This is a genomic window from Pseudomonas persica, assembly GCF_900291015.1.
Classification (GTDB): Bacteria; Pseudomonadota; Gammaproteobacteria; order Pseudomonadales; family Pseudomonadaceae; genus Aquipseudomonas.
Window position 1 is genome coordinate 1 of sequence record NZ_OLKL01000040.1, and the last position, 57671, is coordinate 57671.

Below are 57671 nucleotides of genomic sequence, written 5' to 3' on the forward strand. Positions count from 1 at the left end.
GCCCTGATGAAAAATCAGGACGAATATGTCACCAAAGGCGGGAAACTGGCTTGCTGAAAACCATAGAATCTCCCACAGGGTCGGCGTGAACCCGGACTATGCGGCAGGCGCAACCAGCCTGTACCCCACCCCCGGCTCGGTGATGATGAAGCGCGGTGCCATGGGGTCATCCCCCAGCTTCTGCCGCAAATGCCCGACCACAATCCGCAGGTAATGGGTGTCCTCCACATGGGTAGGCCCCCAGATATCCTTGAGCAACTGCTGCTGGGTAATCACCCGCCCCGGGTGCCCGGCCAGTTGCGCCAGCAGCGCATATTCCTTGCGCGTCAGCGCCACTTCCACGTCGTCCAGGGTCACCCGGCGAAAGGCAAAGTCCACCAGCAGCGGCCCAAAGCTGGCCGCCACTTCCGAGCCACCAGCCTGCGGCACCTGGCGCAGCAAGGCGCGCACCCGCGCCAAAAATTCCTGGATACCAAACGGCTTGGTTACATAGTCATTGGCGCCGCCATCCAGCGCATCGACCTTCTGCACTTCACTGGCGCGCACCGACAACACCATCACCGGCACTGCGCTCCATTCGCGCAAGTCACGCAGCACCTGCTGACCGTCCATGTCCGGCAGGCCCAGATCGAGCACCACCAGGTCCGGCTTGCCCAAAGCTGCCTGGGCCAGCCCTTCCGCGCCGGTGGCAGCCTCGAGCACCTTGTAGCCTTGCGAGGCCAGGCTGATACGCAGGAACTTGCGGATCTGCGGTTCATCGTCGATGACCAGGAGGGTAGCGGACTGACTCATGGGGTTTCGCTTTCAGCTTCAGGTTGAGGGGGCAGTGGCAAGCATAAAGTGATGCTGGTGCCCTGGCCATCGATGCCTTCGCCCACCAGGATCTGCCCGCCATGGGCACCGATCATGCCCTGGCAGATCGCCAGGCCCAGGCCGGTGCCCTGCCCGCCGCGGTCGCCGCGGGCGGCGGTGTAGAACATGTCGAAGATTTTCTCGCGGTCGGCCACGGGAATGCCGGGGCCCTGGTCGCTGATGGCAAAACGCAACTGGGCATCCTGCACGGACACCTGCAGCTCCAGCCGGCCATTGACTGGCGAGAAGCGCGCAGCATTTTCCAGCACGTTGACCAGCGCCTGCTCGATCAGCGCCGCATGCACGAACAGCAGCGGCAACTCGGCCGGCACATCGGTGTGCACGCGCAGCGGTGCCAGCACCACGCGCAGGCGGTTGAGCGCACTGCCGACGATGTCGGCCGGGGCCACCCAGTCGCGGGCCAGCTTGAGGCCGCCGTGGCCCAGGCGGGTCATGTCGAGCAGGTTCTGGATGTAGCGGTCGAGGCGTTCGGCCTCATTGCGGGTGCCCTCCAGCAGTTCGCGACGGTCTGCAGCGGGGATCGCCTCGCCCAGCGCCAGCAGGCTGTCGATGCTGCCGCGCATGGCGGTCAGCGGGGTACGCAAGTCATGGGACACGGACGCGAGCAAGGCGCTGCGCAACTGCTCGGTTTCGCCATGCAGGCGCGCGGCCTCCAACTGTTCGGCCAGGCGGGCGCGGGCCAGGGCCTGGGCCAGTGGCTGACCAAGGGCAGTGAGCAGGCGCCGGCGCGGATCGCTGAGCGGCTGGCCAGAGCGTGGGCGCACACCGAGCAATGCCAGGGGCTGTTCATCTACCGCCAGCGGCCACCACCACCAGCGGCCATTGGGCAGGGTGTCGCTGCCATGACCAGCGGCCTGGCCGTGCTGCCAGGCCCATTCGGCGGCAGCGCGTTCGTTATCGCTAAAGGCATGGGCTTCGCCGCTGACCACCTGCAACTGGCCTTCGACATTGCGTTCCAGCAGGCACACCTGCATGTCCTGCCAGCCGTCCAGATGCTGGCCGGCGGCGTTGAACACCGCCTGGCGGTCGGTGGCCACGGTCAGCCGGCGCGACAGGTCGAGCAACTGGCTGGTCTGCGCCTGGGTCTCGCGCAGCGCCTGCAACTGGCGGCGCTGGCGAGCGGCCAGGTTGCCGGTGAGCGCGGCCATCAACAGGAAGAACACCAGGGTCAGCACGTCTTCTTCGCGCTGGATCCTGAATGAGAAGTTGGGTGGGATGAACAGGAAATCGTAGGTCAGGAACGACAACGCCGCGCAGGCCAGTGCCGGCCCCAGGCTGCTGCGCACCGCCACCAGCAACACCGCAGCCAGGAATACCAGCGAGATGTTGGGCAACGCCAACACACTCGATACCGCCCAGGCCAGGCCAGCCGCCATGACAGTGGCCAGCAGCGCCAGCAGGTAGTGGCGCCAGCCCCACATCCGCCGCCCCGCCAGACGCGGCGCCGGCGCCTGCTCGTCGCGGTCCAGCACGTTGATTTCCAGGCCGTGGCTTTCGTGCAGCAAGCGCGCGGCCACACCGGCACCGAACAGGCGCCGGCGCAGGCGGTCGCGGGACTGCCCGACCAGCACCAGGCTAGCCCGCCGCTCGGCGGCATGCTGGATAAGCGTGCGCGCCACTTCACCAGCGTGCAGCAGTACCACCTCGCCGCCCAGGCGCTCAGCCAGTTGCTGGGCCGCTTGCAAGCGCTGGCGCGCAGCTTCGTCGCGCAGGCGACCATTGTCCACGTGCACCAGGCTCCAGGGCAGGTGGCGACGCTGGGCGACGCGACTGGCATGGCGCACCAGGCGTTCGGCCTGGTCGTCGCCATCCACGCCCACCAGCAAGCGCCCGCGCAAGGTCGGGGCCTCCTGCCCGCGTTGGCGATAGCCGTGGGCCAGGTCGGCATCCACTTGGGCGGCGGCAGTCTGCATGGCCAGCTCGCGCAGGGCGGTGAGGTTGGTTTGCGAAAAGAACGCATCGATAGCAGCCCGCGCCTGCTCGGGCACGTACACCTTGCCTTCGCGCAGGCGTTCGAGCAGTTCGCGGGGTGGCAGGTCGATCAGCACCAGCTCGAAGGCTTCCTGCAACACCCAGTCCGGCAGGGTTTCGCGCACTTGCACGCCGGTGATATCGCGGACCTTGTCGTTGAGGCTTTCCAGGTGCTGGACGTTGACCGTGGTGTACACATCGATGTCGGCGGCCAGCAGTTCCTGTACGTCTTGCCAGCGTTTGGCGTGGCGGCTGCCAGGAGCATTGGTGTGGGCCAGTTCGTCGACCAGCACCAAAGCCGGCGCGGCCTTGAGCAAGCCGTCGAGATCCATTTCCTCGAGGGTGACGCCGCGGTACTGGCTGCGCAGCAATGGCTGCTGGTGAAGGCCACCGAGCAATACCTCGGTTTCGGCGCGACCGTGGGTTTCGACCACCCCGACCAGCACCTGCACGCCCTGGCGTTGCTGGGCGTGGGCGGCCTGGAGCATGGCGAAGGTCTTGCCGACACCGGGAGCGGCGCCGAGGAACACCTTCAGCCGACCCCGGCCGGTTCGTGGAAGGGTGGCCAACAGCGCGTCTGCGCGGGTGGAGTCACTCATCTTTCATCCTTTGCTATTTCCAGCAATCAGCCAATTCAGGGCCAGACACCGTACCTGTGGGAGCGGGTTCACCCGCGAATTCGATCGTGGTGCCACCGACGCATTCGCGGGTAAAACCGCTCCCACATGGGGCCCTGCTAGCCCTTCAAGTCATCCATCAATGGCTGAGGTTTTCCAAGGCCTGGTTCAACGCCAGCACATTGACCACCGGCGGGCCGATCAATGGGTGGAGGGTGGCCTCTTCCAGCAAGCCTTGCAAGCGCTCCACCGGCAACTGCCGCGCCGCCGCCACCCGCGGGATCTGGTAAGCCACCGCCTCCGGCGGCAGGTGCGGGTCGAGGCCACTGCCAGAGGTGGTCAGTAGCGCCTGGGGCACCGGCCCCTGCTGCGCCTGGTACAACGCAGCCGCATCGCCCTTGACCCGCTCGGCCAGCGCCGGGTTGCTCGGCGACAGGTTGCTGGCACTGCTGGCCACAGTGGCGTAGGTGCCTGCCGAGGGCCGCGAATGGAACCAGCCATCGCCCTGAAAATCCTGGGCGATCAGCGCCGAACCGCGCACCTGGCCCTGGTCATCGCGCACCAGGCTGCCATTGGCCTGGCTGGGGAACGCGACCTGGGCAATCCCGGTCACAGCCAGCGGATACAGCGCGCCAGTCACCAGGGTCATCAACAGGGCCAGGCTCAACGCCGGGCGTACATAAGCATTCATGGTGGCCTCCTCAGACCAGGTGCAGGGTATTGAGCAGCAGATCGATCAGTTTGATCCCGGCAAACGGCACGACAATGCCGCCCAGCCCGTAGATCAGCAGGTTGCGCCGCAGCAAGTGCGCCGCGCTGGCCGCCTGCACCCGCACGCCACGCAGCGCCAGGGGGATCAGCACGATGATGATCAGCGCGTTGAACACGATGGCCGACAGGATCGCGCTCTGCGGGCTGGCCAGGTGCATCAGGTTGAGCACGCCCAGCTGCGGGTAGATGGCGGCGAACAGCGCCGGCAGGATGGCAAAGTACTTAGCCACGTCGTTGGCGATGGAGAAGGTGGTCAGCGCGCCGCGGGTCACCAGCAACTCCTTGCCAACCTGCACCACGTCCAGCAGCTTGGTCGGGTCGCTGTCCAGGTCGACCATGTTGGCCGCCTCGCGCGCGGCCTGGGTGCCATCATTCATGGCCATGCCGACGTCAGCCTGGGCCAGTGCCGGGGCATCGTTGGCGCCGTCGCCGCACATCGCCACCAGGCGGCCGTCGTTCTGCTCCTGGCGGATGCGCGCCAGCTTCTTCTCTGGCGTGGCCTCGGCCAGTACGTCATCCACGCCGGCCTCGGCGGCGATGGCAGCGGCGGTCAGCGGGTTGTCACCGGTCACCATCACCGTGCGAATGCCCAGCTTGCGCAGCTCGGCAAAGCGCTCGCGGATGCCGGGCTTGACCACGTCCTTGAGGTGAATCACACCGAGCAGGCGCTTGTCGATGCACACCAGCAACGGCGTGCCACCGCTCTGGGCGATACGCTCCACTTCACGGGCCAGCGCCACTGGCATTTCCAGGCGTTGCATGCCGACGAACGCCAGCACGGCATCGACGGCGCCCTTGCGGTAGCGGTGCTGCTGGAAATCGATGCCCGACAGGCGTGTCTCGGCGCTGAAAGCTACAGCCTCGAACTGCCCGGCGGGCGGCTCGACGAAGTCATGCAGCTGGCGCAGGTACTCGACAATCGACTTGCCCTCGGCGGTGTCGTCAGCCAGCGAAGCCAGCAACGCGCCCTCCCCCAGCTCGCGGGCGGTGATGCCCGGTGCGGCATGCAGCGCGCTGCAGCGGCGGTTACCGAAGGTGATGGTGCCGGTCTTGTCAAGCATCAGCGTATGCACGTCACCGGCCGCCTCCACCGCGCGGCCCGAGCGGGCGATGACGTTCAGCCGCACCAGCCGGTCCATGCCGGCGATGCCGATGGCCGACAGCAGGCCACCGATGGTGGTGGGAATCAGCGTCACCAGCAATGCAGCGAGGAAGATCAGTGGCAGGCTGCCGCCCACGAAGTGAGCGAACGGCTGCAAGGTCACCACGACGATCAGGAAGATCAGGGTGAGGCCGATCAGCAGGATGTCGAGGGCGATCTCGTTCGGGGTCTTCTGCCGCTTGGCACCTTCGACCAGGGCAATCATGCGATCGAGAGTCGACTCACCCGGGTTGCTGGTGATGCGGATCAACAGCCAGTCGGAGACCAACCGGGTATTGCCGGTCACCGCCGAGCGGTCGCCACCGGATTCGCGAATCACCGGGGCGGACTCGCCGGTAATGGCGGCCTCGTTGACCGCAGCGATACCTTCGAGTACCTCGCCGTCACCGGGGATCATTTCGCCAGCCACCACACGCACCACGTCGTCCTTGCGCAGCGCACTGGCCGCAACGGCCTCGTAGCTGCCATCGCGCTTGCGACGCTGGGCGGTCAGGCCCTGGCTGCCGGCCTTGAGGCTGTCGGCGCGGGCCTTGCCACGGCCTTCGGCCAGGGCCTCGGCGAAATTGGCGAACAGCACGGTGAACCACAGCCACAGGGCGATCTGCACGGCGACGCCGGTACTCACGCCGCTGCCGGGGGCAAAGCACAGGACTGTGGTCAGCACAGCAGTCAGGGCGACTACCAGCATCACCGGCGAGCGCTTGAGCTGGCGCGGGTCAAGTTTGACGAATGCCTGCACCAGTGCCGGGCGCCATAGCGCGGCGAAACGGGTCTGGTCCTTGGCACTGTGCCGGGCTGGTGTTTCAGGAATGGGCATGTTCATGGTCGGTCCTCAAAAACCCAGGCTCAGGTGTTCGGCGATTGGCCCAAGGGCCAGGGTCGGCAGGAAAGTCAGGCCACCGACCAGCAGGATGGTGACCAACAGCAGGCCAGTGAACAGCGGGCCATGGGTGGGGAAACTGTTCAGCCCCTGGGGCGCACTTTTCTTCGTCGCCAGGCTACCGGCCAGCGCCAGCACGGGCAGGATGTAGCCGAAGCGGCCGAGGATCATGGCCAGGCCGATCATCAGGTTGTGGTACACCGTGTTGGCACCGAAACCGGCAAAGGCCGAGCCGTTGTTGGCAGACCCCGAGGTGTAGGCGTACAGCAACTGGCTGAAACCATGCGCACCGGGGTTGCTGACCGCACCCGCCGGGCCGGGCAGGCTGGCGGCGATGGCACCGAGCACCAGCACGCCGACCGGCATCACCAGCAGGGTCGCCACCAGCAACTGCACCTCGCGTGCCTGCAGCTTCTTGCCCAGGTATTCCGGGGTGCGGCCAATCATCAGCCCGGCCAGGAACACCGCGATCAACACAAACAGCAGCATGCCGTACAGCCCTGCGCCAACGCCGCCGAAAATCACCTCACCGACCATCATGTTGACCATCGCCACCATCCCGGTCAGCGGGTTGAGGCTGTCGTGCATGGCATTGACCGAACCGTTGGAGGCGGAGGTGGTAGTCACCGTCCACAGCACCGAACCGGTGGTACCGAAGCGGCTTTCCTTGCCCTCCATCGGGGCGCTTTGCTGTACCTGCGCGCTCTCGAGGGCCGGGTTGGGCTGATGCTCGGACCATAGTGCCGTGCTGCCGCCGATCAGGAACAGGGCAAGCATGCAGGCGAGGATGGCGCGGCTCTGGCGCAGGTCCTTCACGTAGTGGCCGAAGGTGAACACCAACGCCACTGGAATGAGAATGATCGATGCCACCTCGAACAGGTTGCTCCAGGCCGTGGGGTTCTCGAACGGGTGCGCCGAGTTGACGCCGAAGAAGCCACCACCGTTGGTCCCCAGTTGCTTGATGGCGATCTGGCTGGCGGCCGGGCCCAGCGGGATGGTCTGCTCGGTGCCTTGCAGGGTGACCGCGTGGGCGTAGTCGGCCAGGGTTTGCGGTACGCCCTGCCACACCAGCAACAATGCCAGCAGCAGGCACAGCGGCAGCAGGCCGTAGAGCGCGGCGCGGGTCATGTCGACCCAGAAGTTACCCAGTGTCGTCGCGCTGCGCCGGGCGATGCCACGGCACAGGGCGACCAACACGGCCAGGCCGGTGGCGGCGCTGACGAAGTTCTGCACGGTCAGGCCGAGCATCTGGCTCAGGTAGCTGACCGACGCCTCACCGCTGTAGGCCTGCCAGTTGGTGTTGGTGACGAAGCTGACCGCGGTGTTGAACGCCAGCGACCATTCCTGGCCGGGCAGATGCTGCGGATTGAACGGCAGGTAGCCCTGCAACAGCAGCACGGTGAACAACAGCAGGAACCCGGCCAGGTTGAAGGCGAGCAAGGCCAGCGTGTACTGCTGCCAGCTCTGTTCCTGGCTGGCACGCACGCCCGCCAGCCGGTAACAGGCCTGCTCGACCGGGCCCAGCACCGGCGACAGCCAGGTGCGCTGGCCTTCCATGACCTTGAAGTAGAACCGCCCGAGCCAGGGTGCCGGTAGCAGCACGATGGCGAAAAATGCCAAGAGCAAGGCGAAGTCGTAACTGTGCATGGCCGCTCCCTAGCTGCGATCGGCGCGCAGCAGCGCCACCAGCAGATAAAACGCCAATGCCACTGCCAGTAGCAGTGACAGCCCGTCGAGCATGTTCATGTGTGGTTCTCCCCGTAGTGCGGCTTGGGCCGCTTTGGGGAAATTGTCCGAGGGTGGGGCGTAAAGGGGCGAGATCGGGGGCTGGGGGTGGGGATAAAGAAGGCGTAAAAATCGGGGGTTGAGGTTGCCTGAGCCGGCCTCTTCGCGGGTAAACCCGCTCCTACAGGTACTCCACAAGGCTCAAGGCCTGTGCTTTACCCGCGAAGAGGCCAGTACAGGCTACGGCTGGGGCGGCTGCTGCGCCGCGTTGCGGCTCCAGTCCAGCAGCAGGCTGTAGCCGACAGCCAGCAAGGTCGGCCCGATGAACAGGCCAATAAAGCCAAAGGCCAGCAAACCGCCGAACACGCCCAGAAGTACGATAACCAACGGCAGGTTGCCGCCACGGCTGATCAGGTACGGTTTGAGCACGTTGTCCACGCCACTGATGATGAAGGTGCCCCAAACCCCCAGGAACACCGCCATGCCGTACTCGCCCTTCCATACCAGCCAGCCGGTGGCCGGGATCCAGGCCAGTGGCGGGCCCATGGGAATCAGGCTGAGCATGAAGGTGACCAGGCCCAGCACGATGGCCCCGGGCACACCGGCAATCAGGAAGCCGATCACCGCCAGCACGCCCTGCGCGGCGGCCGTACCGATCACCCCGTTGACCACCCGCTGCACCGTACCGGCCACCAATTCCAGGTAGTACTCGGCGCGCTCGCCCATCAAGCGTTGCAGCAAGCGCAGGACAAACGCCGACAAACGCGGGCCGTCGCGGTAGAAGAAGAACACGAACACCAGGCTCAGGGTCAGCTCCAGCACGCCGCTGCCAATCTGCGCGCTACGCGCCAGCAACCAGTTACCCACCTGCCCCAGGTGCGGCTTGACCGAGGCCAGCAAGGCCGCGCCCTGCTGGTCCAGCGATTGCCACCAGCTGACCAGGCGCTCGCCAACCAACGGGATGCCACCCAGCCAGGCCGGAGCATCGGGCAGGCCGTCCACCTGCACGTCACGCACGAATGCCGTCGCATCGCGAATGTGATCGGCCAGGTTGAACCCCAGCCACACCAGCGGCAGCGCCACGATCAGGATCCACGCGCTAGTCAGCAGGCTCGCCGCCAGGGTTTCACGCCCGCCCAGCACACGCGTCAGCAAACGCATCAAGGGCCAGCTGGCAAAGGCCAGGATGGCCCCCCACAATAGCGCTGAAATGAAAGGCGCCATTACCCACAGGCCGGCCCCCAGCAGCGCCAGCAGCAGAATCTGGACCAGCAAGCGGTCATTGTTAACCATGGTGGTGCCCGTTCAACGGATCAGTTCAAGATGCAGGCCGTCGGTAGGCGTGCTACCGACTTCGAGGCGGCCATTGCGCACCCCCGCCTTGACCAGCGCCTCGCGCCAGGCTTCGGCCTGGGCGCCACTGAGGCTGGCACGCAGGGTGCTGTCGAGGTTCAGGCTGCGGGCCAGCAGGTTGGCCCAGGTATCTTGCGGCGCGGCCAGGTCAGGGTAGTCGAGCTTGCCGGTGTCGCGCATTTCGCGCAGCACCGTGGCGGCGGTCGGCAGCAGTTCGCCCAGCGGGCTGCCGGCGACGAACTCCTCCACGTGCAGGTAGGCGCGGCGGTTGCCGCGGGTGACGCTGTACAGCGCGACCAGGGTGTCGGCCTGCTCCGCCGAGCGGCGCAGCAGGATGAACGCCTGCTGCTCGTCGCCGCCGTTGAGGCGGGCATTGCCGAACACATCATTGGCCCACAGGCTGGCCTCGCCGCAATCGCGGCCCTGGCACCAGAACAGCGGGTAGCCGCCATCGCGCTGCAGTGCTTCGCGAGCGCTGGTGAAGGCTTCGCGGGCGGTACGCTCGACCGGCAGTTCATAGGTGACCGAGCTGACCTGGCCGCGGCTTTCGACCTTGTCCTCGAGCCGCAGGCGGCCGCTGATCTTGCGCAGCGGGCCCATGGGGTAGACACGCTCCTGCTCCACGGCCGGGCGCTGGTCGACCACCTTGGCGTCCACCGGTACCGGCAGGCTGCCAGCCCACAACACGGGGCTGGCGAACACCAGGCAGGCAGCGAAGGCATTACGGATGGCAACAGGCGCGCTCATTGGCGAGCCAGACGGCGCTCAGCGCCGAGGTGAAGCTCCAGGATGTCTGGCAGTTGCATGGTTGTCTCCCTGTTCAACCCGCCAAGCCTCGACACTTGTCCGGTGCAAGTCAAGCAAAGCCAAAAAAGCGATTGAAACAGTCTGCGACAAGAGCCGCGCCCTGCTCATCGTTCAGGTGCAGATGATGGCCACCGGGCAACGTCATCTGCTCAAAGGGTAGCTGCTCCAGCAACCCGGTGTGGCGCGCCAGCATGCCGTCGGCGGCCACCACCAGACGCGCCGGGCAACTCACCCGGCGCACATAGGCCATGGCCTGGGCCTCGCTCAGGCGCACTGGCGAAGGCAGGGTCAGGCGGCTGTCGCTGCGCCAGCTGTAGCCACCGGGCACCGGCATCAGGCCTCGCTGGGCCAGCAGCTCGGCTGCCTCGCGGCTGACCGCGACCATGCCTTTCATGCGCGCCTGCACGCCCTGCTCCAGTGTCGTGTACACCGACTTGCGCTTGCCATCCAGGCGCAACTGGGCCTGCAGTGCCATGCCCAGCCGCTCACCGGCATCCTGCTCGGCGCCAGTCGGCGGGATGACGCCGTCGATCAGGGCCAGATGGCTGACCCGCTCCGGTAACGCGCCAGCCAGTTGCACCGAAATGATTGCCCCCAGCGAATGGCCCAGCAGGGCGAAACGTTGCCAACCCAGCTGTTCGGCCACCCGCAACACGTCATGGGCGTAGTCGGCCAGGGCATAGCCGGCACCGAGCGGCCGGTGCTCCGAGTAACCATGCCCGGCCAGGTCCAGCGCGACGATGCGCAGGCCTTTGAGCTGCGGCGCCAGACGGGCGAAGCTGTTGGCGTTGTCCAGCCAGCCATGCAGGGCGATCACCGGCAGCCCGTCCTCGGGGCCGAACAGGTGCGCGGCCAGCTCGATATGCCCCAGGCTCAGGCGGATCTCCTCGACCTGCGCGCTCATGCCTGGCTCCAGCGGTCGAACAGGCCCTTGATCAGGCTGGCGGTGTCGGTTGGCCGCTCCAGCGGGAACATGTGCCCTCCCGGCACGCTGTGGTATTCGCCCCTGGGCATGCCGCGTACGGCCAGAGTGTGGTGGCGGCGAATGACATTGCTGCGGTCACCCCGCACCATCGCCAATGGCACCTGTAACTGGTGGACGGGCGCGGGGCTGGTATGCGGGATACTGCGGTAGATGCTGATTTCCGTGGCCGGGTCGAAGCGCAACTGCAGGCCCTGTTCCATCGCCTGCAAGCCGTGTTCGACATAGGCTTCGAGGCATTCGGGGTCGAAATGGCGGAACAGCGACTTGCTGGCGAAATAGTCCCGGGCGCTGTCGCGATCATTGAAGGTTTCGCGGCGCCCCAGGGTGCGGCCGGCCGGGGTGATGCGGTCGATGAAACCGAAGCGCTTGGCGGTGCGCAGCAGCCAATGGTCGGCGCGTGTAAGCACCGGCGAATCGAGCATGACCACGCCGCGGTAGTACTCGGGGCAGCGCAAGGCGGCGTGCAGGTGCAACACCCCGCCCAGCGAATGGCCGACACCCCATACCGGCTGGTCCTGCCGGGCCAGGTGGTGCAACAGTTCATCGACCAGGCTCTGCCAGTTGTCGTCCACCGGAAAGCGCGGGTCGTGGCCGTGCTGGGCCAGGTGCTGCACCTGGTAGTCCGGCGCCAGGGCCGCGAACAGCTTGCCGTAGGTGGCCGAGGGGAAACCGTTGGCATGGGCGAAGAAGATCTGCTGCGTCATGGCGCCGGATCCGGACGGGGAATGATGGCCCATTGTCGATATCACGGGGCAATTCGGCAACGTCCGGAAAGGTCATCGGCGAGGGCTATCAGGTCAGGCTTGCGGGAGATCGCCCAGCCCTTTGGGCTGCGCTGTCGCGTAGATAACTGAGTTCGCAAGCAATCAGCGAACCCTGTGGGAGCGGCTTTAGCCGCGAAGAATCCAACGCGGTACATGGCACCGGCTGCGCCGGTGTTCGCGGCTAAAGCCGCTCCCACAGCTCAAGGCGTGGGCTGTACCTGTATGTGGCTTGCCAGCAATGGGCCGCGCAGCGGCCCCGTGGTGTCAAGCCGGCGAGCTGATCGCCCGAAGGGTCATCAGTCCAGCCAACGGCCAGTCGCCTTCCAGCTCCGCCAGACTTGCAGTGCTCATGCCCGCAGGTTGCTGCTGGTGACCATGTTCCAGCGCCCCGACCAAGGTACCCACCAGCGGCTGGTGGCTGACCAGCAGCACATGCTCCAGGCCCAGCCGCTCGATTTCACCGATGACCTGCTGCACATCACTGTCGGGCTTCAGCCAGGGCACGGTGCGTACCGGCTCGGCGAAGCCCAGAGTGTCATGCACCAGGGCGGCCGTTTGCTGGGCTCGCACGTACGGGCTGGCGATAATCGCCTGCAATGGCTGCCCCAGCAGGCGGGCGGCGCTGTGCAGCACCTGCTCGCGGCCATGGGCGGTCAGCCGGCGCTCGGCATCGCTGTTGGCCCGCGGCTCCGCTTCGCCGTGGCGCAGCACCCACAGTTTCACAGCTTGGGTTCCTCATCACGCACCGGGTGCGGCGCCGGGGCCACGGCGTGCGGCACCTCGCCATCCGGGGCACGCGGTGTCGGCCAATCGGCGAACGGCCACGGTTTCTGGTCGCTGTGGAAGCTGCCAAAGCGGCCGATCTGCGCCAGGTACTGGCTGAGGCTGTCGCCGAAGTTCATCAGGCTGGCGCTGGGGGCGCCGTACACCAGGCGGTAGATCAGTTGCACCAGTACCAGGCCACCAAGCAGCAGCTCGGCCAGTTGCCAGACCACCAGGAACACCAGCATCCACAGGACCCGCAGGATGATCGACTCGCGCTGGGCGCGCTCGGGCGTATCGTTCATGTGTTGCTCCTTGCTGTTGTCAGAGCCGCTCACGGCTCAGTTGAAACCGCTGATGGAAATGAAATCGACATCGGTCTTCGGTTCGGCACGCATCAGGTGCTCGATCACCTGGTTCAGCGTGCGGCCTTCGAACAGGATGGCATGCAGGCCCGCCACCAGCGGCATGTAAACCTGCACTTCCTGCGCCTTGGCCTTGAGCACCTTGAGGGTGTTGACGCCTTCGGCCACTTCGCCCAGGCGGTTGACCGCCTCCTCCAGGCTCTGGCCCTGGCCGAGCGCGTAGCCGACCTGGTAATTGCGGCTCTTGGGCGAGGAGCAGGTAACGATCAGGTCACCGACCCCGGCCAGGCCGAGGAAGGTCATGGGGTTGGCGCCCTGGCTGACGGCAAAGCGGGTCATCTCGGCCAGGGCGCGGGTAATCAGCATGCTCTTGGTGTTCTCGCCCATGCCCAGGGCCACTGCCATGCCGGCGATGATCGCATAGACGTTCTTCAGCGCCCCGCCCAGCTCGACGCCAAAGCGGTCGGCACTGGCGTAGACGCGGAAGGTACGCCCATGCAGCACGGCCTGCACCTGCTGGCACAGTTTTTCGTCCTCGCTGGCGACCACCGTGGCGGTCAACGCATGTTCGGCGATTTCACGGGCCAGGTTGGGGCCCGACAGCACGCCGATGCGCGCCTCGGGGGCGATTTCCTCGAGGATCTGGCTCATCAGCTTGAAGCTTTGCGCTTCGATGCCCTTGGTCAGGCTGACCAGGCCCTTGCCGCGCAGCAGCTCGGCATGCGGCGCCAGCACGCTGCGCAAGGCGCCCGATGGCAGGGCGACGAAAATCAGTTCGCTGGCCTGCAGGGTGGCCAGCAGGTCGCTGACCGGCTCGACGCCGTCGTGCAGGCGGATGCCCTTGAGGTAGCGCGGATTCTCGCGATTGACGCGCATGGCCTCGGCCTGTTCCGGGTCGCGCATCCATTGGCGCACCGGCACACCGTTTTCCGCCAGCAGGTTCGCCACGGCGGTGCCGAAGCTGCCGCCTCCTAGAACTGCAACAGGTTGCTGTTCAGTCATATCCAATCCGTTAAAGCCAAAAGTTAAGTGGCGACCCAGCCATTATACGGCTCGCCTGCGACAGAACCAGTGTCAGTACCGGCCTCTTCGCGGGTAAACCCGCTCCCACAGGTACAACGCAGCCTTCAGCAGCGGTGCGGTGCCTGTGGGAGCGGGTTCACCCGCGAAAGGGCCGTCACGGGTAGTGCAGATCACTGGCAAATACGCCAAGGTCAGTTACCATGCCTGTTTCAATCCTGAAACAAGGCAGCTTTGTGTTCCCTGGCACGCCCCCGTACCCGCGCCTGCTCATACTGACCGCCCTGCTCGGTGGCTCGGCCATGGCCGATGATCTGTTCATCGACAACACGGACCTGCCGCAGGTTCTGACCGCCACGCGCCTGAAACAATCCCCCGCCGCAGTCCCGGGCAGCATGACCGTGCTCGACAGCGAGCTGATCCGCGCCAGCGGTGCCCGTGACATCCCCGAGCTGCTACGCCTGGTGCCGGGCATGATGGTGGGTTACAACGCCGGTAACCAGCCCACGGTCAACTACCACGGCAGCAACGTCAACGACGCCCGGCGCATGCAGGTGCTGATCGATGGCCGTTCGGTGTACCGCGCCGGCCTGGCCACGGTGGACTGGAGCGACATCCCCCTGGCCATGGAGGACATCGAACGCATCGAGGTGTTCCGCGGCCCCAACACGGTCAGCTACGGCGCCAACGCGCTGATGGCGGTGGTCAACATCCTGACCCGCAACCCCGCCGACAGCCATGGCACGCGGCTGAAGATGACCCGCGGCCAGGATGGCATCAACGACTTCTACGCCAGCCACGGCTTCGGCTGGGATGGCGGCGACATGCGCCTGTCGCTGTCCGGGCAGCAGGACGACGGCTTCGACGAAAACCAGTTCGGCCAGGACTACCGCGACAGCCGCCGGCTGACCCGCTTTACCCTCAACGCCAGCCACAACCTGGCGCATGACCAGACACTGGAATGGCAACTGGCGGCGAAGGAAGGTAGCAACCAGCGGCCGTATACTTACAAGCCAGTGTTCGGTGACTACCAAGCGGGCAACGATGCAGACGTCAATGCCAAGGACTATGCAGGGTCAATGCGCTGGACCAAGGACTTCAGCTCCGAACACAGCCTCTATATCCAGGGGTCGGCCCAGCATTTTGACCGCCAACAGGTGTGGCGCGCCTGCGATGCACTTCTATCGTTTAGTCCCGAGTTGACACGCCTCTGGCAAATCAATCCTGATTTTGCCGAGAAAGTGGCGCGCGGCGTTCCAGTGGGAGCCCCTCCCCCCTTCACCGACGATCCTTTACTAAAAGAGCTCGCAATACAGGTAAAAAATCAGTGGGATCAGAGCGGAAGCGACCCAGTCTGCGGCGACGTCGACCAGAGCACCCGCGAAACCCGCTACGACCTGGAGATCCAGGACACCCTGAGCCTGACCGACAGCCTGCGCCTGCTCAGCGGCATGAACTACCGTTATGATCGTGCCGACTCGCAGACCTACTTCAACGGCAGCATCGACGACCAGACCTGGCGCCTGTTCGGCCAACTGGAGTGGCGCGCCGACGAGCACTGGATCCTGCAGGGTGGCGCCATGTTCGAGGACTCGCGCCTGTCCGGCAGTTCGCTGACCCCGCGCGCGGCGGTCAACTACCTGATCACCCCGCGCCATGGCCTGCGTGCGGTGTACTCCGAGGCGGTGCGCTCGCCGGACATGTTCGAGAACAACGTCAACTGGAGCTACACGGTCAAGAACCTGAGCCCAACCCCCAATGCATTCGGCCTGCAAAACGGCGAGTACTTCGTCAAGACCCGCGGCCCCGGCGACCTCGACCAGGAGCGCATGCGCTCGCGCGAGCTGGGCTACAACGGCTACTTCAGCGACATCGACCTGAACATGGATGTGAAGCTGTTCTATGACGAGATCACCGGAATGATCAGCGAGCCCCTGAAGAACAACCAGTACATCGCCAGCAACGCCAACAAGGCCCGTTTCAGCGGCAGCGAGGCGCAACTGGACTGGCGCCCGACCCTGCGCGACCGTCTGCGCCTGACCTACGCCTATGTCGATGCCTGGGCCAGCAACCCCAACGACCGCCGCCTCAGCGCCCGCAACAGCGGCTCGGCCGGGTGGATGCGCGAATGGGGCGACGGTTGGTCGAGCGCGCTGTTCTATTACGGCGACGACGCACTCAACCAGTACCGCTACGAGCGCCTGGACCTGCGCCTGGCCAAGCGTTTCCGGGTACAGGGCAGCAACCTGGAACTGGCGGCGCTGTGGCAACAACGCCTGGACGATGAGCCGACCACGGCAATCCAGAACCGCTACGACAGCCGCCACCGCCTGAGCGTCAGTGCGGAGCTGGAGTTCTGATGGCCCTGCTGCTGCGCCTGTTGCTGCTGTGCCTGTGGCCGTTGGGGCCGCTGTCCGCCAGCGAAATCCTGTTGGTAGGCGCGGACGACCAGCCCGGCATCCGCAGTTTCGTCGCCGCGCTGGAAAGCCGCCGGCCGCACGATCATGTGCATTTTCAGACCACCGCCGACCTGCCACGCCCGGGCAAACTCAGGACAGACCTGCGCCTGATCCTGCTGGACAACGCCGCACTGGAATGGCGCCTTGGGGAAGCCGCCGGCCCGTCGGCCCTGGCCATGCGGGTCAGCCGGGTACAGGCTGAACAGCGCCTGGGAAAGTCGCGTCCCGCGTTCCTCACCCTGCTGTGGAGCGACCCGCCGCTGGGCCGGCAGCTGCGCCTGGCGCGCTACCTGCTGCCACAGGCCCAGCGCATTGGTGTGCTGTACGGTGAGCACAGCAGCTTTTTGCTCGAAGAGCTGCGCCATGCCGCCCGCCCGCTGGGCCTGGAGATCATTGCCCAGGACTGGCCCGACCCGCGCGACAGCCGCCCCCTGCAACATTTGCTGGCCAACAGTGACGTGCTGCTGGGCCTGGACGACACCGACCTGTACAACTCCAAGACTGCGAAGAACCTGCTGTTGAGCAGCTATGGCCGACAGATGGCGCTGATCGGCCCGAACGCCGGGTTCGTCCGCGCCGGCGCCCTGGCCACCACCTTCAGCGACCAGGACGACTGGCTGGCGGTGCTCGACCAGTTGCTCGACCAGCCACCGGCACGCTGGCCGCGCAGCCTGTACCCGGCACGCTTCGGCATCAGCGGCAACCAGCAGGTGGCGCGCGCCCTGGGCCTTGAACCGATCGATCCGAGCGCCGCCGCCAAGGCCCTGGCCGAAGGAGAACCCACCCCATGAGCAAGCGCCTGAGCTGGGACATCCACACCCGCACCCAGATCATCAGCCTCGGCCCTGCCCTGCTGCTGACCTTGCTGCTGATCAGCTTCTTCACCTTCGTACGCATCCAGGACCTGCGCCAGGAACTGAACCACACCGGGCAACTGATCGCCAACCAGTTGGCGCCAGCCTCGGAATACGGGGTGATCTCGGGCAACAACGAAGTACTCGAGGGCCTGATGCGCGCCACGCTCAGCATCCCCCACGTGCGCTTCCTCGAGGTGCAGGACAGCCGCAACCACATCCTGGTCTACGTCGAGCAGTCCGACGAAAGCGCCAACCGCGCGCAGCGCGTCGAAGTGTTCCAGGCACCCATCCGTCTGCAGCAAATCCGCCTGGACAGCGACTTCCTGCAACAGGGCAAGGCCACCACCCCGGCCATCGGCGACGACTACCTGGGCCGGGTGATCGTCGGCATGTCCGATGACGCCTTCAGCCAGCGCCAGCAGGAAATCGTGATCAAGGCCGGCATCCTCGCGCTGTTCGCCCTGCTGTTCACCTTCTTGCTGGCGCGCCGCCTGGCCCTGAGCCTGGCCAAGCCGATCAGCGACATGGGCCATGCGGTCAAGGCTATCCAGCAGGGCGAGTACAACACCCTGTTGCCGGTGGTCGATGACAGCGAGCTGGGCCACCTGGCGCGCCACATCAATAACCTGGCCCAAGCCCTGGAGCAGGCCAGCGATGAACAGAAGCAGGCGATTGCCGAGCTGATCAAGGCCCGCGAAGAGGCCGAACAGGCCAACCGCGCCAAATCGGACTTCCTGGCGATGATGAGCCACGAGCTGCGCACGCCGATGAATGGCGTGCTGGGCATGCTGCAATTGCTGGAAACCACGCCGCTGAGCAACGAACAGGCCGAGTATACCGCGGTGGCCAGCGAGTCCACCGGGCACCTGCTCAAGGTCATCAACGACATTCTCGACTTCTCGCGCATCGAGCGCGCCGCGCTGCAGCTGGAACACATCGACTTCAACCTCGGCGAGCTGATCACCAGCAGCGTCCAGTCGTTCCAGCACAGCGCCCAGCAGCGCGGTCTTGCCCTGCACCTGCAACTGCCGGCCGGTATCGAGCAGTTGCAGGTGAACGGCGACCCTACGCGCATCCGCCAGATCCTGCTGAACCTGGTCGGCAATGCGCTGAAATTCACCGAACGCGGCCAGGTACAGGTCGAGGCGCGTTGGCAGGTGCTGGACCGGCAACTGATCTGGCTGACCTGCAGCGTGCGCGACACCGGTATCGGTATCGACAATGATCGCCTGGAAATGATGTTCGTCGCCTTCCAGCAGGCCGACAGCTCGATTTCCCGCCGTTATGGCGGCACCGGGCTGGGGTTGTCGATCGCCCGCACCCTGGCCGAGCGCATGGGCGGCAAGCTGCGCGGCGAAAGCCGTGAAGGCCTGGGCTCGACCTTTACCCTGGAGATGCCATTGGCCCTGGCCAAACCTGCCCCGGTCTCGCTGACGCGGCCAAGCGCTGCAGCGCCGACGATGGCCGACAATGACCAGGTGCTGCTGGTAGAGGACAATCCGGTCAACCAAAGTGTCATCGAAGCCATGCTGCGTAGCCTGGGACTGGCGGTGTGCACCGCCGAGGACGGCCTGGAGGCGGTCGAACGGGTCAGCCGCCAGCGTTTTGCCGCCGTGCTGATGGACTGCCGCCTGCCGCACCTGGACGGCTATGAAGCCACCCGGCGTATCCGCCAACTGCCCAACGGCGCCGGGCTACCGATTATCGCCCTGACCGCCAATGCCTTGCAGGGCGACCGCGAGCGTTGCATGGCAGCCGGCATGGACGACTACCTGAGCAAACCCTTGCGCCGCACCGAATTGCAGCGCGTACTGCAGCGCTGGTTACCCGGTCAGACAACCGCGACTGGCGATAAATGCTAAAGTGCGGCAGTCTTAAACACTGGACAGGACCTTCATCGGACCTGAAAATAGACGTTTCAGTGCACACCTGTACTTCTTTCAGCAGGCGCACTGTGACTTTCACCACAACGCAATAGTCTACCTGTAGGCTGCCGCCCCGGACGCGATGCGTATCGGGCCGGCCGGGAAGATTCATCCCCTGCCGCAGGGGGTTATTGAGGAGCTCGCATGACCAAACAACACGCCTTTACTCGGGAAGACCTGCTGCGCTGCAGTCGCGGTGAGCTGTTCGGCCCAGGTAATGCGCAACTGCCCGCGCCGAACATGCTGATGGTCGATCGCATCACCCATATCAGCGAAGAAGGCGGCAAGTACGGCAAAGGTGAATTGGTCGCCGAGCTGGATATCAACCCGGACCTGTGGTTCTTCGCCTGTCACTTCGAAGGCGACCCGGTAATGCCGGGCTGCCTGGGCCTCGACGCCATGTGGCAGCTGGTAGGCTTCTTCCTCGGCTGGCAGGGCCTGCCAGGCCGCGGTCGCGCCCTGGGTTCGGGCGAGGTGAAATTCTTCGGCCAGGTACTGCCCGAAGCCAAGAAGGTCACTTACAACATTCACATCAAGCGCGTCCTGAAGGGCAAGCTGAACATGGCCATCGCCGATGGCTCGGTCAGCGTTGACGGCCGCGAGATCTACACTGCCGAAGGCCTGCGGGTCGGCGTGTTCACCTCCACTGACAATTTCTAAGGGTTATTCGCATGCGCCGCGTCGTTATCACTGGTCTGGGCATCGTATCGTGCCTGGGCAATGACAAAGCTACCGTCACCGAAAACCTGCGCAACAGCCGTCCGGGTATCCGTTACAACCCGGAATACAAGGAAATGGGGCTGCGTAGCCAGGTTTCCGGGTCCATCGACCTCAACCTCGAAGAACTGATCGACCGCAAGGTCTACCGTTTCGTCGGCCACGCTGCTGCCTATGCCTACCTGGCGATGCAGGACGCGATCAAGGACGCCGGCCTGACCGAAGAGCAGGTTTCCAACCCGCGCACCGGCCTGGTGGCCGGCTCCGGCGGCGCCTCGACCCTGAACCAGATGGAAGCGCTGGACACCCTGCGCGAGAAAGGCGTCAAGCGCGTCGGCCCGTACCGCGTTACCCGCACCATGGGCAGCACCGTTTCGGCGTGCCTGGCCACCCCGTTCAAGATCAAGGGCATCAACTACTCGATCTCGTCGGCGTGCGCCACTTCGGCACACTGCATCGGCACCGCCCTGGAGCAGATCCAGTGGGGTAAGCAGGACATCGTCTTCGCCGGTGGCGGTGAAGAAGAGCACTGGAGCCAGTCGTTCCTGTTCGATGCCATGGGCGCCCTGTCGACCAAGCGCAACGAAACTCCGGAACAGGCCTCGCGTGCCTACGACGCCGACCGTGATGGCTTCGTCATCGCTGGTGGCGGCGGCATGGTAGTGGTCGAGGAGCTGGAACACGCCCTGGCCCGTGGCGCCAAGATCTACGCCGAAATCGTCGGCTACGGCGCTACTTCCGACGGCTACGACATGGTTGCGCCGAGCGGCGAAGGTGCCATCCGCTGCATGCAGCAAGCGCTGTCGACCGTCGACACCCCGATCGACTACCTGAACACCCACGGCACCTCGACCCCGGTCGGTGACGTTGCCGAGATCAAGGGCGTTCGCGCCGTGTTCGGCGACAAGGCACCGAAGATCAGCTCGACCAAGAGCCTGTCGGGCCACTCGCTGGGTGCTGCTGGCGTACACGAGGCGATCTACTGCCTGCTGATGATGGAAAACAACTTCATCGCCGGCTCCGCCAACATCGACGAGCTGGACCCGGAGGTCGCCGACCTGCCGATCCTGCGCAAAACCGAAGAAAACGCCAAGATCGACACGGTCATGAGCAACAGCTTCGGCTTCGGCGGCACCAACGCCACTCTGGTGCTCAAGCGCTGGGAAGGCAAGTAACACGCTGCTGCGGTAAACGAAAACGCCCCGACTGCTTCGGGGCGTTTTCATTTGTGTTGCCTGTGCCGGCCTTTTCGCGGGTAAACCCGCTCCCACAGGTACAGCGCCGGCTTCAGTAGCAGCACGGTCCCTGTGGGAGCGGGTTTACCCGCGAAAAGGCCGGCACAGGCGAAAGACTACTGCTTGGGCAACACAGCCAGAAAATTCTCCCTGGCCACCTTGTTTGCCACCACCTGCGGCAAAGCATCCAGAAACGGCTTGAACCCGTGCATCTGCTCGCCAAGGCTGGCAAACCGACCGACCATATCCGACCCCAGCATGAACCGCTCCGGGTACTTCTCGACCAACGCCAGCCACTCCTTGCGCGGTACACCCTGGTCATCCAGCAGATAGGGCTCCAGTACACTCCACGACAAATCGACATACAGGTTCGGGTAATCCTCCAGCAACCGCGTCAGCACCGGCAGCAGAAAGCCCATCTGCGTCTGGTGCCGGTGGATCTCCATGCTGCTGCCGGCGTGCGCCCAGATGAACCGCGTGTGCGGGTGATTGCGCAGCGGCTCTTCGATCTCAGCCAGGTACAGCGGGTTGCGCTCGCGCTTGGAGGTGATGTTGGAATGCAGCAGCACCGGCAGGTCGCGCTCGGCCGCCAGGTGGTAGATACGTGTCATGGCTTCGTTATTGGCACGCGGCGTGTCACCACTGGTCAGTGCGGTCAGGTCATCGTGGCGGGTGAACACCTCGCCAATGCCCTGCCACAGCCCCGGGTACAGATCGAGCATGCGCTCGATATGGCTGGCGGCGTTCTTGTCCACTGGATTGAAGCCGGCCAGGAACGGATGAAAGCGCTTGCGCTGCTCGTCGGGCAATTGCTGCAACGCTGCGGCCACATAGGTGTCGGTGGCGCTGTACCAGTAGGCTTCGGCGTCATCCCCAGCGTAATAGCGCGGGCGCTTGGGTTCGTCTTCGTGCCATTTCTTGGCCACCGGCACGCCGGATATCATCGACTGCTCAATACCAGCGGCATCCATGGCCTTGATCAGCGCCGGCATGCCTTCGCTTTCCTGGAAGAAGTCGACGTAGTGCAGGTGGGCATCACTGTAGCGGTAGTCGCGCGCCTGCGTCGCCTGGCACAGCCAGGTGGATAACAGCACGCAAGCCAGCACTCTGGCGATCATGGAGCAGCTTCCTTTTGCGGGGACCAACCCTGTAGACCGGCCGGCCAACGAGACGGTTCAGCCGGGGCGGGCAAACCGCTATGCTTGGGGCATTGCCACCTCGCCCGGAGCCTTCCCATGAGCAGCCCCCTGGTCATCCACCCACGCGCCGAATCGGTCGAGGGCCAACCGATCCTGCGCCCGCTGCCATCGGCCCAGTGCCGCAGCGTCGGCCCGTTCGTGTTTTTCGACCACATGCTCGAAACCGATTATGCCCCAGGGCATGGCATGGACATCCGCCAGCACCCGCATATCGGCCTGTCGACCCTGACCTACCTGTTCGAAGGGGCAATCCTGCACAAGGACAGCCTCGGCTCGGCGCAGCGGGTGCTGCCGGGCGACGTCAGCTGGATGACCGCAGGCAGCGGCGTGGCCCACGTCGAGCGCACGCCTGAAGATGCCCTGGCGCTTGGCTCACGCCTGCACGGCTTGCAGGTATGGCTGGCGTCACCACGCGAGCATGAACAAGGCCCGGCAAGCTACAGCCATCACCCGGCGGCGAGCCTGCCGGTCAGCGACAACCTGGGGGTACGCATCTGCATGATTGCCGGTAGCGGGTTCTGCCTGCAATCGCCGGTGCCAGTGCTCTCCCCTACCCTTTACGCGCATGTGCGGATGCAGCCGGCGACGACGTTGCTGGTGCCGAATGAGCATGCGCAGCGAGCGCTTTACCTGCTCGATGGTGAGCTGATGATGAATGATGAACAGGTTGAGGCCTGCAGCCTGATGGTGTTGCCGGAAGGTGAAGAGGTGACGCTGTATGCGGAGGAAGAATGCCAGTTGGTGCTGATTGGCGGTGCTCCGCTGGATGGGCCGCGGCGAATGAACTGGAATTTTGTCGCCAGTGATGTGGAGCTGATCGAACAGGCCAGGGCCAAGTGGGCTGCGGGGGATTGGCCGGTGGTGCCGGGGGAAACCTCGAGGATCGAGTTGCCTCGCTGAACGGGGTCCGCTTTGCGGCCCATTCGCGGGTAAACCCGCTCCCACAGTAACGTCGCTGCCCGTGAGAGCGGCGCGGTCCCTGTGGGAGCGGGTTTACCCGCGAATGGGCTGCAAAGCAGCCCCGCACATTCTCAGCGCTGAAATACTTCAGCCAGCAGGTTATGCATCGAACGGAACGCCCGCTCCGAGGTGCGCCGGTCATACTGCATCTTGCCCGGGACATTGGCACTCGGGTCGGTAAACGAGTGCACCGCGCCGCCATAGCTCAGCAACTGCCAATCCACCTTGGCCGCATTCATCTCCTCCTCGAACGCCGGCAACTGCTCCTTCGGCACCAGTGGATCGGAAGCGCCGTGCAGCACCAGCACCGAGCCCTTGATACGCTTGGCATCTTCCGGGTTCGGCGTGTCCAGCGTGCCATGGAACGACACCGCCGCACGCAGATCGGCGCCGGTACGGGCCAGCTCCAGTGCACAGCAGCCACCAAAGCAGAAACCAAACGTGCCGACCTTGCCTGGCTCCAGCAGCGCCTTCGACTGCCCCAACAATTGCGCCAAGGCTTCCTGCATGCGCTTGCGCAGCTCGCCGCGGTCATTCTTCAACGGCATCATCGCCGCGCCGGCCTCGTCGGCATTGGACGGGCGCACCGATTGCCCGTACAGGTCGGCAATCAGCACCACATAACCCTTCTCCGCCACTTCCTTGGCGATGCGCTCGGCCCCTTCGCCGATGCCCATCCAGTTCGGCGCCATCACCAGGCCCGGGCGGCCCAGCGCACCCGGTTCGTAGACCAGGCGACTTTCATAGGTCTTGCCGGACAGGTGATAGACCAGCGATTCGGCAATTACTTTGCTCATCAAGCACTCCTTTGGCACTCATCGAAAATGCCCGCCATGAAAAAAGCCCGCCGAAGCGGGCTTTCCTATGCATCAACTCAAGCAGACAGCTCGACCAGCAGCTTGTTCAGGCGACGAACGTAAGCCGCCGGATCCTTCAAGCTGTCACCGGCCGCCAGTGCTGCCTGATCGAACAGGATGTGCGACAGCTCGGCGAAGCGGTCTTCGCTCTGCTCGTTGTCCAGCTTCTCGATCAGCGGGTGGGTCGGGTTGAACTCGAAGATCGGCTTGGACTCCGGCACTTTCTGCCCGCTGGCTTCGAGGATCTGGCGCATCTGCAGGCCCAGGTCCTGTTCACCAATGGCCAGGATTGCCGGCGAGTCGGTCAGGCGGTGCGACACGCGCACTTCGGCCACGCTGTCACCCAGCGCGCCTTTCAGGCGCTCGACCAGGCCTTCCTTGTCCTTGGCGACTTCCTCCTGGGCCTTCTTGTCTTCTTCCGAATCCAGCTTGCCCAGGTCCAGGTCGCCACGTGCCACATCGACGAAGGCCTTGCCGTCGAACTCGTTGAGGTAGCTCATCAGCCACTCGTCGATACGGTCGGTCAGCAGCAGCACTTCGATGCCTTTCTTGCGGAAGACTTCCAGGTGCGGGCTGTTCTTCACCTGCGCGTACGACTCACCGGTGAGGTAGTAGATCTTGTCCTGACCTTCCTTGGCGCGGGCCAGGTAGTCGGCCAGAGCGACGCTCTGCTCGCCGCTGTCGTCCTGGGTGGAAGCGAAGCGCAGCAGCCCGGCGATCTTTTCCTTGTTGGCGAAGTCTTCGGCCGGGCCTTCCTTCAGCACCTGGCCGAAGTTCTTCCAGAAGCCCTTGTACTGCTCGGGTTCGTTCTTCGCCAGCTTCTCCAGCATGTCCAGCACGCGCTTGGTCAGTGCGGTCTTCATCGAGTCGATGATCGGGTCTTTCTGCAGGATTTCACGCGACACGTTCAGCGACAGGTCGTTGGAATCGACCACACCCTTGATGAAGCGCAGGTACAGCGGCAGGAACGACTCGGCCTGGTCCATGATGAACACGCGCTGCACATACAGCTTCAGGCCGCGTGGCGCTTCGCGCTGGTACAGGTCGAACGGCGCGCGGGCCGGCACGTACAACAGCGAATTGTACTCGAGCTTGCCCTCGACCTTGTTGTGGCTCCAGGCCAGCGGGTTTTCGAAGTCATGGCCGATGTGCTTGTAGAACTCCTGGTACTCCTCGTCCTTGATCTCGGTACGCGGGCGGGTCCACAGGGCGCTGGCACGGTTGACGGTTTCCCACTCTTCGGCCGGCTGCTCTTCGCCTTCGGCGGCGGCTTGCTGTTTCGGCAGCTGGATCGGCATGGCAATGTGGTCGGAGTACTTCTTGACCACGTTGCGCAGGCGCCAGCCATCGGCGAACTCCTGCTCGTCCTTCTTCAGGTGCAGGACGATGCGGGTACCGCGCTGTGGCTTGTCGATGGTGGCGACTTCGAACTCGCCCTCGCCTTTCGACGACCAGTGCACGCCTTCAGCGGCCGGCTGGCCAGCGCGGCGGCTGTACACATCGACCTTGTCGGCCACGATGAACGCGGAGTAGAAGCCCACGCCGAACTGACCGATCAGGTGCGAGTCCTTCTTCTGGTCACCGGTGAGGTTCTTCATGAAGTCGGCAGTGCCGGACTTGGCGATGGTGCCCAGGTGGGCGATGACGTCTTCGCGGCTCATGCCGATGCCGTTGTCCTCGAGGGTGACGGTACCGGCGTCCTTGTCGAAGCTCAGGCGAATCTTCAGGTCGGCGTCGCCTTCGAACAGCTCTGGCTTGGCCAGCGCCTCGAAACGCAGCTTGTCGGCGGCGTCGGAGGCGTTGGAGATCAGCTCACGCAGGAAGATCTCCTTGTTCGAATACAGGGAATGGATCATGAGGTGCAGCAGCTGCTTTACCTCGGTCTGGAAGCCCAGCGTTTCTTTTTGAGTCTCCACACTCATGGTCTTCAAAACTCCGATCTGATGGCAGTTAGCGCCTCGCGGCCAGTTCGGCCTGCGTTAGTGGCGGATGTCATGCAGATGGGGGCTGTGCGGATGATTTCAAGGGCTTTTCCGGCTCGATCTTGAAATGCGCACGGGCCGTGGCAATCGGCGACTGCTTGTCACCCTGCCAGGCGGTGATGGCCACGTTGGTCACCCGCCGCCCCTGGCGCCAAAGCTGGCACTGGGCGTAGGTATCACGAAAATGCCCGGCGCGCAGGTAATCGATGGAGAAGTCGATGATCTTCGGAATGCTCGCGCTCTCGCTGTAGATCAGCAGGTACAGCGCTGCCGACAGCTCCATGAACCCGGCGATTACCCCACCATGGATGGCCGGCAGCAGCGGGTTGCCGATGTTGTCCTGGCTGGCCGGCAGGCGGAACAGCAGGTCATCGCCCTCGCGCTCGCACGCGATGCCGATCAGGCCGGCGTAGGGGATCAGCGCCAATAATGGCTGATAGTTTCCCACCGCGTGGGCAGCGTTCAGCTGTTGGCGAATTACGTGTGGAATCATGCCCCGCCCTCCTTCAGGCCGTTGCCGAAGCGGATGCCACCCTTGATCTCCTGGCCCAGGCGCATGAACGTGCCCACCACCTGGCAGATCGGCTGGGCAGGGTCGTCCTGGTAGGCCGTGCCGCGGGTGAAGATTACATCGCGGGTGACCCGGTAGCATTGGGCGTGGCCATAGATGTCCTTGCCGGCCTCGGCCGGGTGCATGTAGTCGATGCGCAGGTCCAGTGTCGGGCACACTTCGAAGCGCGGCAGCACGCACAGCGTGGCCATGCCGCAGGTGGTGTCCATCAGCGTGGTCAGCGCACCGCCATGCACGGCGCCGGTCTGCGGGTTGCCGACGATGGCCGGTGACCAGGGCAGGACCAGGGTAATGCCATCGGCATTGGCCTGCGCCACACGCATTTGCAACAACTGACAATGTTTCAGGGCCGAGAGAAAACGCTCGGCCATGGCTATCAAGGTTGAATCGCTCATTGGCTGTTTCCACGCGCACTGCCGCAGCGGCATAAAATCGTTAAAAAGTCTATATAGAACGGGGCGTTATATATGTGTAATCTTCGCGGAACTTATTCCGCGTAGTTGCACTCGAAGGAACAAGTCACTTATTCCACCAAGGAGAAACACCCCCATGCGTAAACCTTTTGCTTTTGCTCTGATGCTGGCCGCAGCCATGGGCCTGGCCGCTTGCGATAAAGCGAGCGAAGACAAAGCCCAGGACGCACAGCAACACGCCGAGCAAGCCCAGGAAAAAGCGGGCGAAGCTCAGGATAAGATGAACGAGGCTGCCAAGGAAAACGCCGAAGCCGCCAAAGATCAGGCCGAAGCCGAGCAGAAGGCCGCCGAAGAAGCCGCTCCGGCTACTCCGGCTCCGGAAGCCGCGCCAGCCGCCCCGGCAACCGAAGCTGCCCCAGCTGCGCCGGCCGAACCTGCCAAGCAGTAATCGGCTAAAACAAGAAAACCCGACAACTGTCGGGTTTTTTTTGCACCTGAAACTTATGGATTAATCGTTTCAGGTACCTGCTGCGGTGGTTTCCCTGGCGGGCTCGAGCGAGACACTTTCAGTCGGTGTGAACACCATCACATCCAGCACATCCGAATGGAACTCGCGGCGATACAGAATCAGCACGACCCCGACACTCATGACCATGAACAACCACGGGCTGATGAACCAGCTCAACATGGCCATGCCGAAGTAATAGGAACGCAGGCCCAAGTTGAACTGGTTGGCGGCGAGTGACAACACCCGCGCCGCCCGCGAGGCGAATGCCTTGCGTTCCAGCTCATTGACCAGCCGTTCGCCGATCATCGGCGCCGAGCCCACCAGTACTGCGGCGAAGTTGTATTGGCGCATGCACCAGCTGAAGGTGAAAAAGGCGTAGACGAACACCATGGCCAGGCACAGCAGCTTGATCTCCGACATGCCCTGGGAGGTCTGCTGCACCAGCGGCAGGTCGGCCAGCAGCGACAGCGCCCGGTCGGAAGCCCCGAGCACGGTGAGGATGCCTGCGAGGATGATCAGGGTGCTGGAGGCGAAAAACGACGCGTTGCGCTCAAGGTTGCCGATCACGCTGGCATCGGCGATGCGGTTGTCGCGCAGCAGCATGCGGCGCATCCAGTCTTCGCGGTACAGGTGCAGCACGCTGGCCAGGCACGCGGTGTCGCGGCCCTTCCAGATGGCATAGCGGGTGTAACCGCCCCAGCACAGGGCGAACCAGGCGATGGCCAACAGGTTGTTGAAGTTGCTTTGAATGAAGTTCATGCAGGGTTCCCGAGAGGGCCAGATGCCTGAAGGATAGGGACCGGATTTCGACGCTGGCAAGCGGCAAAAGGCACACATCCACCCTGAATTTTGCACTGATCAGGCCGGCCTCTTCGCGGGTAAACCCGCTCCCACAGGTAGCGCGTTGCCTGTGGGAGCGGGTTTACCCGCGAAGAGGCCGGATCAGGCAAATAAAAAAGCCCCGCATCCTCTCGGATACGGGGCTTTGAAGCTTTCACCCTTGGCGAGCACCCTTCGGCTTGTGGCCGGTGCCGCCCTCAGGATTCGACTATCAGGCCAGCGCCTCGCGCGGCTTGCCGAGCATGCGGTCGCAGGCCACGGCGCCAACCAGGGTCACCACCGAAGGCACCAGCCAGGCCAGGCCCTGGTCGCTCAGCGGCAGATGCGCCATGAAGTCCGGCAGCACATGGGCAATGCTGCTGCCCTTGATCGCATCGACCATGCCGAACAGCAGCGACACCAGCATCACTGGCGCCAGGATGCGGGTTGGCGAGTTCCACAGGTCCTTCACGAAGCTCAGCCCGACCACCACGATGCACGGTGGGTAGATCGCGGTGAGCACCGGGATCGAGAACATGATCAGCTTGGTCAGGCCGAGGTTGGAGATCAGCAGCGAGAAGCCCGCCAGGATCACCACCAGTGCGCGGTACGACAGCGGCAGGATCTGGCTGAAGTACTCGGCGCAGGCACAGGTCAGGCCAACCGCGGTCACCAGGCAGGCCAGCGCGATCAGCACGGCGAGGAAGCCGCTACCCAGCGAGCCGAAAGTGTGCTGCACGTAGGCATGCAGTACCGCCGCGCCGTTGGTGGCGTCAGCCGCGATGTCGTGGCTGGTGGCGCCCAGGCGGAACAGGCTGATGTACACCAGGGCCAGGCCGACACCGGCGATCAGGCCGGCGATGATGGCATAGCGGGTGATCAGCTTCGGCGACTCGACACCGCGCGAGCGGATGGCGTTGACGATGACGATACCGAACACCAGGGCACCCAGAGTGTCCATGGTCAGGTAACCGTCGGAGAAGCCCTTGGAGAACGCCGCGGCAGCATAGGCCGGTTGCGCTTCACCAATGGTGCCGGCAGGCAGCGCGAAGGCGGCGATGCCCAGCGCCGCCAGGGCGATGATCTTCATCGGTGCCAGGAAGCGGCCCACGGTGTCGAGCAGCTTGCCCGGGTACATGGACACGGCCAGCACCACGAGGAAGTACACCAGGCTGTAGATGAACAGCGCCAGCGGGCTTTCGCCGGTCAGCGGTGCAACACCCACTTCGAACGACACGGTCGCGGTGCGCGGGGTGGCGAACAGCGGGCCGACCGACAGGTAGCACACGGCCGCCAGCAGGCCACCGAAGAACTTGCCGATCGGGCTGCTCAAGGCATCCATGCCGCCGCCGACCTTGGCCAGGGCGACCACGGTGATGACCGGCAGGCCCACGGCGGTAACCAGGAAGCCCAGGGCGGCCATCCACACGTGCGGACCAGACTGCAGGCCGACGATAGGCGGGAAGATGATGTTGCCCGCGCCCACGAAAAGCGCAAACGTCATAAAGCCAAGTGCCAGAATATCCTGGCCTTTTAAAACTTTCATTTAAGGTAGTACCACACTGCTGAAATCGGGATTCGAGAAGGGATTTCCCAATGGGTTGGGGGAAATGCTGCCCGGCTTGATAAGCCAGACCCGTTTAGCGTGTCGTTCCCTTTTGGGGGACGGGCACAGAGTGAGCGCGTAGGGTAACTGTTTTGTCACTTAAACGCACTGGCACAGTGCTGCTTGTCCGATGTGCGTATGTGTTTGTCGTCTATGCGAGCGGGATAGTCAGAATTATCCTCGGCCTGAAACATTCGCCTGCGTGAAAACCCCTATCAAACCCATCGAAAAAGCTTTACTGACTATGCCGGCCTCTTCGCGGGTAAACCCGCTCCCACAGGAAATCACTAACCTTGAGAATTGTGAGGTACCTGTGGGAGCGGGTTTACCCGCGAAGAGGCCGGCACAGGAATACCCAAACCCCGGAAACGACAAAGGCCACCCGAAGGTGGCCTCTGTGCGCGTGGGGGGTGTAGCAGTATTACTTCTTGACTTCCCAGCCAGTCAGCTCGGCCAGGGCCTTGCCGATATCAGCCAGGGAACGCACGGTCTTCACACCAGCGTCCTGCAGGGCGGCGAACTTCTCGTCCGCAGTACCCTTGCCGCCGGAGATGATGGCGCCAGCGTGGCCCATGCGCTTGCCCGCAGGTGCGGTAACACCAGCGATGTAGGAAACCACAGGCTTGGTGACGTTGGCCTTGATGTAGGCCGCAGCTTCTTCTTCAGCCGAACCGCCGATCTCACCGATCATGACGATCGCTTCGGTCTTCGGGTCTTCCTGGAACAGCTTCAGGATGTCGATGAAGTTGGAGCCCGGGATCGGGTCACCGCCGATGCCGACGCAGGTCGACTGGCCGAAGCCGGCGTCGGTGGTCTGCTTCACAGCTTCGTAGGTCAGGGTGCCGGAACGCGAAACGATACCGACCTTGCCTGGCAGGTGGATGTGGCCAGGCATGATGCCGATCTTGCACTCGCCCGGAGTGATGACACCTGGGCAGTTAGGGCCGATCAGGGTCACGCCCAGTTCGTCGCACTTGACCTTGGCATCCAGCATGTCCAGGGTAGGAATGCCTTCGGTGATGCACACGATCAGCTTGATGCCGCCGAAGGCAGCTTCCAGGATCGAGTCCTTGCAGAAAGGCGCCGGAACGTAGATGACCGAAGCGTCAGCGCCGGTAGCTTCTACAGCTTCTTTCACAGTGTTGAACACTGGCAGGCCCAGGTGGGTGGTACCACCCTTGCCTGGGGTTACACCGCCGACCATCTTGGTGCCATAGGCGATGGCCTGTTCGGAGTGGAAAGTACCCTGCGAGCCGGTGAAGCCCTGGCAGATGACTTTGGTGTCTTTATTGATCAGGACGCTCATTACTTGCCCTCCGCAGCTTTGACAACTTGTTGAGCAGCGTCGGTCAGGCTGGTTGCCGCAATGATGTTCAAACCGCTTTCTGCCAGTACTTTAGCGCCCAGTTCGGCGTTGTTGCCTTCGAGGCGAACGACCACCGGAACTTTGACGCCGACTTCTTTCACTGCACCGATGATGCCTTCGGCAATCATGTCGCAGCGAACGATGCCGCCGAAGATGTTGACCAGGACGGCCGCGACATTGCTGTCGGACAGAATGATCTTGAACGCTTCGGTAACGCGCTCTTTGGTAGCACCACCGCCAACGTCGAGGAAGTTGGCCGGCTTGCCGCCGTGCAGGTTGACGATGTCCATGGTACCCATGGCCAGGCCGGCACCGTTGACCATGCAGCCGATGTTACCTTCGAGGGCAACGTAGTTCAGTTCGAACTTGGCAGCGTGGGCTTCACGGGCATCGTCCTGCGACGGGTCGTGGAAGGTTTTCAGCTTGGGCTGACGGTACATGGCGTTGGCGTCGATGTTGATCTTGGCATCGAGGCAGTGCAGGTCGCCGTCGGCCTTGATCACCAGCGGGTTCACTTCCAGCAGGGCCAGGTCGTGATCCTTGAACAGCTTGGCCAGACCTACGAAGATCTTGGCGAACTGTTGAACTTGCTTGCCTTCCAGACCCAGCTGGAATGCCAGCTCGCGACCCTGGAACGGCTGAGCGCCGACCAGCGGGTCGATGGTGGCCTTGAGGATCTTCTCAGGCGTTTCGTGAGCAACTTTCTCGATGTCCACGCCACCTTCGGTAGAGGCCATGAACACGATACGGCGGCTCGAACGATCGACTACAGCGCCCAGGTACAGCTCTTTGGCGATGTCAGTGCAGGATTCGACCAGAATCTTGGAGACGGGTTGACCGTTGGCATCGGTCTGGTAGGTAACCAGATTCTTGCCCAACCACTGTGCAGCGAACGCCTTGGCGTCTTCTTTGCTGCGAACCAGCTTGACGCCGCCCGCTTTACCGCGACCACCGGCGTGAACCTGGGCTTTTACCACCCACTCGTTCCCACCGATCTTGTCGCAGGCTTCTGCAGCTTGCTCAGGGGTATCGACAGCGAAACCCTTGGATACTGGCAGGCCGTACTCAGCGAACAGCTGCTTACCCTGATACTCGTGAAGATTCATGCTTTTTACCGTCTTCGTTAGGTACTGCGCTTCGGCGCTGCGCCATCACTGGCGCCGCACCACCTGTGACCGTTGACCCCGGGTTTTCCCGTGTGATCCGGTCCGGCGGACTTTCCGCGGTGAGTCATGCACGCAAGACTCACGACGGGCAGCCCGCCGTGGTTTCTTATAATTAACGCTTCTTACGGTTGGCCACGTGAATGGCGCCGCCATTCACTGCCAGCGCTGCTTCATGCAACGCTTCGGACAGGGTCGGATGGCTGAAGACCATCATGCCCAGATCCTCGGCACTGGTGCCGAATTCCATCGCGATTGCGCCCTGCTGCACCAGTTCGGCAGCCGATGGGCCAATCACGTGTACACCCAGGACGCGGTCGGTCTTGGCATCGGCGATGACCTTGACGAAACCACCGGTGTCGTTGGCGGCCATCGCACGGCCGCTGGCCGCGAACGGGAAGGTGCCCACGTTAACCTCAACGCCCTCGGCCTTCAAGGCCTGTTCGGTCTTGCCGACCCACGCGATTTCCGGGTGGGTGTAGATGACCGACGGGATCAGGTCGTAGTTCATCTGGGCCTTGTGGCCCTTGATGCGCTCGACCACCATGATGCCCTCTTCCGAGGCCTTGTGCGCCAGCATCATGCCGCGTACCACGTCACCGATGGCGTATACGCCCGGTACGCTGGTAGCGCAGTAGTCGTCGACGAAGATGTAGCCACGCTCGTCGATGGTCACGCCGCTGTCGGCAGCCAGCAGGTCGGTGGTCACCGGGCGACGGCCGACCGCGACGATCAGCTTGTCGAAGGTGATCTTCTGCTCGCCGTTGGCGTCGGTGTAGGTCACTTCGACTTCGTTGCCGTTGACTTTCGAGCCGGTGACGCGCGCGCCCAGCTTGATGTCCAGACCTTGCTTGGTCAGGGTCTTCTGGGCTTCTTTCGACACGGCGGTGTCGGCAGCCATCAGGAAGGTGTCCAGGGCTTCCAGGACGGTGACTTCAGCACCCAGGCGAGCCCATACCGAGCCCAGTTCCAGGCCGATCACACCAGCACCGATGACGCCCAGGCGCTTCGGCACGGCCTGGAATTCCAGGGCGCCGGTGGAGTCGACGATGACGTTCTGGTCGACCGGAGCCGGCGGAATGTCGATCGGGCGCGAGCCGGAAGCCAGGATCACGTTCTCGGCTTCGATGACTTCGGTGGTACCGTCAGCCTTGGTGACTTCGACTTTCTTGCCAGCCAGCAGCTTGCCGTGGCCCTGGATCGAAGTAACGCCGTTGGCCTTGAACAGGGTGGCGACGCCACCGGTCAGGTTCTTGACGATGCCAGCCTTGCGGCCAACCATCGCGGCGACGTCCATCTTCACTTCGCCAGTGGAGATACCGTGGACGTTGAAGCTCTCTTTGGCTTCCTTGTATTTCCAGGAGCTGTCCAGCAGCGCCTTGGAAGGAATGCAACCTACGTTCAGGCAGGTGCCGCCCAGGGCCAGTTTGCCCTCGGCGTCGGTGTACTTCTCGATACAGGCAGTCTTCAGACCAAGTTGTGCGGCCTTGATGGCAGCCACATAGCCGCCAGGACCTGCACCAATCACCACTACGTCGAATTTCTGGGTCATAAAAGATTCCTTTTTAGCTTCAAGCGGCAAGCTGCAAGCCGCAAGACCAGCAGGCTTCGGCTTGAAGCTTGCGGCTTGCAGCTTACAGCTGCGCGATTAGATGTCCAGCAGCAGGCGAGACGGATCTTCCAGCAGGTTCTTGATGGTGACCAGGAAGGTTACCGCTTCCTTGCCGTCGATCAGGCGGTGATCGTACGACAGCGCCAGGTACATCATCGGGCGAATCACCACCTGGCCATTAATGGCCATCGGGCGCTGGATGATGTTGTGCATGCCGAGAATCGCGGCCTGCGGCGGGTTGACGATCGGGGTCGACATCATCGAGCCGAAAGTACCACCGTTGGTGATGGTGAAGGTGCCACCGGTCATCTCTTCGATGGCCAGCTTGCCGTCACGGGCTTTTTTGCCGAAGGTGGCGATGCCGTTCTCGATTTCAGCCAGGCTCATCGACTCGGCGTTACGCAGAACCGGAACCACCAGGCCACGGTCGCTGGAGACGGCAACGCCGACGTCGGCGTAGCCGTGGTAGACGATGTCGTTGCCGTCGATCGAGGCGTTGACAGCCGGGAAGCGCTTGAGGGCTTCGGTGGCGGCCTTGACGAAGAACGACATGAAGCCCAGGCGTACGCCGTTGTGGGTCTTCTCGAACAGGTCCTTGTACTTCGAACGCAGGGCCATGACTTCGGTCATGTCGACTTCGTTGAAGGTGGTCAGCATGGCCATGCTCGACTGGGCTTCGACCAGACGCTCGGCGATCTTGGCACGCAGACGGGTCATCGGTACGCGCTTCTCGGTGCGGTCGCCAGCAGCGACGACGACCGGAGCAGCGGCAGCGGCAGCCGGCTTGGCAGCCGGAGCAGCGGCAGGAGCCGACTTTTTGTTGGCAACCGCAGCAACCACGTCTTCCTTGGTGATGCGACCACCTTTGCCGGTGCCGGCAACGGTAGCCAGGTCGATGCCGTTCTCTTCAGCCAGCTTGCGAGCGGCAGGCGCGGCGACCGGGTCGTCTTCACCGGCGTCGGCTGCAGCGGCAGCAGGCGCAGCGGCGGCTGGAGCAGCAGCCGGAGCAGCGGCGGCAGCGCCACCTTCAACGATCGAACCCAGCACTTCGTCGGACAGGACGGTATCGCCCTCACCCTTGACGATGGCACCCAGCACGCCATCGGCGGTGGCCAGCACTTCCAGGACGACCTTGTCGGTTTCGATGTCGACGATCAGCTCGTCACGCTTGACGGCGTCGCCCGGCTGTTTGTGCCAGGTGGCAACGGTGCCGTCGGCGACCGATTCCGGGAAGGTTGGGGCTTTGATCTCGATAGCCATTATCAGTGTTTCCTTAAATTCGGTTTCAGGTGCGCGAAGGCGTTAGACAGTGAAGGCGTCTTGCAGCAGTTTTTCCTGCTGTTCGGCGTGCATCGATGCGTAACCACAAGCTGGTGCGGCGGAAGCATCGCGACCTGCGTACTCCAGGACCAGCGCCTTGTTGTGGCGGCCCAGGATACGGCGCATGTGATGCTGGCTGCTGTACCAGGCGCCCTGGTTCATCGGCTCTTCCTGACACCAGACCGCATGCTTGAGGTTGGTGTAAGGCGCGAGAATTTCGACCAGGTCGTCCTCCGGGAACGGATACAGCTGCTCGATACGCACGATGGCGATGTCTTCGCGGCCTTCGGCACGGCGTTTTTCCAGCAGGTCGTAGTAAACCTTGCCGCCGCACAGAACCAGGCGTTCGACTTTGGCCGGATCGAGGCTGTCGATTTCCGGGATCACGGTCTGGAACGAGCCTTCTGCCAGGTCTTCCAGGGTCGAGATGGCCAGCTTGTGGCGCAGCAGCGACTTCGGCGTCAGGACGATCAGCGGCTTGCGCAGCGGACGGATGACCTGGCGACGCAGCAGGTGGTAGATCTGGGCCGGGGTGGTCGGTACGCAGACCTGGATGTTGTGCTCGGCGCACAGCTGCAGGTAACGCTCCAGGCGCGCGGAGGAGTGCTCCGGGCCCTGCCCTTCATAACCGTGTGGCAGCAGCATGGTCAGACCGCACAGACGGCCCCACTTGTGCTCGCCGCTGGTGATGAACTGGTCGATCACCACTTGCGCACCGTTGGCGAAGTCACCGAACTGGGCTTCCCAGATCACCAGCGCGTTCGGCGTGGTGGTCGAATAGCCGTATTCGAAAGCCAGTACCGCTTCTTCCGACAGGAAGGAGTCGTACAGTTCGAAGCTTGGCTGGCCCGGGAACAGGTTCTTCAGCGGTACGTAGGTGCTGGCGTCCTTCTGGTTGTGCAGCACCGCATGACGGTGCGAGAAGGTGCCACGGCCGATGTCCTGGCCGGTCATGCGGATCGGGTGACCTTCGAACTGCAGGGTGGCGTAGGCCATGGTCTCTGCATAACCCCAGTTGATCGGCAAGCCACCGGCCTGCATCTTCTGGCGATCTTCGTAGATCTTGGCGACCTGGCGCTGGACGACGAAACCTTCCGGGATCTCCAGCAGCTTGGCCGACAGTTCCTGCAGGGTCTTGAGGTCGAAGCGGGTGTCGTGACGCGCGGTCCAGGCATGGCCCAGGTATGGGCGCCAGTCGACGAACAGCTCGCGGTTCGGCTCCTTGACCAGGCTCTTCACCACGTGCAGGCCGTTGTCCAGCGCATTGCGGTACTCGTCGATCTTGGCCTGGGCGCGCTCGGCATCGATGCGGCCGGCCTGGATCAGTGCCTCAGCGTACAATTCACGAGTCGTGCGCTGCTTGCTGATCTGCTGGTACATCAAAGGCTGAGTGCCGTTCGGTTCGTCGGCCTCGTTGTGGCCGCGGCGGCGGTAGCAGACCAGGTCGATGACCACGTCGCGCTTGAACTGCATGCGGTAGTCGATGGCCAGCTGGGTCACGAACAGCACTGCTTCCGGGTCGTCGCCGTTCACGTGCAGGATCGGCGCCTGGATCATCTTGGCAACGTCGGTAGCGTACTCGGTGGAGCGCGCGTCCAACGGGTTGCTGATGGTGAAACCAACCTGGTTGTTGATCACGATGTGCACGGTGCCGCCGGTCTTGAAACCGCGGGTCTGCGACATCTGGAAGGTTTCCATGACCACGCCCTGGCCGGCGAACGCAGCATCGCCGTGGATCGAAATCGGCAGTACCTTGTCGCCAACGGTGTCGTTGCGGCGATCCTGACGGGCGCGCACCGAACCCTCGACCACGGGCGAGACGATTTCCAGGTGGGACGGGTTGAACGCCATGGCCAGGTGCACTTCGCCACCCGGGGTCATCACGTTCGAGGAGAAGCCCTGGTGATACTTCACGTCACCCGAGCCCAGCTCGTTCATCTTCTTGCCTTCGAACTCGTCGAACAGCTCGCGCGGGTTCTTGCCGAAGGTGTTGACCAGCACGTTCAGACGGCCACGGTGGGCCATACCGATCACGACTTCCTTGGTGCCATAGGAACCGGAACGCTGGATCATCTCGTCCAGCATCGGGATCAGGCTTTCGCCACCCTCGAGGCCGAAACGCTTGGTGCCCGGGTACTTGGTGCCCAGGTATTTCTCAAGGCCTTCACCGGCGGTCACGCGCTCGAGCAGGTGGGCCTGCACGTCAGCGGAAAACTCCGGACGGCCGCGCACGCTTTCCAGGCGCTGCTGGAACCAGCTGCGCTGCTCGGAATCGACGATGTGGGTGAACTCGGCGCCAATGGTGCGACAATATGTCTTCTGGAGCGCCTCGAAGATCTCGCGTAGGCTCGCCTCCTCTTTGCCGATGAACAGGTCGCCGGCACGGAAGGTCGTATCAAGATCGGCATTGGTCAAGCCGTAGTGATTGATCGACAGGTCTACGGGCGCAGGACGCTGCCACAACCCCAACGGGTCGAGCTTGGCAGCCTGATGGCCGCGCATACGATAGGCCTGGATCAGTCGCAGAACTTCAACCTGCTTCTTCTCGTGTTCACTGCTCACGCTCCCGGCGGATACCGGTTGGGCGCGGCGCTGGTTCTTTGCCAGCAGTACGAAATGGTCGCGGATTGTCGAGTGCGATACATCGGTAGCGGTGCTGCCGTCGGCGGGCAACTTCTGGAAGTAGGTGCGCCACTCTTCTGGCACAGCGTTAGGGTCGTGCAGGTAGAGCTCATAAAGCTCTTCCACATATGCAGCGTTACCACCTGAAAGGTGGGCGCTTTCCCACATGCGCTGCATCACGCTTTCTTGCATGCTTGGTCACCCTCGGTTAGGGGACTGATCGGCGAGAGCCACAGCAAACCTGGAAAAGTCCGAATACAGCGACTGAGCCACGCCACTTGGATCCTGCTGATTTTCCGGGTACCAGCCCGGAAGCCCCTGCTGGTCTCATATCTTCATAGGTAATGAACGCAGGCTTTGTGGGCCCTTGTTCGGGTTTTACCTCAGTGCGGGCTCACCACCCGCACCTCGGCTTACTGCAGGTACAACACTTTGTATCAGGTGCCGCTTTGCAGCAGCATGTTACGTACGTGACCGATTGCCTTGGTCGGGTTCAGACCTTTCGGGCAAACGTTGACGCAGTTCATGATCCCGCGGCAGCGGAATACGCTGAACGGGTCATCCAGGGACGCCAGGCGCTCCTGGGTCTTGGTGTCACGGCTGTCGGCCAGGAAGCGATAGGCCTGCAGCAGTGCGGCGGGGCCCAGGAACTTGTCCGGGTTCCACCAGAACGACGGGCAGGAAGTCGAGCAGCAAGCGCACAGGATGCACTCGTACAGGCCGTCCAGCTTGTCGCGGTCTTCCGGCGACTGCAGGCGCTCGATGGCCGGTGCCGGGGTATCGTTCTGCAGGAACGGCTTCACCTTCTCGTACTGCTTGTAGAAGATGCTCATGTCGACGACCAGGTCACGAATGACCGGCAAGCCCGGCAGCGGGCGCAGGATCAGCTTGTTGCCCTTCACTACCGCCGACAGCGGGGTAATGCAGGCCAGGCCGTTCTTGCCGTTGATGTTCATGCCATCGGAACCGCAAACGCCTTCACGGCACGAGCGACGATAGGAGAAACCTTCGTCCTGCTCTTTGATCAGTGCCAGCACGTCCAGCACCATCAGGTCCTTGCCGCCGGTATCGACCTGGAAGGTCTGCATTTTCGGCGCCGAGTCGGTGTCCGGGTTGTAACGATAAACTTCGACTTGCAACATAGCGGTTACCCTTAGTAAGTCCGGACTTTTGGTTCGAAGGCTGGAACAGTCTTCGGCGCAAAGTTGACGCCACGCTTGGCAACGCGCTTCTCACCCGGGTAGTACAGGGTGTGGCACAGCCAGTTTTCGTCGTCACGGTCTTCGAAGTCTTCACGGGCGTGAGCGCCGCGCGACTCTTTACGGGCTTCGGCCGCGATGGCGGTAGCTTCGGCGACTTCCAGCAGGTTCTGCAGCTCCAGCGCTTCGATACGCGCAGTGTTGAAGGCCTGGGACTTGTCGTTGATCTTGACGTTGGCGATACGGTCACGCAGACCGGCCAGCTGCTCGATACCCTTCTGCATGTATTCGCCAGTACGGAATACACCGAAGTAGTTCTGCATGCAGCTCTGCAGCTCGCGCTTCAGGCTGGCAACGTCTTCACCGCTGGTACGCTCGTTGAGCTTGTTCAGACGGTTCAGGGCAACATCGACGTCGGTGTCGCTGGCATCGCGGTATTCCACGCCTTCGGTCAGCGCCTTCTCCAGGTGCAGGCCGGCAGCACGACCGAACACCACCAGGTCGAGCAGCGAGTTGCCGCCCAGGCGGTTGGCGCCGTGAACCGATACGCACGCCACTTCACCTACGGCGAACAGGCCCGGGATGATGTGGTCGTTGCCTTCGGCGTCCATGGTGATGGCCTGGCCATGAATGTTGGTGGCAACGCCGCCCATCATGTAGTGGCAGGTCGGGATGACCGGTACCGGCGCGACCACCGGGTCGACGTGGGCGAAGGTCTTGGACAGCTCGCAGATACCTGGCAGGCGGCTGTGCAGCACTTCCTCGCCCAGGTGGTCCAGCTTCAGCAGCACGTGGTCCTTGTTCGGACCCACACCGTTGCCGGCGATGATTTCCTTGACCATGGAACGGGCAACCACGTCGCGGCCGGCCAGGTCTTTCGCGTTCGGCGCGTAACGCTCCATGAAGCGCTCGCCGTGGGCGTTGATCAGGTAGCCACCCTCACCGCGGCAACCTTCGGTAACCAGTACACCGGCGCCGGCGATGCCGGTCGGGTGGAACTGCCACATTTCGATGTCCTGCACCGGCACGCCGGCACGCAGGGCCATGCCCACGCCATCACCGGTGTTGATCAGGGCGTTGGTGGTGGAGGCGTAGATACGGCCGGCACCGCCAGTGGCCAGCACAGTGGCCTTGGACTTGATGTACAGGGTTTCGCCGGTTTCGATGCAGATCGCGATCACACCAACGAATGCGCCATCCTGGTTCTTCACCAGGTCAACTGCGTAGTACTCGTTGAGGAAGGTGGTACCGGCTTTCAGGTTGCCCTGGTACAAGGTGTGCAGCAGCGCGTGGCCGGTACGGTCGGAAGCGGCGCAGGTACGGGCAGCCTGGCCACCCTTGCCGAAGTCCTTGGACTGACCACCGAACGGACGCTGGTAGATACGACCGGTTTCGGTACGCGAGAACGGCAAGCCCATGTGGTCCAGTTCGAAGACCGCAGCCGGGCCTTCCTGACACATGTATTCGATAGCGTCCTGGTCACCGATGTAGTCGGAACCCTTGACGGTATCGTACATGTGCCAGCGCCAGTCGTCGTTCGGGTCGGCCGAAGCGATGGCGCAGGTAATGCCACCTTGGGCGGATACAGTGTGCGAACGGGTCGGGAAGACCTTGGTGACCACGGCAGTCTTGTGACCGCCTTGAGCCAGCTGCAGCGCAGCGCGCATGCCGGCACCGCCGCCACCGATGATGATGGCGTCGAAGGAAATGGTTGGAATGCTAGCCATGGATCAGATACCCCAGAGAATCTGCACACCCCAGACGAAGTAAGCGAACATCGCAACGCCGCATACCGCCTGGAACAGGAAACGAATCGCAGTTGCCGACTTGCCGAACGACATTGGCGTCAGGTAGTCGGTCGCAATGGTCCACATGCCGACCCAGGCGTGAGCGCCCAGGGCAACGAGGGCCAGCAGACTGAAGATCCGCATCGCGTTGTTGGAGAACAGACCGTGCCACTGGGTGTAGTCGATGCCTGGGTGGGCGACCACGTAGCCGATCAGGAAGAGGAAGTAAGCCGCGAGAACGACCGCAGAAACGCGCTGCGCCATCCAGTCATAGAGGCCCGAACGCGACAGGTTCGTGACATTGGTTACCATACCCAAACTCCCACCAGAACGATCAGCACCACGGAGATGACGATCACGATTTTCGAGCCCAGCTTGCCGCCTTCCAGCGTCTCACCGATACCCATGTCCATGATCAGGTGACGTACACCTGCCACGAGGTGATAAAGCAGGGCGGACAGCAGGCCCCAGGTCACGAACTTGGCCAGCGGGCTGGTCAGACACGCCTTCACCTCACCGAAGCCTTCCTCGGAACCCAGCGACTTGCCCAATGCATAAAGCATGATGGCAAGGCCGAGGAACAGGATGACGCCGGAGATACGGTGCAGGATGGACGTGTACGCAGTGACGGGGAGCTTGATGGTCCTTAGGTCTAGGTTTACAGGTCGTTGGCTTTTCACGGCTTTTTTCACACTGAAGAGCCCCTAGCGAATCAGGGCAAAGTTGTTGGTAAGTGTACTGGTCAGGTACCCACCACCCAGGGAACGGCGACCCCCAGCAGTTCGGGCTTGCAAGCCCCTGGCGGTCGGGTTGCGAGTATAGACAGTTAGGCTGCTTATGACAACGTGACGGGGTAGCCCGAATAGCGCATTGCCTTTAATGGACAAAAGGCGTAAATGGGCGAGAATTTCGCGAAAAAACAGGCCTCAATGCCTGTTTCAACAAGCCTTTAGGCAAATTGACATCTGAATTTATCCCTCTATAGTGGTGCGGGCCCTGCGTGGGGGGTCTGTCTGATGATTTCAAGCATTAATAGGAGGCCACATGGCTGACAAAAAAGCGCAGTTGGTCATCGAGGGCGCTGCCCCCGTCGAGCTGCCCATTTTAACCGGCACCGTTGGTCCTGATGTAATCGACGTCCGCGGGTTGGGGGCCACTGGTCACTTCACCTTCGACCCTGGTTTCATGGCGACTGCCTCGTGCGAGTCGAAGATCACCTACATTGACGGCGACAAAGGTATCCTGCTGCACCGCGGCTACCCGATCGAGCAGCTCGCCGAAAAGTCCGACTACCTCGAAACCTGCTACCTGCTGCTCAACGGCGAACTGCCGAATGCCGAGCAGAAGGCCCAGTTCGTCAGCACCGTGAAGAACCACACCATGGTTCACGAGCAGCTGAAGTCCTTCTTCAACGGCTTCCGCCGCGACGCTCACCCGATGGCGGTGATGTGCGGCGTAGTCGGCGCCCTGTCGGCGTTCTATCACGACTCCCTGGATATCAATAACCCGCAACACCGCGAAATTTCCGCGGTGCGCCTGGTCGCCAAGATGCCGACCCTGGCCGCGATGGTTTACAAGTACTCCATGGGCCAGCCGATGATGTACCCGCGCAACGACCTGTCGTACGCGGAAAACTTCCTGCACATGATGTTCAACACCCCGTGCGAGATCAAACCGATCAGCCCGGTGCTGGCCAAGGCGATGGACCGGATCTTCATCCTCCACGCCGACCACGAGCAGAACGCTTCTACCTCCACCGTTCGTCTGGCCGGTTCGTCGGGCGCCAACCCGTTCGCCTGCATCGCCGCCGGTATCGCCGCATTGTGGGGCCCGGCCCACGGCGGTGCGAACGAAGCGGTACTGACCATGCTAGATGAAATCGGCGATGTCTCGAACATCGACAAGTTCATCGCCAAGGCCAAGGACAAGAACGACCCGTTCAAGCTCATGGGCTTCGGCCACCGCGTGTACAAGAACCGCGACCCGCGCGCCACCGTGATGAAGCAGACCTGCGACGAAGTCCTGCGCGAGCTGGGCATCAAGAACGACCCGCAGCTGGAACTGGCCATGCGCCTGGAAGAGATCGCCCTGACCGATCCGTACTTCATCGAGCGCTCGCTGTACCCGAACGTCGACTTCTACTCGGGGATCATCCTCAAGGCAATCGGCATTCCGACCAGCATGTTCACCGTGATTTTCGCCCTGGCACGTACCGTGGGCTGGATCTCGCACTGGAAAGAAATGCTCTCCAGCCCGTACAAGATCGGCCGCCCGCGCCAGCTGTACACCGGCGAGCAGAAGCGCGACATCGTTGCGCTGCAGGACCGCAAGTAAGCTTTGATAGCCGAACGCAAGAAGGCTGCCCTCGGGCAGCCTTTTTTATTCATCCTGTGCTGGCCTCTTCGCGGGTAAACCCGCTCCCACAGGGGCCCCACAGACCCGAAAGATTGCGGGATACCTGTGGGAGCGGGTTTACCCGCGAAGAGGCCGGCACAAATGACACAATGCCTCAGTTCTTCTCAGCCCGCTCGCGCAACCCTTTCAGGGTATTGAACGGCGCATCCACCACAAACTTGTTGGCCACCATCGCCGGCACGCTACCGCCCGGCTCGGTGTGTACCTGATAGGTCACCTCGGTGCTGTCGCCCTTGGGCACCAGCTTCCAGAAGCCTTCGACCTTGGCCACCCGCACGAAGCCCTTCTCTTGCGGAACGTAGGTCGGCTCTTCGACCAGCTTGCGGGTCAGGCTGCCGTCAGCCTCCTTGACCGTGCTCACGCGCAGCACCGAATCGCGCGGCGTCACCGGCCATGGCGTATTGAACTGGGTATAGGTCCAGACCTGGTCACCTTCCTGCTTGAGCACCTTCTGCATCTTGCATTCGTGAATCCACGCGCAGGCCCCGACCACATCCTCCTGCAGCGCCTGCACCTTCGCCAGCGGCGCCTTGATCACGGTGACGCCGCGGTAGGCCTTGTACTTGGAACCGGCCACTTCGCTGAGGGAAACCTTGATCCCCTCCTCGTCCTTGGCCAGCTGCCAGTTATCGGCCCAGGCCGCAGGCGACAGCAGAACACCCATGCCACACAGCAGAGCAATACGCTTGAACGATCTCATCATGTTTATCCTTGTTGTCGAAGATCCAGCCTGTCACGCCGCCGTCATCTGCTCCCACCAACCGAGAATCCTGATGGCCTCGTCACGATCATTGCCGCACACCTCGACATCCGCCTTGAAACCGCCACACACCGCCGGCCGCTCGGGTTTGCCGAACAGGTCGCAGAGGTTGTCTACAGTCAGGTGCAGGCAGCGCTCGCCAGCCGCCTTGCCATTGGGCATACGCGGCATCGCAGAGGTGATGGACGGGGCAATGCAGCAGGCACCACAGCCCTCACGGCAATTCATGGCTATTCACCAAAATCAGGACTCCCTGGAACACAATGGGACGAACGTCCCTGGATAGTAACCGCTCAAACAGGCGTTTGAAATTGCTGGCACGATGAAATCTGCCGTGACCCGGCAGTCAGCCCACTGACTACTGGCGGTACTCGAAATCGATGGCCGCCCCTTCCACGTCGCGACGGCTGTCATTGCGCAGTTGCAGCTGCATTTCGTTGCTGATCAGCCGACCATTGAGCTGGAACGGGCTGTCATTGGCTTCTGGCTTGTCAGTGAACATGGGCGGCAGCAAAGCTCTACGTCGCTGGATCGGCGAAGGATTGCCCACATCCGGCTCCAGGTTATCGACCATATCGGCAGGCAGGCTGAGGTCGAGCCTTGCCTTGGGCAACGGCTTGGCAACCTCCTTGCTCACCGGCTTGCGCACCGGTCTGGCCTTGCTGTTGCCGGCTTTTTTTGCCGCCTGCTTGTGCGCCGACCTGGCTGCAGCCTTCTGCACCGGCTTGGCTTTCTGCACCGGCTTGGCCGCCTGCACCTGGCCTGCCGGCTGCGCAGCCTGGGCAACACCAGCCAGACTGCAGAGCGGTACAAGGCACAAGATCAGGGCAAAACGGCGCAAAGCATTCATGGCAAATGGACAGGCTGGCAGGAAAAGTGCGTATGCTCCCTGTTCCGCAGGCACGTGGCAAGCCTACAAAAATGCGGCCGCTGGCTCCCGGCACAATTGCTGGGCCAGCAGACCGAGAGTGATCACCGCGCGCTCGGCTTCCTTGTTCCAAGGTATACCGCAATTAAGGCGGATGCAGTGGTTGAATTGCTCGGTGTTACTGAAGATCAGCCCCGGCGCAATACTGATGCCCTGCTCCAGCGCGCGCACATGCAGCTCCTGGGTATTGACCCGTCCGGGCAGGCTCACCCACAGGATGAAACCGCCCGTCGGCCGGGTCATCTGGGTACCCTCGGGGAAGTGCTGCTGCACCGCCAGCTGGTAGGCACTGAGGTTCTTGCGGTACTCCTGGCGGATGTAACGCAGGTGCCGGTCGTAGCCGCCATTCTCCAGGTAGGCCGCCACACCCATCTGCGTCACGCTGCAGGCCGAGTGAGTGGTAAAGGTTTGCAGGCGCTGGATTTCGTCGTGATAGCGCCCAGCGACCATCCAGCCTACGCGCACACCAGGGGACAGGGTCTTGGAAAAACTCGAGCAATAGATCACCCGGTCCAGCCGGTCGAATGCCTTCAGCGCCTTGGTCTTGCCCTGCTCGAACATCAGCTCGCCATAGATGTCATCCTCGACGATCTGGATATCGAAGTCCGACGCCAGGCGCAGCAACTGCTTCTGCCGCTCTTCCGGGACGGTGCCGCCCAGCGGGTTGCTCAGGCGCGCCGTCAGTACTAGGGCTTTGATCGACCACTGGTTGGCCGCCAGTTGCAAGGCTTCGAGACTGATGCCGGTGGACGGATCGCTGGGGATCTCGATCACCTTCAGGCCCAGCAGGTCGGCCAGCTGCAACAGCCCGTAATAGGTGGGCGATTCGGCGGCAATCAAGTCGCCGGGGCGGGTCAGCGCGCGCAGCGACATCTGCAGCGCATCGACGCAGCCATGAGTCACGATCACTTCACGCGGGTCGACCAGCACGCCAGCATCACGCATGCGAATGGCGATCTGCCGGCGCAATGGCTCGAAACCGGGGCTGAACATATAGCTGAAGGCGCGCGGGCTATGGAAGCGCGTCACCTTGGCAATCTGCTGGTGCAGGGCACGCACCGGCAGGTAGTCGACGTGCGGCACCGCGGCGCCGAACGGGAACACGCCATCACGGCGGGCCTCGGTCAATACCTGCTGGATGATACTGGCGCGAGTCACCAGGCCGGGGCGTTCCACCCGGGCGATGTCCGGGGTCTGCGCGGTCAGGGCCGGGGTCTGGTGCACGTAGTAGCCGGACTGCGGCCGTGCACGGATCAACCCCTGATCCTCGAGATTGGCATAGGCCTGCAGCACCGTGGCATGGCTGACATTGAGCTGGGCGCTCATCTTGCGCACGGAGGGTACCCGCTCGCCTGGCTGGTAGACACCGCGACGGATGTCATCGGCCAGTTGCTGGGCGATACGCTGGTACAGCAGCAGGTTGGTCATGGCGGTAGACTCGTTGTTCTTGTACGTCTCAGTGACGGTAGAGGATACCGTAACAGTTGCAAAGTGTACTGGGACAGAATGCAACATACTCGACAATACAATAGCGTGACAGCTATCGAAACGATTGAACCGACGAAAAGCAGGGCGGCTTTAGCCGCGAAGAGTCCAACGCGGTGCATGGCACCGGCTGCGCCGGTGTTCGCGGCTAAAGCCGCTCCCACAGAGACCCTGCTAATTCAATGAGTGAATGTGCAGTTCTATGAGGAGCTGGCTTGCCGGCGATGGGCCGCAAAGCGGCCCCCTCCTCACAAAACTCAGCGTGCTGGCGCGAGCTTGCCCTTGTCATCGGAGAACACGATCTCGACGCGACGGTTCTGCGCCCTGCCCCGCTCCGAGGCATTGGCCTCGATCGGGTACTGGTCGCCATACCCCTCGACCTGCAGGCGCTTCTCGTCGATCCCCAGGTCGACCAGCATGTCGGCCACGGCCTGCGCCCGGTCACGGGACAGCTTCAGGTTGTCCTGCGCCGGGCCGGTGCTGTCGGTATAACCCTCGATCCGCACCACCCGGCGCGGGTTGAGCTGGAGGAACTGCACCAGCTTGAGCACGGTGCGGCTGGCCGAGTTCTTCAGGTCGGCGCGACCAGTGTCGAACAGCACGTCACCCAGGGTCATCACCAGACCACGGTCGGTCTGCTCCGAGGCCAGCGCGGCGATCTGCGACTCGATCCACTTGCCCTGCTGCTGCACACTGGCCAGCTTGGCCTCGCGCAGGGCCAGTTGCAGGCGCTGACGCTCCAGATCGAGCTTGGCCTGGCGTTCCTGGTTCAGCGCCAGCTTGGCATGCTCGCTGGCAATCTCGCTGTAACGCTGGCTCAGGTAGGCATAATGGCGCACGTCGGCACCGGTGCCGATGTAGCTGGACAGGCGCTCGGCGCGGGCCAGCGACTCGCCTGCACGAATCACGTCACGCGGCGCGCTGCGCAGCACATTGGAATCATCCTTGACCTTCTGGAAGGCTGCGGTGGCATCATCCAGCGCCGCACTGCTGCGCTGGCTGGCGCAACCCTGCAGGCCCACCGCCAGCGCCAACACTGCCAGCGCGGCCAATGGCATGCGACGGATCATGGCTGCACCTCCAGCTGCTTGCGCAGGCGCTTGACCCGCGACTGCAGCAGTTGCAGCTGCTCTTCGCTCTTCTGGTTCAGCACCTGGGCCTCGGCCAGGCGCGCATCCAGTTCGGCCTGCTCGGCACGCATGCGCGCATCGCGGTAGTCTTCGGTGAGCATGTTGGTCTTGGCTCGGGCCAGCTTGTCTTCGGCCAGCTTGAGCGCTTCGACCTGCTCAGTGGCACCGACAGCCCTGGCCTGCTCCAGTGCCTGTTCGGAAATGCGCATCTGCTCGTCAGGGGCCGGATCGCTGGCGCAGCCAGCCAGGCCGAGCACGGCCAGGGCAAGGATAAGTGGTTGGGTTCTCACGCAATCTTCCTAGTGTATGGGGGCGTCCGACGGCACCTGCAGCTGCGCTTTCCAGCGCTCGACATTACGTTGCAGCACGGCCTCGGACGCACCGGAGATCGGCAATTCTGTCAGTTTTTTCGCTAATTGCCCACGCAACCAGCTGTCATTGCAGGCCGAATTGTGCGACAGGGCCAGGTACAGGCCTGGCCGATCCACCGGCAGGCCGCGGGCGATCAGGTCATTGCTCATACCCAGGCTCTGGGCCATGGCCATGCCCGAGTAGCGGCCAGCGAGCACATAGTCCACCTGGCCGAGCACCAGTTTCTGGAACGCCTGGGTCAGGTTCTGTGCCGGCACCAGCTTCAGCTGGGCCTTGGCGAACGCGGTAAAGGCCGGGGTCAGCCGCGCGCGCTCGGACAAACTGCCCTGGTACTGGGCCAGGTCCGCCGGGCCTTCGAAGGTCAGTGTGGCGTCGTGGCGCGTCCACACCAGGTATTCGTTGAGCTGCAGGGGCGGGTGGATGTAGTCCAGCGCGGTCAGTTGCTCCACCTGCATGGGGGTGTCGAGCAGCAAGTCCATGCGCCCGCTACGCACTTCTTCCAGCGCCTGGTCACGCCGGCCGGCGCTCAGCACCTCCACCTTCAGACCCAGCTCGCCAGCCACCTGGCGCAGCAGGTCGACGTTGGCGCCGATCAGGTGTTTCGGGTCCTTTGGGTCTTGCCACGAATAGGGCGGCGCATCGGGGCTGCCGGTTGCCACCAGGCGTTCGCACTTGCCTGCCGCCATCGCCAGCGGCGACACCAACAACGCCGTGCATGCCAGTACCCTGCCTGCTTTACGCAGCACCATTACTCACTCCTTGTATTGCTTGGTCCGGCCCAATCGCCGGCAAGCCAGCTCCCACAGGTACGGCGCTGCCCTTGAGAACTGTGCTGTACCTGTGGCAGCTGGCTTGCCGGCGATTGGGCCGGAACAGACCACAAAAAAACCCGACCCCCTGTACGAGGGCCGGGTTCTTTATAAGTGAAGCAGGCGGATCAGACCAGCTTTTCCAGCTCCGGAACCGCTTCGAACAGGTCAGCGACCAGGCCGTAGTCGGCTACCTGGAAGATCGGCGCTTCTTCGTCCTTGTTGATCGCCACGATCACCTTGGAGTCTTTCATGCCGGCCAGGTGCTGGATCGCACCGGAGATACCGACCGCGATGTACAGCTGTGGCGCGACGATCTTGCCGGTCTGGCCGACCTGCATGTCGTTCGGCACGAAGCCTGCGTCGACCGCAGCGCGCGAGGCACCGACAGCAGCGCCGAGCTTGTCGGCCAGGCTGTACAGGTGCTTGAAGTTGTCACCGTTGCCCATGCCACGACCGCCGGAAACGACGATCTTGGCAGCAGTCAGTTCTGGGCGGTCGGACTTGGCCAGCTCTTCGCCAACGAAGGCCGAGATGCCGGCATTGTGCGCAGCGCCGACGGCTTCGATGGCAGCCGAACCACCTTCGGCGGCCACGGCGTCGAAGCCGGTGGTACGCACGGTGATAACCTTGATGGCCGCACTCGATTGCACGGTGGCAATGGCGTTACCGGCATAGATCGGGCGCTTGAAGGTGTCGGCGGACTCGACCGAGATGATCTCGGAAATCTGATCCACATCCAGCAGCGCGGCAACGCGCGGCAGGATGTTCTTGCCGTTGGTGGTGGCCGGGGCCAGCACGTGGCTATAGCCCTTGGCCAGCTCGACGATCAGCGGCGCGACGTTTTCCGGCAGGACATGGGCGTAGGCAGCGTTATCGGCAACCAGCACCTTGGCTACGCCAGCGATCTTGGCAGCAGACTCGGCAACGCCGCCCACGTTCTGGCCAGCGACCAGCACGTGCACATCACCACCGATCTTGGCGGCAGCGGCAACAGTGTTCAGGGTGGCCGGGGCTACGGCACCATTTTCGTATTCAGCGACAACCAGGATAGTCATTTAGATTACCTTCGCTTCGTTCTTCAGCTTCTCGACCAGTTCGGCCACCGACTTGACCTTGATGCCAGCGCTGCGGGCAGCCGGGGCTTCAACCTTCAGGGTCTTGTTGGTGGAGGCGAGGGAAACGCCCAGCGCGTCTGGAGTAACGGTCTCCAGCGGCTTCTTCTTGGCCTTCATGATGTTCGGCAGCGACGCGTAGCGCGGCTCGTTCAGGCGCAGGTCGGTGGTGACGATGGCCGGCAGGTTCAGGGCAACGGTCTGCAGGCCGCCGTCGATTTCACGGGTAACATTCAGCTTGTCGCCAGCCACTTCAACCTTGGATGCGAACGTGCCTTGGGCGAAGCCGGTCAGCGCGGCCAGCATCTGACCGGTCTGGTTGTTGTCGCTGTCGATGGCCTGCTTGCCGAGGATGACCAGCTGCGGCTGCTCTTTGTCGACAACGGCTTTCAGCGCCTTGGCCACGGCCAGGGAGTTCAGTTCGTCAGCGGCCTCGACCAGGATGGCACGGTCGGCACCCAGGGCCAGAGCGGTACGCAGCTGCTCCTGAGCAGTGGCCGGGCCGACGGAAACGACGACGATCTCGGTCGCAACGCCCTTTTCCTTCAGGCGTACGGCTTCTTCCACGGCGATTTCGCAGAAGGGGTTCATGGACATCTTGACGTTAGCAAGGTCGACGCCGGAGTTGTCCGCTTTGACGCGAACCTTGACGTTGTAGTCGACCACTCGTTTGACAGCTACAAGAACCTTCATGGATTCCTCGTTACTCTCCGGTGAATAGATAGTCGCCTGGGGCAGAGCCCTGCGATGCGCGTGGGTACAAGGGCACCTCTAAAAACGTACCGGGAGGCGGTAACTTCACAGTGACCGAACAGTCTTGTCCGGACTCTTGCGACAAATACTCACGGGTCATTTTCTGTCGTGGCGTGTAAACTCCACTACAAAACGGCCCAAGGCCGCAAAACCCTGCTCCACACCTGGTCTTTAGAGGTGTACCTGCGCCCGGCTGCAAGCCTACGGCGAACGTAAAACCGCTCGTATCTTGACCGTAACACCTAATCCGGTCAATACGGCAAATCGGTCACCCTCCAGCCGCGTTCCTGTGATTTTACTGGCCTGCGGCAAATTCAAACAAACGTTTGTATTGGACCCGCCAAGTGGTGTAGATATAATGCGCGGCCAAGACAAAACGGTGTAGTCCGTCATTTGCCCAGCTACAGTTCCGCCGCTGCGTAGAACCGCTGCGAATGCCCCGCGCACCCAATAAGACAAAGCAACAGCACGAGCCTTGATGAGTAGGAGAGAACCAGTGGAACGCGAATACATGGAATTCGACGTGGTCATCGTCGGCGCCGGCCCGGCAGGCCTGTCCGCCGCCTGCCGCCTGAAGCAGAAGGCCGCCGAAGCCGGTAGCGAAATCAGCGTCTGCGTGGTGGAAAAAGGCTCTGAGGTCGGTGCCCACATCCTCTCCGGCGCGGTGTTCGAACCCCGCGCCCTGAACGAGCTGTTCCCTGACTGGAAAGCGCTCGGCGCGCCACTGAACACCGAAGTGAAGCGCGACGACATCTACGTGCTCAAGGATGCCGGCAGCTCGACCAAGGTGCCTGACCTGTTCGTGCCCAAGACCATGCACAACCAGGGCAACTACATCATTTCACTGGGCAACCTGTGCCGCTGGCTGGCCCAGCAGGCCGAGAACCTGGGCGTGGAAATCTACCCGGGCTTCGCCGCCCAGGAAGCCCTGTTCGACGACAACGGCGTGGTCCGCGGCATCGTCACCGGCGACCTCGGTGTCGACCGCGAAGGCAACCCGAAGGACGGCCTGTACACCCCGGGCATGGAACTGCGTGCCAAGTACACCCTGTTCGCCGAAGGCTGCCGCGGCCACATCGGCAAGCAGCTGATCAAGCGCTTCAACCTCGACAGCGAATCCGACGTCCAGCACTACGGCATCGGCCTCAAGGAAATCTGGGAAATCGACCCGGCCAGGCACGAGCAGGGCCTGGTGGTGCACACCGCTGGCTGGCCGCTGGACGTGATGGCCAAGGACAACACCGGTGGCTCGTTCCTCTATCACCTGGAAAACAACCAGGTGGTGGTCGGCCTGATCGTCGACCTGTCCTACGCCAACCCGTACCTGTCGCCGTTCGACGAATTCCAGCGGCTGAAGCACCACCCGGTGATCAGCCAGTACCTCGAAGGCGGCAAGCGCATCAGCTACGGTGCCCGCGCCCTGGCCAAGGGTGGCATAAACTCGCTGCCGAAAATGGTCTTCAATGGCGGTGCGCTGATCGGTTGCGACCTGGGCACCATGAACGTGGCCAAGATCAAAGGCAGCCACACCGCGATGAAGTCCGGCATGCTCGCCGCTGACGCGGTAGCCGATGCCCTGCTCGCCGGCAGCGAAGGCGGTGACCAGCTGAACGGCTACGTCAGCGCCTTCAAGGCCAGCTGGCTGTATGAAGAGCTGTTCGCCAGCCGCAACTTCGGCCCGGCCATGCACAAGTTCGGCCCGCTGCTGGGCGCGGCGTTCAACTATGTGGACCAGAACTGGTTCGGCGGCAAGCTGCCGTTCACCCTGCACGACACCAAGCCGGACTACGCCTGCCTGAAGCTGGCGGCCGAATCGCAGAAGATCGACTACCCGAAACCGGACGGCAAGCTCAGCTTCGACAAGCTCAGTTCGGTATTCCTCTCCAGCACCAACCATGAAGAGGAACAACCCTGCCACCTGAAGCTGACCGACCCGAACGTGCCGATCGCCAGCAACCTGCCGCTGTACGACGAGCCGGCCCAACGCTACTGCCCGGCCGGCGTGTACGAAGTGGTCAGCCAGGAAGACGGCAGCAAGCGCTTCCAGATCAACGCGCAGAACTGCGTACACTGCAAGACCTGCGACATCAAGGACCCGGCCCAGAACATCACCTGGGTCACCCCTGAAGGCGCCGGCGGGCCGAACTACCCGAACATGTAAGGTCCTGCCCTTGCGCTAACGAAAAGCCCCTGGTTCTCACGAGCCAGGGGCTTTTTGTTTTACCTGTACCGGCCTCATCGCCGGCAAGCCGGCTCCCACTTCGACCGCATCGGCTTCGAGCCCTGCGCTATCCCTGTGGGAGCTGGTTTGCCGGCGACGAGGCCAGAACAGACAGCAGAAAACTATTTTTCACCACACATTACCGGCATAGGCTCCGCCGCAAACGCCAATGGCTCGCGACGCCCGAAATACAAGGCTGTCAGCAGCCCCACGGTACCCATGACCAGACAAAAGCCGACACACACCCACGGGCTCCATGGCATCAGCGCAATCAGCGCCAGCGGCGTGGTGCTGGCCCACAGCGCGTAGGCCACGTTGTAGGTGAAGGAAATGCCCGACACGCGGATCTCGGCCGGGAACAGCCCGACCATCACCGACGGCACCACCCCCACCACGCCGCAGGACAGGCCCGCCAGCGCATAGCCCAGCCAGGTCATGCCCCACTGCCCCACCAGGCTGGCATACAACGCGCCGATGCCCAATGGCAGCAGCAGGCTGTAGAACATCAGCGCGCGCCAGGCGCCTACGCGGTCGACCAGCAGCCCGGCCAGCACACAGCCGATGTTGAGGAAGACGATGCCCACGCTGCTCAGGGCAAAGGTGTGCCCGGCACTCATGCCGAAGCGCTGCTGCATCACTGTCGGGGTAATCACCACCAGCACCACCACGGCAGAAGTCAGCACACAGGTCAGCAGCGCCGCCGGGATCAACGCCCGGCGGTGCTCGCCCAGCACCCGCCGCAGCGGGAAGCTCACCGGCTGCTGCTGGCGTGCGCGCAGGGCGAGGAACACCGGTGTTTCGCTGAGCCAACGACGCAACCACACGCCAATCACGCCGAATATCCCGCCGAGCAGGAACGGGTAGCGCCAGGCGTAGTCGAGGATTTCCTGCGGGGTGAACAGCTGTGCCAGCAACGTCGCGGTCAGCGCCCCCAGCAAGTAGCCGAAGGTCAGCCCGGCCTGCAGGAAGCCCAGGGCGTAGCCGCGACGCCCGGCGGGTGCGTGCTCGGCGACGAAGGTCCAGGCACTCGGCACCTCGCCACCCACCGCCGCGCCCTGCAGGATGCGCAGGGCCAGCAGGATCAGCGGCGCCGCATAGCCGATGTCGGCGTAGGTCGGCATTACCCCGATCAACAGGCACGGCAGGGCCATCATCAGGATGCTCAGGCTGAACACCCGCTTGCGTCCGAGGTGGTCGGCGAAGTGTGCCATCAGGATGCCACCCAGCGGCCGCGCCAGGTAGCCGGTGACGAAGATTCCGAAGCTTTGCAGCAGGCGCAGCCATTCGGGCATCTCGGGCGGGAAGAACAGCTGGCTGAGGGTCAGCGCAAAGAACACGAAAATGATGAAATCGTAGATTTCCAGCGCGCCGCCCAACGCCGCCAGGCCCAGGGTCCGGTGATCACCGCGGCTGAACCGGGGCGGGCGAACGGTATCGATGGCAGTCATGGCAGGGTCCGCAAATCGGCAAAGGGCAAAAGGATAGCAAATAGCTGACCCCGTGCCCCACCCGCTGCGGCTTTAGCGGTTGAACACTGTGTGCGCGAAATTGGCCCGCGGCCGTGGCCGCGCCGAAGTAGCCGGCACGGTACCCGGCAGCGACAGCTTGCCGACCAGCAGCGGCGTATCGATGATCGCCATGAATGCCTCCAGCGCCTCGTTATCGGGCACCTGAGGCAGGCTCAGGCTGACGGCCTGGCGCTCGTTCTGCGGCACCGAGGGCACTTTCAACTGGGTAGAGTGATAAAGCAGGGCGTGCTGGATCTGTGTGCTGACGCGGCAGAAACGCACCAGGTCGACCCCGGCATGGCTGGCCAGTTCGATGTTGCCCAACAGCAGGTGGAAAGGCTGCAAGGCACACAGCACCAAGCGCTGCAGTTCCTCGAAGCTGTCCACTGGTGCTATCCGGTAGTAGCCCAGGCCATTGAGCAGCCGCTCCAGCTGCAGGCGCTGGCACGGATGTGCGTCGGCGATGAGGATGCGCAGGGTCTTGTTGGCCATGGTCGGACCTGGGCAGTTGGGTAATGGGTACGCTCCATGACCATACTGCGCCAGTAACGGCTGCTGCCAAGGTTATGCCTGACAGGGGTCTTCTTTGATAGAAGTCGGGAAAGCTGCGGAAATCAAGTGATTGACTGACGGAATTTGCATTTGCCTTTAACCCGGCAATCAGGACTCCCACTCGCGCATGCGCACCCGGCAGTGCTTCATGGCATTGACGATGTGCTTTTCCACCAGGCTGCGGGAAATGCCCAGGTGCTTGGCGATCTGCTGGTGTGACAGGCCATCGAGCTTGCGCAGCAGGAAGCAGTCGCGGCAGACCTTGCTCAGCTCACCCAGGGCACGCTGCATCAGCGCCAGACGCTGGTCGAGCTGCATGTCGTGGGTCGGTGCCGGGGTGTGCCAGCGCTCGTCGCTGTCCAGCACCTCCAGCGGCTCGGCCTGGCGCACCTGGTGCCGCCGGTGGCGGTCGACCACCAGGTTGAGCGCGGTGCGGTAAAGGAATGCCCGCGGGTGCTCGATGCGCTCGGTGCCGGTGCGCTCCAGCACCCGCAGGTAGGCATCGTGCGCCACGTCTTCGGCGGCCTGACGATTGCCCAGACGCGCGGAAAGGAAGCCCACCAGTTCGCGATAGTAATGTTCCACGACGTTACCTGAGATCGTCCTGCCAGCCTATGCCAGAAAGCCCTTTCAGGCAGCAACGCGGGACCGAGTGATGTCAACGTGCGATCTTACAAATTATAATTATTCTCAGCAACAAGGGTATTGCTGTCGCGGTTCAGCGCCGGTGAGATCGAGCGCCGCCCGCGCGGCGCTCGATCTCACCGGCGCCACATCTCTGTCGCCACACACCTGTCAGCCCCCACACAACATCCGCTAAATCCCCTCGTGCCGCTTTCGTCTATCTGGCACCCCCTCGGCTGGAAGTCTGCATGAGACCTTTAACCAACACCCGGCGCCGGGTCCTGCTCACCGGCCTGGGCCTGCTCGGCCTGGGCAGCCTGCTGGCCTGGAAGGCCCTGCCCTACGGCGCACAGCCGCTCAGCACGGTCAGCGTGACCCGCGCCGACATCGAAAGCAGCGTCACCGCACTGGGCACCCTGCAACCACGGCGCTATGTAGACGTCGGTGCCCAGGCGTCCGGGCAGATCCACACCCTGCACGTCGAGGTCGGCGACACGGTGCGCAAAGGCCAGCTGCTGGTCGAGATCGACCCGTCGACCCAGCAGGCCCGGCTGGATGCCGGCCGCTATTCGATCGACAACCTCAAGGCCCAGTTGGCCGAACAACGCGCGCAGTTCCAACTGGCCCGGCAGCAGCTCAAACGCCAACGCGACCTGGCCGCCGCCGGCGCCACCCGCGACGAGGACGTGCAAACAGCCACCGCGCAGTTGAAGGTCACCCAGGCGCGCATCGACATGTTCCAGGCGCAGATCCGCCAGGCCCAGGCCAACCTGCGCAGCGACGAGGCCGAGTTGGGCTACACACGCATCTATGCGCCGATGGACGGCACGGTGGTGGCGGTGGATGCCCGTGAGGGGCAAACCCTCAATGCCCAGCAGCAAACCCCGCTGATCCTGCGCATCGCCAAGCTCTCGCCGATGACCGTGTGGGCCCAGGTGTCGGAGGCCGACATCGGCAAGGTCACCCCGGGCATGACCGCCTACTTCACTACCCTGGCCGGCGGCAAGCGCCGCTGGACCAGCACCGTACGGCAAGTGCTGCCGATTCCGCCGAAGCCGCTGGAGCAGGCCAGCCAGGGCGGCGGTAGCCCGGCCAGCGTCAGTAATGGCAGTGCCGGCAGCCAGGTGGTGCAGTACAGCGTGCTGCTGGATGTCGACAACCCGGACGGCGCGCTGATGGCCGAGATGACCACACAGGTGTTCTTCGTCGCGGGCAAAGCCAGCCAGGTATTGACCGTACCACTGGCCGCGCTGGACGACGGCGATGGCCGGCGCCTGGCGCATGTGCTGACCCGCGACGGCAAGGTCGAACAGCGCCAGGTGCACACCGGCCTCAGCGACCGCCTGCGGGTGCAGGTGCTGGACGGCCTCAACGAAGGCGAACGCCTGGTGATCGGCGCCCCTGGCGTCAGTGGAGGTTGAATGAGCACACCCCTGATCGAGCTGGTCGACATCCGTAAATCCTACGGCGGCGTCGAAACGCCCAAGGTCGATATCCTCCATGGCATCAACCTGTGCATCCATCCTGGTGAGTTCGTCGCCATCGTCGGCGCCTCCGGCTCCGGCAAGTCGACCTTGATGAATATCCTCGGCTGCCTCGACCGCCCCACTTCCGGCAGCTACCGCTTCGCCGGCAAGGATGTGGCCGAGCTGGGCAGCGACGAGTTGGCCTGGTTGCGCCGCGAGGCGTTTGGCTTCGTGTTCCAGGGCTACCACCTGATCCCCTCGGGCTCGGCCCAGGAAAACGTCGAAATGCCGGCCATCTATG

The 57671-nt window shown here is 63.3% G+C and carries 52 protein-coding genes (1 of these 52 running past the window's edge); 11 read left to right on the forward strand and 41 right to left on the reverse strand.

Going from position 1 to position 57671, the window contains the following annotated elements:
• Positions 1-96 precede the first annotated feature (96 nt).
• From FQ664_RS19325 to FQ664_RS19390, 13 genes are all read right to left on the reverse strand, one after another.
• On the reverse strand, positions 97-792 hold the full coding sequence (locus tag FQ664_RS19325) for a response regulator (protein WP_144174170.1): 696 nt from the start codon (positions 790-792) through the stop codon (positions 97-99).
• Positions 789-3443, reverse strand: coding sequence for a sensor histidine kinase (locus FQ664_RS19330; RefSeq protein WP_144174172.1), 2655 nt, complete (start codon positions 3441-3443; stop codon positions 789-791). Before FQ664_RS19330 ends, FQ664_RS19325 begins: the two co-directional genes overlap by 4 nt.
• A gap of 157 nt (positions 3444-3600) precedes the next feature.
• Entirely contained in the window at positions 3601-4152 is a 552-nt protein-coding gene (gene kdpC / locus FQ664_RS19335) for a potassium-transporting ATPase subunit KdpC (protein WP_144174173.1), read from the reverse strand.
• Positions 4153-4162: 10 nt separating this feature from the next.
• Positions 4163-6217 (reverse strand): potassium-transporting ATPase subunit KdpB, encoded by a 2055-nt coding sequence (gene kdpB, locus FQ664_RS19340; protein WP_144174175.1) that lies wholly within the window; start codon positions 6215-6217, stop codon positions 4163-4165.
• Between the two features lie 9 nt (positions 6218-6226).
• On the reverse strand, positions 6227-7921 hold the full coding sequence (kdpA, locus tag FQ664_RS19345) for a potassium-transporting ATPase subunit KdpA (RefSeq protein WP_144174177.1): 1695 nt from the start codon (positions 7919-7921) through the stop codon (positions 6227-6229).
• A gap of 9 nt (positions 7922-7930) precedes the next feature.
• Positions 7931-8020: a K(+)-transporting ATPase subunit F gene (gene kdpF / locus FQ664_RS19350; protein ID WP_003251485.1), complete on the reverse strand. Its 90-nt coding sequence runs from the start codon at positions 8018-8020 to the stop codon at positions 7931-7933.
• A gap of 219 nt (positions 8021-8239) precedes the next feature.
• Positions 8240-9292 carry an AI-2E family transporter gene (locus tag FQ664_RS19355; protein ID WP_144174178.1) on the reverse strand — a complete coding sequence of 351 codons (1053 nt, stop codon included), beginning with the start codon at positions 9290-9292 and terminating at the stop codon, positions 8240-8242.
• 12 nt (positions 9293-9304) lie between these two features.
• A complete protein-coding gene (locus tag FQ664_RS19360; protein ID WP_144174179.1) occupies positions 9305-10099 on the reverse strand; it encodes a DUF4892 domain-containing protein in 795 nt (264 codons plus the stop codon).
• Positions 10100-10208: 109 nt separating this feature from the next.
• Complete coding sequence (locus FQ664_RS19365; protein WP_144174181.1) at positions 10209-11063, reverse strand: alpha/beta hydrolase; 855 nt, start codon at positions 11061-11063, stop codon at positions 10209-10211.
• Positions 11060-11848, reverse strand: coding sequence for an alpha/beta fold hydrolase (locus FQ664_RS19370; RefSeq protein ID WP_144174183.1), 789 nt, complete (start codon positions 11846-11848; stop codon positions 11060-11062). The genes FQ664_RS19365 and FQ664_RS19370 overlap by 4 nt, the downstream gene beginning before the upstream one ends.
• A 324-nt stretch (positions 11849-12172) precedes the next feature.
• Positions 12173-12631, reverse strand: a complete 459-nt coding sequence (sixA, locus tag FQ664_RS19380) for a phosphohistidine phosphatase SixA (protein WP_144174185.1) — start codon at positions 12629-12631, stop codon at positions 12173-12175.
• The gene (locus tag FQ664_RS19385; RefSeq protein ID WP_144174187.1) at positions 12628-12975 is read right to left on the reverse strand and encodes a DUF4389 domain-containing protein; all 348 of its coding nucleotides are present in this window, start codon (positions 12973-12975) and stop codon (positions 12628-12630) included. The genes sixA and FQ664_RS19385 overlap by 4 nt, the downstream gene beginning before the upstream one ends.
• Before the next feature lie 36 nt (positions 12976-13011).
• A complete protein-coding gene (locus FQ664_RS19390) occupies positions 13012-14037 on the reverse strand; it encodes an NAD(P)H-dependent glycerol-3-phosphate dehydrogenase (protein ID WP_144174189.1) in 1026 nt (341 codons plus the stop codon).
• Between the two features lie 221 nt (positions 14038-14258).
• Between FQ664_RS19390 and FQ664_RS19395 the strand changes: the two genes are divergently transcribed.
• The 5 genes from FQ664_RS19395 (at position 14259) to fabB (ending at position 21188) form a co-directional block, all read left to right on the forward strand.
• Positions 14259-16415: a TonB-dependent receptor plug domain-containing protein gene (locus FQ664_RS19395; RefSeq protein WP_178091020.1), complete on the forward strand. Its 2157-nt coding sequence runs from the start codon at positions 14259-14261 to the stop codon at positions 16413-16415.
• A complete protein-coding gene (locus FQ664_RS19400; RefSeq protein ID WP_144174191.1) occupies positions 16415-17305 on the forward strand; it encodes an ABC transporter substrate-binding protein in 891 nt (296 codons plus the stop codon). Before FQ664_RS19395 ends, FQ664_RS19400 begins: the two co-directional genes overlap by 1 nt.
• Positions 17302-19233 (forward strand): ATP-binding protein, encoded by a 1932-nt coding sequence (locus FQ664_RS19405; protein WP_144174193.1) that lies wholly within the window; start codon positions 17302-17304, stop codon positions 19231-19233. The genes FQ664_RS19400 and FQ664_RS19405 overlap by 4 nt, the downstream gene beginning before the upstream one ends.
• A gap of 207 nt (positions 19234-19440) precedes the next feature.
• Entirely contained in the window at positions 19441-19956 is a 516-nt protein-coding gene (gene fabA / locus FQ664_RS19410; protein WP_003251509.1) for a 3-hydroxyacyl-[acyl-carrier-protein] dehydratase FabA, read from the forward strand.
• An 11-nt stretch (positions 19957-19967) separates the two neighbouring features.
• The gene (fabB, locus tag FQ664_RS19415; RefSeq protein WP_013973429.1) at positions 19968-21188 is read left to right on the forward strand and encodes a beta-ketoacyl-ACP synthase I; all 1221 of its coding nucleotides are present in this window, start codon (positions 19968-19970) and stop codon (positions 21186-21188) included.
• 176 nt (positions 21189-21364) lie between these two features.
• On the opposite strand, the gene FQ664_RS19420 is transcribed toward fabB, so the two are convergent.
• On the reverse strand, positions 21365-22366 hold the full coding sequence (locus tag FQ664_RS19420) for an amidohydrolase family protein (RefSeq protein WP_144174195.1): 1002 nt from the start codon (positions 22364-22366) through the stop codon (positions 21365-21367).
• A gap of 117 nt (positions 22367-22483) precedes the next feature.
• Between FQ664_RS19420 and FQ664_RS19425 the strand changes: the two genes are divergently transcribed.
• A complete protein-coding gene (locus FQ664_RS19425) occupies positions 22484-23347 on the forward strand; it encodes a pirin family protein (RefSeq protein ID WP_144174196.1) in 864 nt (287 codons plus the stop codon).
• 131 nt (positions 23348-23478) lie between these two features.
• On the opposite strand, the gene FQ664_RS19430 is transcribed toward FQ664_RS19425, so the two are convergent.
• From FQ664_RS19430 to FQ664_RS19445, 4 genes are all read right to left on the reverse strand, one after another.
• Positions 23479-24204: a dienelactone hydrolase family protein gene (locus tag FQ664_RS19430; RefSeq protein WP_144174198.1), complete on the reverse strand. Its 726-nt coding sequence runs from the start codon at positions 24202-24204 to the stop codon at positions 23479-23481.
• A gap of 77 nt (positions 24205-24281) precedes the next feature.
• On the reverse strand, positions 24282-26186 hold the full coding sequence (htpG, locus tag FQ664_RS19435) for a molecular chaperone HtpG (protein ID WP_144174200.1): 1905 nt from the start codon (positions 26184-26186) through the stop codon (positions 24282-24284).
• Positions 26187-26256: 70 nt separating this feature from the next.
• Complete coding sequence (locus FQ664_RS19440) at positions 26257-26739, reverse strand: PaaI family thioesterase (protein WP_144174203.1); 483 nt, start codon at positions 26737-26739, stop codon at positions 26257-26259.
• Positions 26736-27212 (reverse strand): PaaI family thioesterase, encoded by a 477-nt coding sequence (locus FQ664_RS19445; RefSeq protein ID WP_144174204.1) that lies wholly within the window; start codon positions 27210-27212, stop codon positions 26736-26738. Before FQ664_RS19445 ends, FQ664_RS19440 begins: the two co-directional genes overlap by 4 nt.
• A gap of 154 nt (positions 27213-27366) precedes the next feature.
• Between FQ664_RS19445 and FQ664_RS19450 the strand changes: the two genes are divergently transcribed.
• Positions 27367-27678, forward strand: coding sequence for a hypothetical protein (locus FQ664_RS19450; RefSeq protein WP_063912714.1), 312 nt, complete (start codon positions 27367-27369; stop codon positions 27676-27678).
• A 69-nt stretch (positions 27679-27747) separates the two neighbouring features.
• Here the strand turns inward: FQ664_RS19450 and FQ664_RS19455 are convergent, their stop codons facing one another.
• From FQ664_RS19455 to sdhC, 11 genes are all read right to left on the reverse strand, one after another.
• The gene (locus FQ664_RS19455) at positions 27748-28497 is read right to left on the reverse strand and encodes a DUF599 domain-containing protein (RefSeq protein ID WP_144174206.1); all 750 of its coding nucleotides are present in this window, start codon (positions 28495-28497) and stop codon (positions 27748-27750) included.
• A gap of 292 nt (positions 28498-28789) precedes the next feature.
• Positions 28790-30103 carry a branched-chain amino acid transport system II carrier protein gene (gene brnQ, locus FQ664_RS19460; RefSeq protein WP_144174208.1) on the reverse strand — a complete coding sequence of 438 codons (1314 nt, stop codon included), beginning with the start codon at positions 30101-30103 and terminating at the stop codon, positions 28790-28792.
• A 481-nt stretch (positions 30104-30584) separates the two neighbouring features.
• Complete coding sequence (gene sucD / locus FQ664_RS19465) at positions 30585-31469, reverse strand: succinate--CoA ligase subunit alpha (RefSeq protein WP_004376004.1); 885 nt, start codon at positions 31467-31469, stop codon at positions 30585-30587.
• On the reverse strand, positions 31469-32635 hold the full coding sequence (gene sucC / locus FQ664_RS19470; protein ID WP_003254205.1) for an ADP-forming succinate--CoA ligase subunit beta: 1167 nt from the start codon (positions 32633-32635) through the stop codon (positions 31469-31471). The genes sucD and sucC overlap by 1 nt, the downstream gene beginning before the upstream one ends.
• 172 nt (positions 32636-32807) lie before the next feature.
• On the reverse strand, positions 32808-34244 hold the full coding sequence (gene lpdA / locus FQ664_RS19475; protein WP_013973439.1) for a dihydrolipoyl dehydrogenase: 1437 nt from the start codon (positions 34242-34244) through the stop codon (positions 32808-32810).
• A 96-nt stretch (positions 34245-34340) separates the two neighbouring features.
• Positions 34341-35564, reverse strand: coding sequence for a 2-oxoglutarate dehydrogenase complex dihydrolipoyllysine-residue succinyltransferase (odhB, locus tag FQ664_RS19480; RefSeq protein ID WP_144174210.1), 1224 nt, complete (start codon positions 35562-35564; stop codon positions 34341-34343).
• 42 nt (positions 35565-35606) lie between these two features.
• The gene (locus FQ664_RS19485) at positions 35607-38438 is read right to left on the reverse strand and encodes a 2-oxoglutarate dehydrogenase E1 component (RefSeq protein ID WP_144174212.1); all 2832 of its coding nucleotides are present in this window, start codon (positions 38436-38438) and stop codon (positions 35607-35609) included.
• A 245-nt stretch (positions 38439-38683) separates the two neighbouring features.
• On the reverse strand, positions 38684-39388 hold the full coding sequence (locus tag FQ664_RS19490) for a succinate dehydrogenase iron-sulfur subunit (protein ID WP_011534752.1): 705 nt from the start codon (positions 39386-39388) through the stop codon (positions 38684-38686).
• Positions 39389-39399: 11 nt separating this feature from the next.
• Positions 39400-41172, reverse strand: coding sequence for a succinate dehydrogenase flavoprotein subunit (gene sdhA, locus FQ664_RS19495; RefSeq protein WP_144174214.1), 1773 nt, complete (start codon positions 41170-41172; stop codon positions 39400-39402).
• 3 nt (positions 41173-41175) lie between these two features.
• Positions 41176-41544 (reverse strand): succinate dehydrogenase, hydrophobic membrane anchor protein, encoded by a 369-nt coding sequence (sdhD, locus tag FQ664_RS19500; RefSeq protein WP_003254214.1) that lies wholly within the window; start codon positions 41542-41544, stop codon positions 41176-41178.
• Positions 41538-41924, reverse strand: coding sequence for a succinate dehydrogenase, cytochrome b556 subunit (sdhC, locus tag FQ664_RS19505; RefSeq protein WP_012315350.1), 387 nt, complete (start codon positions 41922-41924; stop codon positions 41538-41540). Before sdhC ends, sdhD begins: the two co-directional genes overlap by 7 nt.
• A 352-nt stretch (positions 41925-42276) precedes the next feature.
• On the opposite strand from sdhC, the gene gltA reads away from it, so the two are divergent.
• Positions 42277-43566, forward strand: a complete 1290-nt coding sequence (gltA, locus tag FQ664_RS19510) for a citrate synthase (RefSeq protein ID WP_013973445.1) — start codon at positions 42277-42279, stop codon at positions 43564-43566.
• 175 nt (positions 43567-43741) lie between these two features.
• On the opposite strand, the gene FQ664_RS19515 is transcribed toward gltA, so the two are convergent.
• The 9 genes from FQ664_RS19515 to FQ664_RS19560 form a co-directional block, all read right to left on the reverse strand.
• Positions 43742-44347, reverse strand: coding sequence for an START domain-containing protein (locus FQ664_RS19515; RefSeq protein ID WP_144174273.1), 606 nt, complete (start codon positions 44345-44347; stop codon positions 43742-43744).
• 33 nt (positions 44348-44380) lie between these two features.
• Positions 44381-44635, reverse strand: a complete 255-nt coding sequence (locus FQ664_RS19520) for a YkgJ family cysteine cluster protein (RefSeq protein ID WP_144174217.1) — start codon at positions 44633-44635, stop codon at positions 44381-44383.
• Between the two features lie 130 nt (positions 44636-44765).
• A complete protein-coding gene (locus FQ664_RS19525) occupies positions 44766-45257 on the reverse strand; it encodes a hypothetical protein (protein WP_144174219.1) in 492 nt (163 codons plus the stop codon).
• A gap of 63 nt (positions 45258-45320) precedes the next feature.
• Positions 45321-46763: an aminotransferase-like domain-containing protein gene (locus FQ664_RS19530; RefSeq protein ID WP_144174221.1), complete on the reverse strand. Its 1443-nt coding sequence runs from the start codon at positions 46761-46763 to the stop codon at positions 45321-45323.
• 314 nt (positions 46764-47077) lie between these two features.
• A complete protein-coding gene (locus tag FQ664_RS19540) occupies positions 47078-47890 on the reverse strand; it encodes an OmpA family protein (protein WP_144174224.1) in 813 nt (270 codons plus the stop codon).
• Positions 47887-48240 carry a DUF4398 domain-containing protein gene (locus FQ664_RS19545; protein ID WP_144174226.1) on the reverse strand — a complete coding sequence of 118 codons (354 nt, stop codon included), beginning with the start codon at positions 48238-48240 and terminating at the stop codon, positions 47887-47889. Before FQ664_RS19545 ends, FQ664_RS19540 begins: the two co-directional genes overlap by 4 nt.
• Positions 48241-48249: 9 nt before the next feature.
• Positions 48250-49071, reverse strand: coding sequence for a substrate-binding periplasmic protein (locus tag FQ664_RS19550; protein ID WP_144174229.1), 822 nt, complete (start codon positions 49069-49071; stop codon positions 48250-48252).
• A gap of 188 nt (positions 49072-49259) precedes the next feature.
• Entirely contained in the window at positions 49260-50189 is a 930-nt protein-coding gene (locus tag FQ664_RS19555; protein WP_013973453.1) for an electron transfer flavoprotein subunit alpha/FixB family protein, read from the reverse strand.
• Positions 50190-50939, reverse strand: coding sequence for an electron transfer flavoprotein subunit beta/FixA family protein (locus FQ664_RS19560; RefSeq protein ID WP_114169958.1), 750 nt, complete (start codon positions 50937-50939; stop codon positions 50190-50192). It lies immediately after the preceding gene.
• A 538-nt stretch (positions 50940-51477) separates the two neighbouring features.
• On the opposite strand from FQ664_RS19560, the gene FQ664_RS19565 reads away from it, so the two are divergent.
• Positions 51478-53160 carry an electron transfer flavoprotein-ubiquinone oxidoreductase gene (locus tag FQ664_RS19565; protein ID WP_144174232.1) on the forward strand — a complete coding sequence of 561 codons (1683 nt, stop codon included), beginning with the start codon at positions 51478-51480 and terminating at the stop codon, positions 53158-53160.
• A 182-nt stretch (positions 53161-53342) separates the two neighbouring features.
• Here FQ664_RS19565 and FQ664_RS19570 read toward each other — a convergent pair whose 3' ends face one another.
• From FQ664_RS19570 to FQ664_RS19580, 3 genes are all read right to left on the reverse strand, one after another.
• The gene (locus FQ664_RS19570; protein ID WP_144174235.1) at positions 53343-54668 is read right to left on the reverse strand and encodes an MFS transporter; all 1326 of its coding nucleotides are present in this window, start codon (positions 54666-54668) and stop codon (positions 53343-53345) included.
• Positions 54669-54740: 72 nt separating this feature from the next.
• On the reverse strand, positions 54741-55220 hold the full coding sequence (locus tag FQ664_RS19575; protein ID WP_144174238.1) for a histidine kinase: 480 nt from the start codon (positions 55218-55220) through the stop codon (positions 54741-54743).
• A 168-nt stretch (positions 55221-55388) separates the two neighbouring features.
• The gene (locus FQ664_RS19580) at positions 55389-55865 is read right to left on the reverse strand and encodes a sigma-70 family RNA polymerase sigma factor (protein WP_144174241.1); all 477 of its coding nucleotides are present in this window, start codon (positions 55863-55865) and stop codon (positions 55389-55391) included.
• 287 nt (positions 55866-56152) lie between these two features.
• On the opposite strand from FQ664_RS19580, the gene FQ664_RS19585 reads away from it, so the two are divergent.
• The gene (locus tag FQ664_RS19585) at positions 56153-57325 is read left to right on the forward strand and encodes an efflux RND transporter periplasmic adaptor subunit (protein WP_144174244.1); all 1173 of its coding nucleotides are present in this window, start codon (positions 56153-56155) and stop codon (positions 57323-57325) included.
• Positions 57326-57671 carry the start of a MacB family efflux pump subunit gene (locus FQ664_RS19590; protein ID WP_144174246.1) on the forward strand. Its footprint extends 1619 nt past the window's final position, so 346 of the gene's 1965 nt are visible here — the first part of the coding sequence; it begins with the start codon at positions 57326-57328; the stop codon falls past the right edge of the window.

Coding starts and splice junctions, on each gene's coding strand:
- htpG (WP_144174200.1), bottom strand. CDS start 26,186: ATGAGTGTGGAGACTCAAAAAGAAACGCTGGGCTTCCAGACCGAGGTA.
- kdpA (WP_144174177.1), bottom strand. CDS start 7,921: ATGCACAGTTACGACTTCGCCTTGCTCTTGGCATTTTTCGCCATCGTG.
- FQ664_RS19570 (WP_144174235.1), bottom strand. CDS start 54,668: ATGACTGCCATCGATACCGTTCGCCCGCCCCGGTTCAGCCGCGGTGAT.
- sdhA (WP_144174214.1), bottom strand. CDS start 41,172: ATGGCTAGCATTCCAACCATTTCCTTCGACGCCATCATCATCGGTGGC.
- odhB (WP_144174210.1), bottom strand. CDS start 35,564: ATGGCTATCGAGATCAAAGCCCCAACCTTCCCGGAATCGGTCGCCGAC.
- gltA (WP_013973445.1), top strand. CDS start 42,277: ATGGCTGACAAAAAAGCGCAGTTGGTCATCGAGGGCGCTGCCCCCGTC.
- kdpC (WP_144174173.1), bottom strand. CDS start 4,152: ATGAATGCTTATGTACGCCCGGCGTTGAGCCTGGCCCTGTTGATGACC.
- FQ664_RS19560 (WP_114169958.1), bottom strand. CDS start 50,939: ATGAAGGTTCTTGTAGCTGTCAAACGAGTGGTCGACTACAACGTCAAG.
- sucD (WP_004376004.1), bottom strand. CDS start 31,469: ATGAGCGTCCTGATCAATAAAGACACCAAAGTCATCTGCCAGGGCTTC.
- FQ664_RS19325 (WP_144174170.1), bottom strand. CDS start 792: ATGAGTCAGTCCGCTACCCTCCTGGTCATCGACGATGAACCGCAGATC.
- FQ664_RS19400 (WP_144174191.1), top strand. CDS start 16,415: ATGGCCCTGCTGCTGCGCCTGTTGCTGCTGTGCCTGTGGCCGTTGGGG.
- FQ664_RS19520 (WP_144174217.1), bottom strand. CDS start 44,635: ATGAATTGCCGTGAGGGCTGTGGTGCCTGCTGCATTGCCCCGTCCATC.
- FQ664_RS19360 (WP_144174179.1), bottom strand. CDS start 10,099: ATGAGCGCGCCTGTTGCCATCCGTAATGCCTTCGCTGCCTGCCTGGTG.
- FQ664_RS19355 (WP_144174178.1), bottom strand. CDS start 9,292: ATGGTTAACAATGACCGCTTGCTGGTCCAGATTCTGCTGCTGGCGCTG.
- FQ664_RS19550 (WP_144174229.1), bottom strand. CDS start 49,071: ATGGTGCTGCGTAAAGCAGGCAGGGTACTGGCATGCACGGCGTTGTTG.
- FQ664_RS19485 (WP_144174212.1), bottom strand. CDS start 38,438: ATGCAAGAAAGCGTGATGCAGCGCATGTGGGAAAGCGCCCACCTTTCA.
- FQ664_RS19530 (WP_144174221.1), bottom strand. CDS start 46,763: ATGACCAACCTGCTGCTGTACCAGCGTATCGCCCAGCAACTGGCCGAT.
- FQ664_RS19440 (WP_144174203.1), bottom strand. CDS start 26,739: ATGATTCCACACGTAATTCGCCAACAGCTGAACGCTGCCCACGCGGTG.
- FQ664_RS19370 (WP_144174183.1), bottom strand. CDS start 11,848: ATGACGCAGCAGATCTTCTTCGCCCATGCCAACGGTTTCCCCTCGGCC.
- kdpB (WP_144174175.1), bottom strand. CDS start 6,217: ATGAACATGCCCATTCCTGAAACACCAGCCCGGCACAGTGCCAAGGAC.
- lpdA (WP_013973439.1), bottom strand. CDS start 34,244: ATGACCCAGAAATTCGACGTAGTGGTGATTGGTGCAGGTCCTGGCGGC.
- FQ664_RS19385 (WP_144174187.1), bottom strand. CDS start 12,975: ATGAACGATACGCCCGAGCGCGCCCAGCGCGAGTCGATCATCCTGCGG.
- FQ664_RS19450 (WP_063912714.1), top strand. CDS start 27,367: ATGCGTAAACCTTTTGCTTTTGCTCTGATGCTGGCCGCAGCCATGGGC.
- FQ664_RS19490 (WP_011534752.1), bottom strand. CDS start 39,388: ATGTTGCAAGTCGAAGTTTATCGTTACAACCCGGACACCGACTCGGCG.
- fabA (WP_003251509.1), top strand. CDS start 19,441: ATGACCAAACAACACGCCTTTACTCGGGAAGACCTGCTGCGCTGCAGT.
- FQ664_RS19455 (WP_144174206.1), bottom strand. CDS start 28,497: ATGAACTTCATTCAAAGCAACTTCAACAACCTGTTGGCCATCGCCTGG.
- sucC (WP_003254205.1), bottom strand. CDS start 32,635: ATGAATCTTCACGAGTATCAGGGTAAGCAGCTGTTCGCTGAGTACGGC.
- FQ664_RS19425 (WP_144174196.1), top strand. CDS start 22,484: ATGAGCAGCCCCCTGGTCATCCACCCACGCGCCGAATCGGTCGAGGGC.
- FQ664_RS19555 (WP_013973453.1), bottom strand. CDS start 50,189: ATGACTATCCTGGTTGTCGCTGAATACGAAAATGGTGCCGTAGCCCCG.
- FQ664_RS19395 (WP_178091020.1), top strand. CDS start 14,259: ATGCCTGTTTCAATCCTGAAACAAGGCAGCTTTGTGTTCCCTGGCACG.
- sdhD (WP_003254214.1), bottom strand. CDS start 41,544: ATGGTAACCAATGTCACGAACCTGTCGCGTTCGGGCCTCTATGACTGG.
- FQ664_RS19330 (WP_144174172.1), bottom strand. CDS start 3,443: ATGAGTGACTCCACCCGCGCAGACGCGCTGTTGGCCACCCTTCCACGA.
- FQ664_RS19405 (WP_144174193.1), top strand. CDS start 17,302: ATGAGCAAGCGCCTGAGCTGGGACATCCACACCCGCACCCAGATCATC.
- FQ664_RS19365 (WP_144174181.1), bottom strand. CDS start 11,063: ATGAGCGCGCAGGTCGAGGAGATCCGCCTGAGCCTGGGGCATATCGAG.
- FQ664_RS19575 (WP_144174238.1), bottom strand. CDS start 55,220: ATGGCCAACAAGACCCTGCGCATCCTCATCGCCGACGCACATCCGTGC.
- kdpF (WP_003251485.1), bottom strand. CDS start 8,020: ATGAACATGCTCGACGGGCTGTCACTGCTACTGGCAGTGGCATTGGCG.
- FQ664_RS19515 (WP_144174273.1), bottom strand. CDS start 44,347: ATGAGATCGTTCAAGCGTATTGCTCTGCTGTGTGGCATGGGTGTTCTG.
- FQ664_RS19445 (WP_144174204.1), bottom strand. CDS start 27,212: ATGAGCGATTCAACCTTGATAGCCATGGCCGAGCGTTTTCTCTCGGCC.
- brnQ (WP_144174208.1), bottom strand. CDS start 30,103: ATGAAAGTTTTAAAAGGCCAGGATATTCTGGCACTTGGCTTTATGACG.
- FQ664_RS19430 (WP_144174198.1), bottom strand. CDS start 24,204: ATGAGCAAAGTAATTGCCGAATCGCTGGTCTATCACCTGTCCGGCAAG.
- FQ664_RS19390 (WP_144174189.1), bottom strand. CDS start 14,037: ATGACTGAACAGCAACCTGTTGCAGTTCTAGGAGGCGGCAGCTTCGGC.
- fabB (WP_013973429.1), top strand. CDS start 19,968: ATGCGCCGCGTCGTTATCACTGGTCTGGGCATCGTATCGTGCCTGGGC.
- FQ664_RS19540 (WP_144174224.1), bottom strand. CDS start 47,890: ATGATCCGTCGCATGCCATTGGCCGCGCTGGCAGTGTTGGCGCTGGCG.
- FQ664_RS19420 (WP_144174195.1), bottom strand. CDS start 22,366: ATGATCGCCAGAGTGCTGGCTTGCGTGCTGTTATCCACCTGGCTGTGC.
- FQ664_RS19565 (WP_144174232.1), top strand. CDS start 51,478: ATGAGTAGGAGAGAACCAGTGGAACGCGAATACATGGAATTCGACGTG.
- FQ664_RS19525 (WP_144174219.1), bottom strand. CDS start 45,257: ATGAATGCTTTGCGCCGTTTTGCCCTGATCTTGTGCCTTGTACCGCTC.
- FQ664_RS19585 (WP_144174244.1), top strand. CDS start 56,153: ATGAGACCTTTAACCAACACCCGGCGCCGGGTCCTGCTCACCGGCCTG.